Below are 55424 nucleotides of genomic sequence, written 5' to 3'. Positions count from 1 at the left end.
GACCCGGTCCCAGTAGAGGGAACCGCCGGCGGCGGCCAGGCCCACGAACGCGGCGACGCCCACCGCGGTCACGCCGTGCTGCAGTGCGGTGGCCGATCTGCGCCCCATCAGTTACCGCCTTCGGGGTATTTGAGGTCGTAGGCGGTCATATTGCCCGCGTCGTCCCGGTGCACGATCACCCGCAGTCGGAACGGCTGCGACGGTTTGTTCACCCCGTCGGGATCGGTGACGGTGACCCGGGTGGCGACGAGTACCGAGGCGTTGCCGGCGACCGGGTCCAAACCCTCCAGCGCCGCAGCGTTGATGACAGCCTCGGAGCTCAGGTTGGACTTGCGCAGAAACGCCTTGAGGTTGTCGGCGTTGCCGCCCATCGCGTCGCGGAACGGCCCGCTGGTGCCGTTGATGAAGCGGTCCACGTCATCGTCGACGGTGGCCTGGGTGTAGCTGTACATGTTGACGACGGTCTGCTTGGCGGTGTCGACGAACCGCTGGTCGCGGTCGCCGGCGGCTGCGACGTGCCGATGCTGCACCAGCAGCACCGCGACCAGCGCACCGAGCACCGCGATCGCCACCGATCCGGTGATCCCGGCGATCATCGCCACCCCGCGGGTGTTGGCCGCCCGCCGCGGCGGCAGGCCGGTCGGGCGCACCGCGTTCGCGATCGACCTGCTCGGCATCGGCACCTGAACCTGCACCGGCACGGCGGTCGTGGTCGCCCCGGGGACATCCCCGGCCGGGCCGGCCGCCCGCGACGCGCGCCGGCGGGCCCGCGGTTCGGTCGGTTCGCCCGTCATGCCGGCCTCGGCAGCAGCATCAGGTCACTCCAGGTCTCGGCCGGCAGCCGTTTGGTGTCACCGGGCAGGTACACCCCGGCGCCGCCGTCCGGGTCGGTGAACCGGCCGGTGCGGTCGTCATACGGCGTGGTCGAGGCCCCGCTGGCCTGCGGTTGCGGTCCGGCGGGGGCCGGCGCCTCGGCCGGCAGCGGTGCCGGCGGGGGCGGGAGCAGCTCCGGCGCCGGATCCCGGTTGTACGCCGGCAGCCCGCCGTTGCCGCCGGGGTTCGTCGGCAGACTCTGGTCCGGCGGCGAGTAGTACGGCCACGGCGCCGGTTGCGGGCCGGGGTCGCTCGGCGGGTACGGCAGCGGGAACGGCGGGTTGGGGGCCGGCCCCGGACCTCGCGGCACCCCCGGCGGCAGCTGTGCCACCGGCGGGCCCGGGTCGTAGTCGGCCTCCGGCGGGATGAACGGGAACTTGTTCATCGGCCGGTGCATCCGCGGGTCCTGGATCGGGGTGCCGTAGGGGATCGGCGGACCGCGCCACGGGTTGCTGCCGATCGGCACGAAGCCCTGCGGGTCGCGGCAGAGCTGAATGGTCGGGGCGCGCTTGCCCGGGTACTCCATGCACGGGTAGTTGCGGGCGCCGCGGACCGCGGTTGGGTCGTTCTGGGCCGCCTTGCAGTACAGCCCCTTCGGCAATTCTCGGACCGTCTCGTCGGCGGGCGATCGGATCTCGGTGAACGGCACGAATCCGACGCTGCAGGGCGGCGGGTCGTGCAGGTCGACCTTGAAGTCGAGCTTCACGCCCTCGTCGATGGGCACGCCGCCGGCCACGGTCAGCAGCGCCGCGATCAGCGCCGGGAAGACGACCAGCGCCTGCTCGATCGACTTGCGGTAGATCACGCCGACCCGGCCGAAGTTGGCCATGCTGGCCGCCAGCACCGGGAACGACGGGCGGATGCCGGTGAACGCGGTGTTGGCCTCGTCGGTGACGCTCGGCAGCGTCTTCAGCACGTCGCGGAACTGCGGGTCGGCGTTGCGGACCTCGGTGGTGACCGCCGCCAGCGACTTGGTCAGCGTCTTGATGTCGTCGCCGCCGCGGATCTGCGCGTCCAGGAACGGCTGCACCCGCTCGAGCAGGGCGATCGTGTCGTCGGAGCTGGCGTTCGCCTCGTCGATCAGCAGCCGCGACGACTCGATCATGCGGGCCAGTTCCGGCCCGGTGCCGTTGAACGCGGTGAACGTCTCGCGCAGCACGTCGCGCAGCCGACTGTTGGCGATGCTGTCGACCATCGACTGTGCCTGGGTGAGCAGCCCGGCGATGTCCTGCCCGATCGCGGTGCGGTCCTGGCCGATCCGGTCGCCGTTGTGCAGGGTCCGGGCCGGGGCGGCGTCGGCCGGCGGGACCAGGTCGACGTACTGCTCACCGATCGCGGACATGCTCGTGACGGTGGCGGTGACGTTCGCCGGGACGTGCGCGCTGCCGTTGAGGCGCATCACCACGTCGACGCCGTCGTCGTCGTTGAGGTGCACCGAGTCCACCCGGCCCACCGTGACGCCCCGGTAGGTGACGTTGGCCGCCTTGTAGATGCCGCCGCCGCCGACGAAGTCGGCGGTCACCTTGTAGGTGCCGATGCCCAGCCGGCTGGGCAGGTGCAGGTAGAGCGTGGAGATCGCCCCGACGGCCAGCACCGTGACGACGGCGAAGATCCCCAGTTGGATACGGATCAGACGGGTCAGCATCGCGGATCAGTCCTCGTAGTGGGGGGCCGTGCCGGGCGGGATCTTGAACGGGTCCGCAGCCTGGCCGGACAGGTTCGCCAGTTCGGGCAGCAGGAAGTCCGGCGGGTTGATGACCTGGCCCAGCCTCGGCATGTTGGGGTCGAACCCGCCGGTGGTGAAGACGGACTCACCGAGGCGGCGCAGCGTCATGTCGAAGGTGACGTAGACGTTCAGGAAGTCGCCGCGCACCGCGTTGCGCAGGTACATCGACGGGAACGGGAACGTCGGGATGAACTGGAACGCGGTCACCAGGTCGTTGGCGTTGTCGGCGAACGCCTTGACCACCGGGTACAGGTCCTTGAGGTCCGCGGCGATGGCGTCCTTGCCCTCGGTCATGATGCGGGCGCCGACCTCGGCGAGGCTCTTCAGCGCCGCGAAAGCGTCGACGATGTTCGCGCGGTTGTCGTTGAGCACCTGCAGGGCGGCCGGCATGGTGTCCAGCGCCAGGGCCAGGCTGGGTGCGCTGCGGGCCAGCGTCGACCCCACCCGGTTCAGCCCCTCGGCCGCCGCGATGATGTCGGTCGCCTGCTGGTCCAGCGACGCGGTGAGTTCGGCCAGCCGCGGCATCAGCCCGGCCAGGCTGCCGGCCCGGCTCGCGAACGCCTGATACGCCTCGTCGGTGATGTCCTGCAGCGCACCGAGATTGCCCTTGTTGACCACCACGCCCAGCGACGACAGCACCGCCTCGGTGGTCGGGTAGGCGCCGGTGCGGCTCAGCGGGATCTCCGCGCCCGGCGCCAGGCGGCCGACCGGTGCCTCGTCGGTCGGCGGGGCCAGGTCGATGTGCTGCGAGCCGAGCAGCGACGTCTGCGCGACCTTCGCGATCGCGTTGGCGGGCAGGTGGACGTTGCCGTCCAGGGACAGCTTCACCGCCGCGTAGAAACTGCCGTCCGGCTGCTGCACCGCCTGCAGCCCCGACACACTGCCGACCGTGACGTCGTCGACCATCACCGGCGAGTTCTGCGGCAGCGTCGACACGTCCGGCAACTGCACGGTGATGCTGTAGGAGCCCCGGCCGTGCCCGGCGGTGCCCGGCATGTTCAGCGAGTTCAGGCCGCCGAACTGGCACCCGGACAGCAGCAGCGTCCCGGCGCCCAGCGCGGCGCCGCGCCGGCCCAGCCGCCGCACCCCGGCGCTCACCTTCTCGATCTTGGTCCTGCGCCGGGTCATCCGCCGGCTCCCTGCGGCGGCTGCGCGTACGGCGGCAGCGGCGCACCGGCGCCGGGCTGCTGCGGACCGGTCGGCCCGGGCGCCGGGCCGAGCTGTCCCGGCGCGCGCGGCCCCGTGAACAGCTTCTGCATGTCCTCGTTGCTCGGCGCCGTGACGCCCGGCGCGGGCATCCACTTCAGGTACGGCAGCGGGGTCTGGGCCTTGGCCTCGGTCTCCGGGGTGTCGTACTGGATCTGCCCCTTGTACGCGGTGATCGAGTTGATCGGGTGGAACAGGAACGGCACGAAGTTCATCGACCAGCGCCGCATCACCGGCCCCATCCGCTCTTTGCACAGCTCGGCTCGCTTGAAGTTGTCCGGGACCGCGCCGACGTCGAAGACACCGCCGCAGATGAATTGCACCGGGTTGGCGAAGTCCGGCAGCGAGAGCAGCCCGCTCAGCGTGCCCTGCGCCGGGTTGTAGATGTTGTAGAAGTTCACCAGGCCGTGCGGGGTGATGTGCAGGACCTGCTCGAAGTTGTCGCTCTGCGCCGAGAGCGTCTCGGAGAATTCCGCCAGCTTGTTGACCTGCGAGATGATCGCGTCGTTGTTGTCGTGCAGGAATCCGCGCACGTCCTTCAGCGCCTGGTTCAGGGTGCCCAGCGTGACGTCGAGATCCTTGGAGCTGTCGGCCATGACCGCGGAGACGGCCGCGACGTGGTCGGTGAATTGCACGAGCTGCTCGTTGCTGCCCGCCAGTGCGCTGACCAGGACCTGCAGGTTCTTGACGGTACCGAAGATGTCGGTACGCGAGTCCCCGAGCCGCCCGGCCGTGGCGGACAGTTCGCGCAGCGCGTTGCGGAAGGTGTCGCCGTTGCCGTCGAAGGTGTCGGCGGCCTGGTTGACGAAACCGCTGAGCGCGCCGTTGAGCTTGCCGTTCTCCGGCGCCAGCTGGGCGCTGAGCGCGGTGAGCTGCTCCTTGATCTCATCCCACTCCACCGGCACCGCGGTCCGGCTCATGTCGAGCACCGCGTTGTCGGCCAGGCGTTCGCCGCCGGTGTAGGCCGGCGCGAGCTGAATCACGCGTGCCGAGACGATGTTCGGTGCCATCAGCACCGCGTGCACGTCCGCCGGCAGCGGCACGTCGCGGTGCACGCTCATCGTGACCTTGACACTGTCGGCGCGCGGCTCGATGGACTCGATCCGGCCCACCGGGACACCGACGACCCGCACGTCGTCACCCGGGTACAGCCCGACCGCGGAGGCGAAGTAGCCGGTGATCCGGTAGGTGCGCTGCGACGGCAGCAGCAGGTAGCCGCCGACGGCCAGCAGCACTGCCAGCCCCGCGGCGATGAGGATACGCATCGTCCGGCGTGTCATGGCGACTTCGGCCTGACGATCAGGCGCTGGTCGATCATCCCGCGCAGGTAGTCGGCCAGGCTGTCCGGCAGTTTGCCGGGCTGGAAGTAGGCGTCGAAGAGGTACTCGGACATGGTTGGCGGCGGCAGGCCGAACAGGTTGATCTGGAAGCCGGGCCCCGACGCGACCACCTCACCCAGCGTGGTGGCGTAGCCGGGCAGCCGTTCCATGGCGCCGGCGATCCGCTCCTTGCGGGAGATCATGTTGTCCATCACCAGGTTCAGCTTCTGCAGCATCGGGCCGATCTCCTGCTTGTTGTCGGCCACGAAACCGGAGAGTTGCTCGGACACCCCCTGGATGCCGCCGATCAGCGCGCCGAGGGCCTGCCGGCGCTCGTCGAGGGCGGCGAAGAGCTGGTTGCCGTCGAGCACGAGCTTGTTCACCTGGTCGGCGCGCTGGTTGAGCACCCCGGTGACGGTCTTGGCGTGCGCCAGCAGCTGCCCGAGTGCCTCGTCGCGGCGGTTGATGCTGCGCGACATGGCCGCCACACCGTCCAGCGCGCCGCGCAGCTGCGGGGTCGCGTCACGCATCGAGTCGGTGAGCACCTGCAGCGCCTGTTCGAGCTGCGGCTTGTCGAGGGCTTCCACCCCGCCGCCGAGATCCTGCAGCGCGTTGTTCATCGTGTACGGCGACCGGGTCCGGCCCAGTGGGATCTCCGTCGACGACCCGGAGCCGCCCGGGGTGATCGCCAGCGCCCGCTCGCCCAGCACGGTGTCGGTGCGGATCGCGGCCAGCGACTGGTCGCCGACCCGGACGTTGCGGTCGACGGTGAACGTCAGCTTCGCACTGGCACCCGAGAGCGCCACCGAGGCCACCTTGCCGACCCGGATACCCGAGACGGTCACGTCGTTACCGGGGATGATCCCGCCGGCGTCCGCGAAATACCCGTGGTAGACCTTGCCTTGCGGCATGAACGGCAGGGAGCTGTACCCGAACGACACCAGCACCAGGCACGCCACCAGGGCGATACCCAGCGTTCCGGTGCGGACCGGGTTCTCCCGATCACTCCTTGACAGGGGAACACCTCCCCTTGCTCTTGACGTTCTGCCCGCCCATCGGGACGATCAGGTCGCTGCCGGCCGGACCGTTGAACTTCAGACTGACCGTGCAGAAGAAGATGTTGAAGAACGAGCCGTAGGCGCCGAGTGCGTTGAGCCGCAGGTAGTTCTCCTCCAGCGGGTCGATGACCGCGTTCAGCTCGTCCTGGCGCTTGTTCAGCACGGTCGCCAACGGACGGGCGTTCTCGATCACGCCCTGCAGCGGCCGCCGCGTCTTCTTCAGCGTGTCGGTCAGGTCGGTCTCCACCGAGCCCAGCGGGCCGATCGCGCCGGCGATCGCGTCCCTACCCTCGGCCAGGCCGCTGATCAGCTGCTGGAGTTTGTCGACGGTCGCGTCGAACTGCGCGCTCTTGTCGTCGACGGTGGCCAGCACGGTGTTCAGGTTGTTGACGACGTCGCCGATCAGCTGGTCGTGAGAGGCCAGCGTGTGGGTGAACGAGTCGGTGCTGGCCAGCATCTGCGACAGCGCGCCGCCCTGCCCCTGCAGCATCTCGATGATCGCGCCGCTGATCTGGTTGACCTTGGTGCCGTCCAGGCCCTTGAGCACCGGGCGCATGCCGCCGAGCAGCGCGTCGAGGTCCAGCGCCGGCTCGGTGTGCTTGTCGGAGATGTGGCCGCCCGGCGGCAGCTTCACCAGGTCGCCGGGGCCGGATGCGACCTCCAGGTAGCGGTCGCCGACGAGGTTCTCGTAGCGGATCAGCGCGCGGGTGGAGGTGTAGAGCTGGTAGCGCTTGTTGACGTCGAAGGTGACGTCGACGGTGTTGTCCGGCGCCAGTTCGACGCTCTTCACCGTACCCACCGGAATGCCGGAGATCCGCACGTCCTCGCCGCCCTTGAGCCGGGAGGCGTTGGTGAATTTGGCGTGGTAGGTGTTGTTCGCGGCGAACCGGAACTCACCGAAGATCACCACCAGGCCGGCCGAGACCAGCAGCATGGCGACCGTGAAGATGCTGACCTTGATCAGCGTGCCGCGTTCGTTCATTGGTACTCGTCCCGCTCGGCGAAGGCACCGTTGAAGAGGAACTGCGCCACCGACGGCGAGTCCCACTGCAGTTCGGTGTTCGGCTGGAAGGGAATGTAGGCGTTGTCGGTGACCAGGAACGGCGAACGGTACCAGGACCCGCCCCACTGCTTACTCGGGATGTCGGGCAGGCCGCGGCAGTTCGGGCCACCGGTCGCGTTGGCCACCGGCAGACTCTCCGGGAAAGTGTAGGCCGGCGCCCCCGGGATGAAGTTGGAGTGCACGAACAGCGCCGGGTTGGTGCCACCGATCGACGGACCGAACCGCTTGAAGGCCAGCGCCAGCCCTTTGAACAGGCAGCCGAACTCCGGCGAGTAGTCCCCCAGCAGGCTCAGCAGCGCCCGGAAGCGGGTGACCGCGGCGATGAAGTCGTCGGCGGCCGGCGCCAGGGCGTCGTAGCCGTTGCGCGCCAGACCGGTGGTCGCCAGCAGCGCCTTGTTCAGGTTCTCCCGCTGATCGACCAGGGTCTTGCTGATCGTGGGGACGTTGTCGAAGATCGTCGCCAGGTCCGGCGCCGCGTCGCCGTAGATGTTGCCGACGACCGCGGTCTTGGCGAACGTGGACTGCAGCTCCGGCAGCTTCGGGTTCATCTTCGCCAGCAGCGTGTTCAACCCGGCCACCGCCCCGCCCAGGTTGTCACCGTTGCCCCGCAGCCCCTCGGCCAGCGCGGTGATCGTGCCGTTGAGCTGGATCGGGTCCAGCTTGTCCAGCAGATCGGTGAGCTTCTGGAACAGCGTGTTGACTTCCAGCTGCACCGCTGAGGCCGCCACGTGGTCGCCGGCGCGCAGCCGCTTGGCCTCCGGCTCCGGCGGCGGCACGAACTCGACCGACTTCGCTCCGAAGATGGTGTTGCTGGCAATGTGCACGGCGACGTTGGCCGGGATGTGGCGCAGTTCGTCGGTGTCCAGCGCCAGCGTGAGGCGGGCCTGCTCACCGTGATAGTCGATCTTCTTGACCTTGCCGACCTGGACACCACGGAATTTGACCTTGGCGTCCTGCTCCATCACCAGGCCGGCACGGGGCGAGGTGACCGTGACCTTCGCCGTCGACGAGAACGCCTGGGTGTAGGCGAGGTAGGTGAAAGCGGTGAAACCCAGCAGGATCGCCGACAGCACTGCCGCGGCAATCCGCACCTGGGTACGCCTCGATCCGGTGTTCACGTTCAATCCCCCCCGCTACCCCGAGAGGTTGAAGTTACCGGACCCGCCGTAGACGGCGAGTGAAATGAACAGGGTGATGATGACGACGACGACCAGTGACGTCCGAACCGCTTGGCCCACCGCGATACCCACGCCGACCGAGCCGCCCGCGGCGTTGTAGCCGTGGAAGGTGTGCACCAGCATCACCGCGATCGACATGATGATCGCCTGCAGGAACGACCACAGCAGGTCGGTGGGGATCAGGAACGTGTCGAAGTAGTGGTCGTAGAGGCCCGGTGACTGCGAGTTGATGAACACCGTGGTGGACCGGGCCGCGAAGAACGCCGCCAGCACCGACAGTGAGTACAGCGGGATGATCGCGATCAGCCCGGCCACCAGCCGGGTGGACACCAGGTAGGACACCGAGTGCACCGCCATGCACTCGACGGCGTCGATCTCTTCGGAGACCCGCATGGCGCCCAGCGTCGCCGTCGTGCCCGCTCCGATGGTGGCGGCCAGCGCGATCCCGGCCACGACCGGCGCGATGATGCGCACGTTGAGGAACGCCGACAGGAAGCCGGTCAGCGCCTCGATGCCGATGTTGCCCAGCGACGAGTAGCCCTGCACCGCGATGACGCCGCCGGAGGCCAGCGTCAGGAAGGTGGCGACGCCCACGGTGCCGCCGATGATCGCCAGCGCACCGGTGCCCATGGTGATCTCGGCGATCAGCCGGATCGTCTCCTTGCGGTACTTGGTGAGCGCGTTGGGGATGTAGCGGATCGAGTCGGCGTAGAACAGCGCCTGCTCACCGAAGTCGTCGAACGCCCGCGGCGCCCAGGTGAACATCCGGCGGAACTTCAGCGTCGCGTCGTAGCTCATTTCACCAGCACCCGGACGCTGATCGCGGTCATCACCACGTTGATGACGAACAGACAGATGAAGGCGTAGACGACGGTCTCGTTCACCGCGTTGCCGACGCCCTGCGGTCCACCCTTGGCGGTCAGTCCCCGGTAGCAGCCGATCAGTCCGGCGGCGGTGCCGAACAGCAGCGCCTTGATCTCGGCCATCACCAGCTCACCGAGCCCGGTCAGCACGGTCAGGCCGTTGACGAACGCGCCCGGGTTGACGCCCTGCAGGAACACCGAGAAGACGTAGCCCCCCACCAGGCCGATAGCGCAGACCAGTCCGTTGAGCAGCAGCGCGACGAACGTCGACGCCAGCGCGCGGGGTACCACCAGCCGGTGGATGGGGTTGATGCCGAGCACCCGCATCGCGTCGATCTCCTCGCGGATGGTGCGCGCGCCCAGGTCGGCGCAGATGGCGGTGGCGCCGGCGCCGGCGACCACCAGCACGGTGACCACCGGGCCCAGCTGGGTGATGGTGCCGAACGCGGTGCCCGCACCGGACAGGTCGGCGGCGCCGATCTCGCGCAGCAGGATGTTCAGCGTGAACGCCACCAGCACGGTGAACGGGATCGCCACCAGCAGGGTCGGGATCAGCGAGACCCGGGCGATCATCCAGGTCTGGTCGAGGAACTCGCGGTACTGGAACGGCCGGCGGAACATCTCCCGGAAGGTCTCGATCGACATGTCGACGAAGCCGCCGACCGCCCGAGCCGGAATCGTCAGCTGCTCAAGCAACCTCGACCCCCCTTCTCGACTGGACGCTCGCGACGCCGACTGTCGCGCAGATACTACTGTGACTATCGGTGCAGGCGATGTGATATGCGGAACTACCTGGCCCGGGTGTGAGCCGACCCATGCTAACTAGAACGTGTTCCCACTGTCAAAGCATCGGTTTAATGGATGAATATCCCTCATTTACCGAGGTCATGACCGTTGCAGGCCCCGTTGCCCGGTGGTCCGCCCGCAGTGAACGTTGAAACGTGTTCTAGTCGGCGTCCATCAGTTCGGAGGCCGAGAAGGTCCGCTTCGGGTCCCGGTCGGCGAAGTAGCCGGCGAGGGTGTCGCTGAGCCCCGCCGGGTCCCATGCCTGCCCGTCGGCAGCAAACCGGTGCTCGACCGTCGGCGCCGCCATCAGCGTCACCTCCGGGCCGTACACCACGAAGACCTGGCCGCTGACCTTCGCCGACGCCGGCGAGGACAGGAACCGCACCAGGGTCACCACGTGCTCCGGCGAGAGCGGGTCGACCTCCCCCGCGCCGACCTTCGCCTCACCGAACACGTCGGCGGTCATCGCGGTGCGCGCCCGCGGGCAGATCGCGTTGGCGGTGACGCCGTACCGGCTCAGCGCGCGGCTGGCGGTCAGCGTCAGCGCGGTGATGCCGGCCTTGGCCGCGCCGTAGTTGGCCTGACCGACCGGACCCATCAGGCCGGCCTCCGAGGAGGTGTTGACGATGCGGCCGTAGACGGTCCCGCCCTCGGCCTCCTTCGCCTTGCCCCGCCAGTAGGCGGCGGCGTTGCGGGTCAGCAGGAAGTGACCGCGCAGGTGCACGGCGATGACCGCGTCGAAGTCCTCGTCGGCCATGTTGAACAGCATCTTGTCGCGGGTGATGCCGGCGTTGTTGACCACGACGCTCAGACCGCCGAGTCCGTCGGCGGTGCTGACGAGTTCGTCAGCGGTGGACCGCGCACTGATGTCGCCGGCCACCGCCACCGCCTTGCCGCCGGCCGCGGTGATCTCGTCGATCACATCGGAGGACGCCAGTGCGGGTGCGATGTCGTTGACGACCACCGTCGCCCCGGAGCGGGCCAGTCCGATCGCCTCGGACCGGCCCAGCCCCGCGGCCGCACCGGTGACCACCGCCACCTTTCCGGACAGATCGGTCGCGTTGTCGTTCGCAGTCACTTTATGAATACCTCTAGTCGTCGGTGGTCAGCGGGCGGCCGGACAGGCTAGTCCTCGACGCGGCGCAGCGCGGCGCGCGGGCACTCGGCGATCGCCTGCATGGCGCGCGCCTCGTGGTCGGCCGGGATCGGCGCGACCTTGACGTTGCACTGCTCATCGTCGTTCAGCTCGAACATAGCGGGGTCGATACCAACGCAGATCGCGTTGCCCTCGCAGCGGTCCAGGTCTACTTCAACTCGCATCACGCTCTCCTTGGTCAAGATCCGTTACTGCCACCATAGGGCCTAACAGCGCACGCCCACGATGCGATAGGGCCACTGGACCCTAACGACTAGAACGTGTTACAACGGGCTGTCGACGAAAATCGTATCGTGACCCCGATCACCAGCATAAGGACGGCCCGTGCAGATCAGCTACACCCCTGAGCAAGAGGAGTTGCGCCGCGAACTGCGGTCGTATTTCACCACGCTGATGACGCCGGAGCGCCGGGAGGCGTTGAGCTCCAACCAGGGTGAGTACGGCACCGGCAACGTCTACCGGGAGACGGTCACCCAGATGGGCGCCGACGGCTGGCTGGCGCTGGGCTGGCCGACCCAGTACGGCGGCCAGGCCCGCTCGGCGATGGATCAGCTGATCTTCACCGACGAGGCCGCCATCGCCGGCGCCCCGGTGCCGTTCCTGACCGTCAACAGCGTCGCGCCGACGATCATGGCGTTCGGCACCGAGGAGCAGAAGAAGTTCTTCCTGCCCCGCATCGCCGCCGGCGAACTGCATTTCGCGATCGGCTACTCCGAGCCGGGCGCCGGCACCGACCTCGCGTCGCTGCGCACCACCGCGGTGCGGGACGGCGACGACTACGTCATCAACGGCCAGAAGATGTGGACGTCGCTGATCGCCTACGCCGACTACGTCTGGCTGGCGGCGCGCACCAACCCCGAGGCCAAGAAGCACCGCGGCATCTCGATGCTGATCGTCCCGACCACGGCCGAGGGCTTCTCCTGGACGCCGGTGCACACCATGGCCGGCCCGGACACCAGCGCCACCTACTACCAGGACGTGCGGGTGCCGGCGACCAGCTTGGTCGGCGAGGAGAACGCCGGCTGGAAGCTGGTGACCAACCAGCTCAACCACGAGCGGGTGGCACTGGTGTCGGCGCAGCCGATCTTCCTGGCGCTCGACCAGGTGCGCGAGTGGGCCCAGAACACCAAGGATGTGCACGGCGCCCGGCTGATCGACTCGCAGTGGGTGCAGCTGAATCTGGCGCGGGTGCACGCCAAGGCCGAGGTGCTCAAGCTCTACAACTGGGAACTCGCCTCCGCGACGCACGCGGCGCCCTCCCCCGCGGATGCTTCGGCGGCGAAGGTGTTCGGCACCGAACTGGCCACCGAGGCCTACCGGCTGCTGATGGAGGTGCTGGGCACCGCGGCCACCGTGCGGCAGGACTCGCCGGGTGCGGTGCTGCGCGGCCGGGTGGAGCGGATGCACCGCGCGGCACTGATCCTGACCTTCGGCGGCGGCACCAACGAGGTGCAGCGCGACATCATCGGCATGACCGCGCTCGGCCTGCCCCGCAACCGCTGATCCCCTCAGACTTCAAGCACCCCAAGGACTCTCTCATGGACTTCACCACCACCGAAGCCGCGCAGGATCTCTCCGGCCTGGTCGACACCATCGTCGACGCGATCTGCACCCCGGAGCGCCAGCGCGAGCTGGACAAGCTCGACCAACGCTTCGACCGCGACCTGTGGCGCAAGCTGATCGACGCCGACGTCCTCGCCGCCGCGGCGCCCGAGGCGCTGGGCGGCCATGGCCTCGGCACGCTGGAGCAGGCGGCGATCCTCACCGCGCTGGGCCGGCAGCTGGCGGCCGTGCCCTACCTGGAGTCCGCGGTGCTGGCCGCCGGCGCGCTGGCGAAGTTCGGTTCGGCCGAACTGCAGCAGGCCTGGGGCGCACCGGCGGTCGCCGGCGACAAGATCATCGCGGTCGCGCTGGCCGGCGTGATGGGTGAGGGTCCGGTGCAGTTCTCCGGCGGGGCACTCACCGGCACCCGCACCCAGGTGGCCTTCGCCCCGGTCGCCGACGCCTTCCTGGTGCCGGCCGAAACCGATTCCGGCACGGCGGTTTTCCTGGTCGCAGCGGACGCCCCCGGGGTGACGGTGACCCCGGAGCAGACCACCGGCCTGGGCAGCACCGCCCTGGTGGAGTTCACCGGCGTCGCCGTCGACGACGCGGCGCGGCTCGGCGGCGACGGTGCCGGCGTGCTGCACTACCTGACCACGCTGGCGGCGCTGGGCCGCAGCTCCTACCAGCTCGGCGTGCTCGACCGCGGCCTGCGGCTCACCGCCGAATACGCCCGGGAGCGTGAACAGTTCGACAAGCCGATCGGCAGCTTCCAGGCGGTGTCGCAGCGGCTGGCCGACGGCTACATCGACGTGAAGGCGTTGCAGCTCACCGTGACTCAGGCCGCCTGGCGGTTCGGCGAAGGCCTGCCCGCCGCCACCGACGTGGCCAGCGCGGCGTTCTGGGCGGCCGACGCCGGACATCGGGTGGCGCACAGCATCGTGCACATCCACGGCGGGGTGGGCATCGACATCGACCACCCGATCCACCGGTACTTCCTGTCCGCCAAGCAGACCGAGTTCGACCTCGGCGGCGCCACCGGGCAGTTGCTGGCGATCGGCCGCGAACTCGCCGACACCCCGGTCTAGCCGGCGGAGGCCTGTTCGGTCGACCGCGCTGCGTAGCTCGGCGCATCCGGCTTGCTGCGGTAGCGCTGGTCGGGGTCGAGCACGCAGTGCGTCTTGCTGAACACGGTGACCATGCACTTGTTGCAGTGGTTGCACTTGCTGGCCACGCTGTGGTCGTCCTGCATCCGCTTGAGCAGGTCGTTCTCCCGCAGCAGCGCCCGGCCCATCGCCAGGTAGTCGAAGCCCTCACGCAGCCCGGTGACCAGGTGGTCGTAGTTGGTCAGCCCGCCGAGCAGGATCAGCTTGGTGTTGCGCATGATCGGGACGAACTGCTTGGCCGACTCCAGCATGTACATGTCCTGGTAGGGGTATTCGCCCATCATCTTTTTGCCGAACAGTTTGATCCCGAGTTTCATCGGCTGCGGCATCACCGCGGCGAACTCGGACAGCGGGATGTCACCGCGGAACAGGAACATCTGCTTGGCCACCGACGAACCCTGGGTCAGTTCGATGGCATCGAGGTTCGCGTCCTGGTCGAGTAACTGTGCGGTGCGCAGCGATTCGGTGAGCCAGATGCTGCCCTTGATGCCGTCGTCCATGCTGATCTTGGCGATGACGGCGATCTTCTTCCCGACGACCTCGCGGACGCGCTGGGCGATCTCCCGGACGAACCGGCTGCGCTTGTCGATGCTGCCGCCGTAGTCGTCGGTGCGTTTGTTCATCCACGGGCTCAGGAACGAGCTCGGCAGGTACAGGTGCCCGAAATGCAGTTCGACGGCGTCGAATCCGGAGCGGACCGCGACGTCGGCCGCGTCGCCGAACTGGTCGATGACCCGGTTGATCTCGCCGCGGCTGATCTCCCGGCAGTACTGCAGGTTGGAGATGTTGAAGAATCGGCTCGGGGTCATCGACGTCCGGCCGGTGAGCTGCTTGGTGGCGACGGCACCGGCGTGCCCGAGCTGTGCGGAGACCGCGGCGCCGCCGGCGTGCATGGTCTCGGTGAACTTGGTCAGGCCCGGTATCGCCTTGTCGCTCATCAGGATCTGCCCCGGCGCGCTGGCCCCCTCCGGCGCCACGCAGCAGTAGGCCAGCGTGGTCATGCCGACCCCGCCGTCGACGTAGCGGCGATGGAAGTCGATCAGGTCGTCGGTGACCAGCCCCTTGGGCGAGCGACCCTCGGAGGTGGCCGCTTTGATGACCCGGTTGCGCAGTGTGACCGGCCCCAGTGTGGTCGGGGCGAACGGGTCGAGGGTGTCAGCGGTAACCATGTCGGCGAGTCTGCGCGTCGGGTGAACGTCGCGGCAATCACCGGTTCCGGTCAGTGAGATGCCCGCTCATTTGTTGTGCGGGACACCGCTGATCAGCCCACCGTCGACGACGAACTCCGCGCCGGTGGCGTACGACGAGTCGTCGGAGGCCAGGAACACGACGAACTTCGACAGCTCCTCGGGCTCGCCGGGCCGGCCCAGCGGGATCGGCAGCAGATCCTCGGGGATGCCCTCGATCATCGGGGTGCGCACCATGCCGGGGTGAATCGAGTTGACCCGCACGTTGAACGGCGCCAGTTCCTGGGCGGCGGACTTGGTCAGGCCGCGCACCCCGAACTTCGACGCCACGTAACCGTGCGACATGGCGCTGCCGCGCAGCCCCTCGATCGAGGAGATGTTGATGATCGAACCCCGGCGCTGCTTGACCATCGGAGTGGCGGCGGCCTGGATGCCGAGAAACGTTCCGGTCAGGTTGATCTCGATGATCTGATGCCACGCCGTCAGCTCGTATTTGTGCAGCGGTCCGCCGTTGACGATCCCGGCGTTGTTGACCAGGACGTCGAGCGCGCCGAACTGCGTCACGGCGGTCGAGACCGCGTCGCGCCACTGCTCCGGTTGGGTGACGTCGAGGTGGACGAACCGCGCCGCGTCGCCGAGTTCGGCGGCCAGCGCCGCCCCGGCGTCGTCGAGGATGTCCCCGAGCACCACCGCGGCGCCCTCGGCGACGAGTTCCCGGGCGTGCGCCGCACCCATTCCGCGCGCGCCGCCGCTGATGATCGCCACCCGACCGGTCAGTCGTCCCATGCTCAACTCCTCCGCGTCTCGGTCCGACCACCAAGCTGCCACACCGGGTCGGCGCAGGTGACCCCGTCGGCCGCCAATTCCCGCTTGAGCACCTTGAACGTCGCGGTGCGCGGCAGGCTGACGGCGACGCGCACATACGCCGGCCACTGCTTGCGGCCCAGATCCGGTTGCGCCGCCAGGAACGCCTGGAACTCCGCCGGGTCGAACGCCTCCCCCGGGGCCAGGACCAGCGCTGCCATCACCTGATCGCCGACCGCGGGGTCCGGTACCCCGTACACCGCCGCCTCGGTGACCGCGGGGTGCCGCAGCAGCACCCGCTCGATCGGTGCGGTGCCGAGGTTCTCGCCGTCCACCCGCAGCCAGTCGCCGACCCGGCCGGCGAAGTACACGTAGCCTTCGGCGTCTCGGTAAGCCAGATCACCGGTGCGGTACACGCCGTCGACCATGCGTTCGGCCTCCGCGCCGGGATTGTTGTAGTAGCCCTCGAAACCGCCTGCGCCGTCGGCGTTCACCAGTTCACCGGCGTGCCCGGGCGGGCAGCTCTCCCCGGTGTCGACGTCGACGATGTCGACCCCGGCGGGCAGCGGCCCCAGCGCCCCGGCGGGAGTGTCGGGGGTGCGGGTGATCGACACCCCGCCCTCGGTCGACCCGTAGCCGTCGGCGACCACGCAGCCGAACCGGCGCGCGAACCGTTCGATGTCACCGGCGCCGCCCTCGTTGCCGTAGACGGCCCGCAGCGGGTTGTCGGCGTCGTCGTGGCTCTCCGCGGTGGCCAGCACATAGGAGAGCGGTTTCCCCACGTAGTTGGCGTAGGTGGCGCCGTACCGGCGGACGTCCGACAGGAACTGCGACGCGGAGAACTTGCGCCGCAACGCGATCGACCCGCGGCAGGCGGCGGCGACCGCCCAGCCGACCAGGATCGCGTTGGAGTGGAACAGCGGCATCGACACGTAGCAGACGTCGTCGGAGGTCATCGCGAACTGGTCGACGATCAGCCCGCCGGCGAACGCCACCTTGCCGTGGCTGCACCGGACTGCCTTCGGGTCGCCGCTGGTGCCGGAGGTGAAGATCAGCATGAACAGGTCGCCCGGCGCCGCCGTGGCGAAGCCGACCGGGGCCTCCGAGTGCCCGGCGATCTCGGCGGCCCAGTCCGGCGAGTCGACGTTGATGTGCGGGATGTCGCCCAGTGTGGCAGCGGATTTCGCGTCGGCGAGCACCAGCTGGCAGTCCGCATGCTCGATGTCACGGGCCAGCGCCGCACCGCGGCGCACCGAGTTCAGCCCCACCGGCACGATGCCCGACATCCCGGCCGCCGCCAGCAGCGCGGAGAAGAACGGGGTGTTCTCCAGCAGCACGCCGACGTGCGGCGGCCGGGCCGGGTCCAGGCGTTCCCGCAGCACCGCCGCGATCGCGGCGGCGTGCCGGATGTGGTCCCGCCAACTGGTGAAGGTGCCCTCGAAATGGATGCCGCGATCCTCGATCTCGGCCAGCGGCGCGAGCAGTCTTGTCACGGTGGGCAGTTCGTCGGTCATAACCGGGCTCAACGGGATTCCTCCTCGGGATCGATTGCGGCGCTGCGGAGCCGGATCGCGGTGACGGCCTCCAGCGCACCGGTGAGAATCAGCACCGGGCCGGCGATCATGCTCAGCCCGGCCGGCGAGTCGGGCCGGACGCCGAGGATCAGGTCACCGGAGAGCAGCACCGCCAGGCCGGCCAGCCCCTGCAGCCCGCGCACCGGCATCGCCTTGTTCATCAGGGTGGCGTTCTGCCAGGTCAGGCCGCGGATGATCATCGCCAAGCCGGCCCAGAGCGCGACCAGAGCCGGTGTTCCGAGGTGCTTGTTCAGGCAGAGCGTGCCGAAGATGACGTAGCCGTCCGCGGCGAGCAGTGCCAGCACCCGACTGCTGCCCAGGTGGGTGGCGAAGGGCACCGGTAGCTGGCCGATCCCGGACAGGATCAGGTATCCGCCGAGGATCGCCGGGGCGAGGCCGGTGTCGCGCAGCGCGAGCAGCGCGAAACCGGCTGCCAGTGCGGCGATCCCGGTGCTGAGCAGCGCGGGCCACGCGTATCTGGCTAGGTGGTGGGCGCCGTGCGGGGCCGGCGGGGCTTCGGGTGACAACAACTCGGTCATCTGTACGTTCTCCGTACGTTAATACGCATATCGTTCAGTATGAGGCGGCTCACAGTCAAAGTCAATGCGAGTCTGGCACATCGAAAGCCCGGCACCGGTATGCCCGATCAGCTATAGCCGGCAACGAGATTGGCATTCGACTCCTGCTCCCGCGGGCCAGATGATGACTGGGATGGCGACCGAGGGGAGAAGACCGTGAACTTTGCGGCGTTGCCGCCGGAGGTGACCTCCGGCTGGATGTACTCCGGGCCGGGTTCGGCGCCGATGCTGACCGCGGCGTCCGCCTGGGACCAGCTTGCCGGTGAGATGGACTCGGCCGCAGCGAACTACCAGGCGGTGATCACCCAGCTCGCGACCGACCCGTGGCGCGGACCGGCCGCCACCGCCATGACGGCCGCGGCAGCCCCGTACGCCCAGTGGATGGCAGGGATCGGCGAGCAGGCGCGGGCCGCGGCAACGCAGGCGCGCGCGGCGGCCATGGCCTTCCAGACCGCGCACGCCGCGACGGTGCCGCCCCCGGTGATCGCCGCCAACCGGGCGAACCTGCAGGCGCTGGTCGCCACCAACATCGTCGGGCAGAACACCCCGGCGATCACCGCCAACCAGGCCGCCTACGGCGAGATGTGGGCGCAGAACGCGGGCGCGATGAACGCCTACTCGGCCGGATCCGCCGCGGCGTCGACCCTCACGCCGTTCGCCGAGCCGCCGCAGAACACCGACCAGGCCGGCCAGTCCCGGCAGTCCGCCGCGGTCGCGCAGTCCGCGGCGAACGCGGCCGGCACCCAGACCGACCCGCTGGTCGGCATGCTGGAGAACCTCAACAACTTCCTGACGACGAACCCCGTCTATCAGGCGATGGGCTTCCCGCTGACGAACATCGGCGGCGCGATCTCCAGTTTCGGCGCCCCGATGTTCATGGGCATCTCGCCGATCTTCTACCTCACCTCGGTGATCTACTCCTGGTTCCCGGCGATCGCCGGCGGCACCCCGCTGGCGTTCACGATCTCCGACGTGGCGCCCACCGGGGCCGGCGCCGTCACCGGCGCCACCCTGGCCGCCTCGGCCGCCCCGGCGAGCGCCGCACCCGGCGTCTCGGCCGGCCTGGGCCGGGCGGCGAGCGTCGGCGGGCTGTCGGTGCCGCAGACCTGGAGCTCCTCGGGTGTGCAGCTGGCATCGCACGCGGCGCCGCTGCCGGCCGGGGCGGGCGGCTTCGGCGGCATCCCGCCGATCGCCAGCGTCGTCAACGCCCCGCGCAGCGGCACCGACCCGCGGAACGCGTTGCGCAGCAAGCTCGTCGCCGATCTGGGCGGTGACTCCAAGGCCGGCGCCGAGCGCGCCAAGGGCGCGCCGGACCTGGTCAACCCGCTCACCGACAAGGAGCGCGCGGAGCTGGAGGGCCTGCGCGCCGAACTCACCGAACTCGTCATGGAGCAGGACGCCGTGACGCACCTGATGAACCAGGCCTTCCGGGCGTGACCGGCGTCAGCTTCGCGGCACTGCCGCCGGAGGTGACCTCCGGGTGGCTGTACACCGGACCGGGCGCGGAGTCGATGCTCTCGGCTGCCACCGCCTGGGACCGGCTCGCCGGCGAACTCTCCTCGGCCGCAGCCGATTACCGGTCGGTGATCACGGCCCTGACCGCCGACCCGTGGCACGGTCCGGCGGCGACGGCGATGAGCGCCGCGGCCGCCCCCTACACCGAATGGATGACGGTCACGGCCGAGCAGGCCCGCCAGGCGGCCACCGGCGCGCGGGCAGCGGCCGCGGCCTACCAGGCGGCGCACGCCGCGGTCGTCCCGCCGCCGGTGATCACCGCCAACCGCTCGACCCTGCAGCACCTGCTGGCCACCAACGTGATCGGGCAGAACTCCGCGGCGATCGCCGCCAACCAGGCCCAGTACGGCGAGATGTGGGCGCAGAACGCCAGCACGATGGACGGCTACACCCACGCCGCCGCTTCCGCCGCATCGCTGGCGCCGTTCACCCAGCCGGCGCAGAGCACCGACCAGGCCGGGCAGTCGAACCAGGCTGCCGCCGTCGCGCAGGCGACGACGCAGTCCGGGGCCACCCAGAGCGACTGGCTGGTCGACTTCCTGAAGCAGATCAACGGTTTCCTGAACATCAATCCGGCGGCCGGGCCACTCGGCAATCCCGCCTGGACCAGCGCGTACATGCCGATTCTCGAGGTCGGAAAGCTGGTGGCCGCCGGCGGTGCGCCGGGCTACATGGCGATCGCCACCCCGATGCAGATGCTCGGCCCGGTCTGGCACTCGTTCTTCCCGCACATCTTCGGCGGCGCCGCGGCGGCTGCGACCATGGGCGAGGTGTCCGGGCCCGGCCTGGGCCAAACGCTGGTCAAAGCGGCCACCCCCACCGCGGGCCTCTCGGCCGGCCTCGGCCGCGCCGCGACGGTCGGCGGGCTGTCGGTGCCGCAGACCTGGGCCACCCCGATCCAGCTGGCGTCGGCGTCGGCACCGCTGCCGGGCACCGCGCTGGCCGCGGCCCCGGCGGCCGGCATGGGCGGCATGGGCGGGGTGCCGATGGTGCCGGCCCTGCTCGACAAACCGGGCAACCACACCGGCCCCAAGGGTCCCGGCGCGAAGATCGTCGGCCGGCTCGGCGCCGGCGCCGGCGCGACCCGCCGGCGCGGATCCGGCATCGCGAGCCCGCTCAGCGACCGCGAACGCACCGAACTCGACAAACTCCGCGCGATCGTCGCCGATCTGACGAACCAGCGCGACAACGCCGCCAATTCGATCAAGGAGGCCATCCGGTCATGACGATGGATTTCGCGACCCTGCCGCCCGAGGTGACCTCGACCTGGATGTACACCGGCCCGGGCTCCGGCCCGATGCTGTCGGCGGCGGCCGCCTGGGACGGGCTGGCCGCCGAACTGAGCACCGCCGCGGCCGGCTACCGCACGGTGCTCACCGACCTCACCGACCATCAGTGGCACGGTCCGGCGTCGGCGTCGATGAACGCCTCGGCCACCCCGTACGCCGCGTGGATGACCACCACCGCCGAGCAGGCGCAGCAGGCCGCCAACCAGGCCCGCGCCGCGGCGGCCGCCTACGAGGCGGCGCACGCGATGACGGTTCCCCCGCCGGTGATCGCCGCCAACCGCAGTCTGCTGGCGTCACTGGTCGCCACCAACATCCTCGGCCAGAACACCCCGGCGATCGCGGCCACCCAGGCGCACTACTTCGAGATGTGGGCGCAGGACGCCACCGCCATGTACAGCTACGCGGGCAGCGCGGCCGCCGCCAGCACGCTGACCCCGTTCAGCCAGCCGGCGCAGACCACCAACGCCGCCGGTCAGGGCAACCAGGCCGCGGCCGTCGGCCAGGCCGCCGCGCAGAACGGCGCCACCCACGTCACCGACGCCCTGCAGGCACTCTCCGGCAGCGCCGCGCAGGCGCCGCTGGATCCGTTCTCGCAGGGGATCGTCGACTTCTTCACGACACCGCTGATGACCCAGGTGACGAACCTGCTCACGAACCTGGGTCCGATCGAGGCGATGTCCAGCGGCATGTCGGTCTGGGGCGACGCCGGCGCGTTCGGCATCATCCCGCTGGTCAGTTCCTGGATCACCCAGTTCCAGTCGGCGCTGGGCACCGGGGCGGCGGCCGCCGCGGCCTCGGTGATCTCGGACGTCTCCGGCGAGGGCATGGGGGCGACGCTGGCCAGTGCCCCCAGCGCCGGCGGATTCGGCGGCGGCGGTGTGTCGGCGGGCCTGGGCCGTGCCACCAGCATCGGCGGGCTCTCGGTGCCCGGCACCTGGGACACCCCGAAGATCAAGCTGGCCTCGATGGCCACCCCGCTGCTGGAGACCCCGGCGGGGACCGGCGGCATGGTCGGCGGCGTCCCGCCGATCGGCAGCATGGTCAACGCCCCGAAGGGCGGTGCCCCCGCACTCAAGGAGGGGCCGCGTAGCAACCTGGTGCCGGGCCTCACCGGCGCACCCGGCAGCGCCGAGCGGAGCGCGGCCGGCCGGTGGGCCGAGTTCGACGCGAACAACCCCGCCGACGGTCCGCTCAGCGAGCGCGACGAACTCGAGGGACTGCGCAAGGCCGTCGGCGACCTCGGCAAGCAGCGCGACATCCTGCGCGAGCAGGCGGCGATCCTGCTGAACAAGGCGATGCAGCGATAGTCGACAGACGCAGAGATCGCGGCTACCGTATATATAGCCTTACTAATGAGCGGCGTTGATGTCCGGATGCGGAGGCCGATTCTGATGTCCCCATCGGTTCGACAGTTCCTCACCACGGCTGGCACCGGTTCAGCGATGACGATCGCACTGCTCACCGCACCGTCGGCCGCCGCCCAGCCCGGCGGGGTGATGCCCTCTAACTGCCTGCCCGGCACCTACGGCCAGTTGGTCTACTGCGACGAGGACGTCAACCCCGACGGCAGCTGGGTCCGCTGCAGCCGGCCCACACCCGAGCCGATGACCGTGTTCGGCGGCATGGCCGGGTCCACCACGTCGGGTCCGGCGAGCTGCCAGCTGGTGAAGCCGAATGCGCTGCCGGCCGGATCGCCGCCGTACCACATCGGTTACGGCGGCGAGGCGACCGGACGGGTATAGAACCGCCACCGGCCGGGTATAGAGCCCGAACCGTCAGCCGATTTTGGCGAGGGTGAAGGTGGTGGTGCGGGAGGTTCCGCCGCAGGGAGTGCCCTGAGGCTGCAGTTCGCCCTGGAGGGTGCGGGGGTCGACGCGGAATTCGACGGTGGCGCCCATCAGCTTGTGGTTGTCGCAGAGGATGCCGGCGTCGTCGTAGCGCTGGAAGACCCACTTGCCGCCGGACAGGTGGGCGTTGGTGTCGGTGAGGCCGGATGCGGTGACGATGTGCGCGCAGCCGTCGCCACACGGGGTGACCGTCCAGGTGGTGGAGAACGGGGTGCCGTTGGAGCCGCCGTTGTAGGCGTAGGCGTAGGTGCCGGTGAAGTCCGGCGAGGCGGCGACCTCGGCACCGGCCAGGGCGGCCGCGGCGACGGCGGCGCCGCCGGCGAGGGCGAAGGTTGCTGCGGCGATGGCCTGGCTCTTCATCATGCTGTTCCTCACCGGAATGTCGAGATGTTCACTATGCGTACGTCCGTTCGTATTACGTACATCATTGAGTATGTGACGCGTCACACGTCCTGTCAAGACGTGGTCGGCGTCACGTCGCACCTCAGCCGACCTTGGCCAGGCTGAACCGACTGGGCATCGGCGTTCCCCCGCACGGCGTCCCTTCGGGCTGGAACTGGCCCACCAGGGTGTCCGGATTGACGGTGTAGCGCAGCGTGGCGGGGCGCTTCGTCCGCGTCATCACATACTGGTTGCCCGGGCATTCGACCCCGGGATCGGCGTACCGGAAGAACACCCAGTACGGGCCTTCCCGATGCGCGTCGGTGTCGGTGGCGCCGGTCGGCGTCGTGATGTGCCGGCAGTCCTCGCCGCACGGGGTGACGGTCCACGTCGTGGCGAAACCCTGGGTGTAGCCCTGGGCAGGTGCGGTGAACGCGTACGTTCCGCTGAAGTCATCGGCGCGAGCGATCGGCGCCGACACGACCATGGCCACGCCCAGGGCGGCGGCACCGGCAAGGAATCCGACCGGCTTCATCAGTGGCCTCCGCCGTGCGCCGCACCGCCGCCACCGCCGGTCGACGGCAGCGCGCTCAGCCCATCGGTGATCGGCGGCGGGTCGCCGTCGATGGTCTTCGTCAGCGAGAACGGCGCCGGCGGCGCAGTTCCGCCGCACGGGGTGCCCACCGGCTGGTACTGCCCGATCAGCGAATCCGAGTTGATCCTGAAGCGCATCGTGGCCGGAACCTTGCGGCTGACGATGGTGTAGGAGTTCGGGGGGCACTCGACGCCGGGATCGACGAACCTCTCGAACACCCAGAACGGTCCCTCGAGGTGTGCCTCGGTGTCGGTGGCGCCGTTGGCGCTGACGATGCGCCGGCAGTCGTCGCCGCACGGGGTGACCGTCCACAGCGAGGTGAACGCACCGGCGGTCGCCCCGACACCCGGGCGGTAGGCGTAGCTGCCGATGAAGTCATCGGCGGCGGCGACGGGCGCGCAGGCGACGGCGGCGCCGCCGATGGCCAGTGCGCCGGTGAGGAACATCCGGGTTTTCATGCTGGTATCCCCGTGGTCAGTGGTTTCGGGACTGTCCGGGAAGGCATGGCGGTGTCCGGCATGCCCTCCCGGACGCTGGACGTACGGTTCCGGTCAGGCCCAGCTGGAGCCGACGGCCGAGTCGGTGGTGGCCATGGTGTTGCCGGCCGACTGCACCTTCTGACCGTGGCTGTTCGCCTGCTCGTAGATGACCGCGAAGTTGCGGCCCAACTGGCTCACGAACTCCTGACACGCGACCGAACCGGCGCCGCCCCAGAAGTCGCCGGCGGCGAGCACGTCGTGCACGATCGCCTGGTGTTCCGCCTCCAGGGAGGCAGCCTGCGCGCGGATCAGCGCACCGTGGGCGTCGACGTCACCGAACTGGTAATTGATGGACATGGCTTGATTCCCTTTACTTTTCGGACGGCTAGCTGGACAGGATCTGCTGCGAGGCAGCTTCCTGCTGCTCGTAGTGGTTGGCGTCGCGGATCAGTCCGTCACGCACGCCGTGCAGCATGTTCACGATGTTGCGGAACGCCGTCTGCATCTGACCCATCGTGTCGTAGGACGTCTTCTCCGCCAGGCCTCCCCAGCCGGCGCCGGAGATGTTCGTCGACGACGCCCACATCCGGCGGGCCTCGTCCTCAACGGTCTGCGCGTGGGTGTCGAACCGTCCCGCCATCGAACGCATCGCGTCCGGGTCGGTCATGAAACGTGCGGTCACTGCTGTGTCTCCTTCTCTTGTGGTGTTTCGATTAACCGGCCGCGGCGGCGTTGGCCGCCTCGGTCGCCGCATAGGATTCGGCGCTCGCGCTGAGCATCGCGACGAACTGCTCGTGGATGGCCGCGGCCTGCGCGCTGATCGACTGATACATCTGCGCGTGCGCCGCGAACTGCGCGGCGGTGAGCGCGGAGATCGGGTCCGCGGCGGCGGGCACCACGCCGGTGGTGGGGCTGGCTGCGGCGGCGTTCACGGCGTTGACCGAGGTGCCGATGCCCTGCAGGTTGCCGGCCGCGGCCGAGAGCACCTCCGGCTGGGTGGTCACAAATGACATGGGGTTGTCCTTTCTCGATGGTTACGTGTGGACCTGCGGTGGTCAGCAGGCTCGACTGGGGAGCGGAAGCTCGACCGGCGCCCGACTGTCGTCGACGTCGGCGGTGAGTTCCCGCAGGGTGGCGATGAGTGTCTCGGCGCCGGGGCTGGACGTGCGCCCGGCCGCCGTGGTGATGCCGATCGCGCTCTTGACCGAGTTCAGTGGCACCGGCAGTGCCCGCAGGTCCGGGTCGTCGTGGCCGACCGGTCCGGGCAGCAGCCCGACGAGGTCGGCTTCCAGCAGCAGCCGGCGCGCGGCCAGCGGGGAGGTCACCTCGATCCGGTTCGCCGGCAGCGGCAGGCTGTGCCGCGCGAACAGGTGCTCGGCCTCGCGGTGCAGGCCGGTCTCCGAGCCGGGGAGCACCCAGGGCTGCCCGGCCAGGTCGGCGAATGCGACGGCCGGCCGCACCGCCAGCGGGTGCGCGCTGCGGACGAAGACGCCGACCGTCTCGGCGTAGAGCGGGACGTGTGCCTCGGATTCCTGAACGGCGGTCCCGCGCCGGCCGACGATCAGGTCCAACCGGCCCGCACCCAACTCCACCGAGAGCGCCTCCGGGGTGTTCTCCCGGACGACGACGGTCAGTTGCGGCCGGTCGACCTTGAGCCGGGCGATCGCCCGCAGCAGCAGTTCGTTCGCCGCGCCGGGGTCGGTGCCGACGACGACGGTGCCGCGGTGCGCGTCGGCGAGTTCGGTGACGTGCTGGCCGGCCTGGGTGAGTTGCGCCAGGACGGCGCGGGCGTGCCGGGTGAAGGTCTCGCCGAAGATCGTCGGGGTGACCCCGCGCGGGCCGCGGTCGTAGAGCGGCACACCCAGAATCGACTCCAGGTCGCGCAGGGTCCGGGTGGCCACCGGCTGGGTGATGTGCAGGGCGGCGGCCGCTGCGATCACGCTGCCGTGCGTGGTCAGCACGTCCACCAGCACGAGGTGACGCAGCTTCAACCTGCCGTCCAGCAGTCGCGACCGGTCCATCAGACCTCCCGGCCGCCGACTGTGTACGTAGTACGTACGCTTGTTCGCATAGCGAGCAGTATGAAATGCTTCACACCGGATGTCAACACGCGACCGCGATCACACTTCAACGGAAGGACCCAATGGCGTGACCACCGGGGAATACGTGCAGTCACTGGCACGAGGGCTGGGAGTGATCCGCGCCTTCAGCGACGAGCACCCGCGCCAGACCGTCAGCGCCGTCGCGCAGCGCTGTGACCTGTCCCGATCCGCGGGACGGCGGTTCCTGCTCACGCTGACCGAACTGGGCTACGTCGACACCGACGGCACCTGGTACTGGCTGACCCCGCAGGTTCTCGAACTCGGCCGCAGCTATCTGTCCAGCCTCTCGCTGCCCGACCTGGCGCACCCGCACCTGACCCGACTCTCCGCGGCGCTCGACGAATCCTCGTCACTGTCGGTCCTGGACGGTCGCGAGATCGTCTACATCGCCCGGGTGCAGGTCCGCCGGATCGCCGCGATGACGATCGTCGTCGGCACCCGGTTCGCGGCCGAGCAGACCGCGATGGGGCACGTGCTGCTCGCCGACCGTCCGGCACAGCCCGGCGACTCCCCCGAGTTCGTCGCGGAACTGCAGCGGGTCCGGGCACAAGGCTTCTGCGTCATCGATCACAACCTCGACTACGGCCTGCGCTCGGTCGCCGCTCCGGTCCGCGACCGCGCCGGCAACACCCTCGCGGCGGTCAGCGTGTCGGTGCGGTTGCACACGGCCCGATTCGGCGACGAACTGGTGCCGCTGGTGCTCGAGACCGCCGAGAAGATCAGCGTCGACGTCGGGCACGCCGGGACGCAACTGTGACACCGGAAGCCGATTGACAGTTCCTGTGACGCACCCCATACTGTTCGTTATACGTCCGTCTGTTCGTATTGCGTACATGAAGGGATCGCGTCGATGAAGCTCACCTTGCTCGCCGCGGCCGCCGCCCTGGCCGGCACCGCCACCGTCGGACTGTCCACGACCGGTGACACACCCGAGGCCGGGTTCAGCGGCCGCTACGCCTACCTGGCGGCCGGCGGATCCGATGCCGGGTTCGCCACCACCTGGACCGTCACCGGTTGCGGCGCCGACTGCGTGCACATCACCACCGCGTCGGGTCTCACCGACACCGACGCCCACCGCGAGGGCGACACCTGGGTGTTCACCCGCTACGACTCCGCCGGAATCCGGTGCGACAACGCGAAGGTGCTGCCCGCGACCATCCGGTTCACCATCGACCCGGCGTCGCTGCACGGCCGGCTGGAACCGGAGGGCACACCGTGCGGCGGCGTGTCGCGGGCGAGCGGGTTCACGCTGACCAAACTTGCCTGACTAGCATGGCCCCTGATCCCGGAAGTCGGAATCGCACCTTCGGCGGCGAGGCTCAGACACGATGGCAGTGCAGCAGGACGAAACGGATTCGGCTTCGCCCTCCGGCGACTACGTCCAGTCGCTGGCCCGCGGGCTCAGCGTCATCCGCGCGTTCAGCGACGAATTCCCGCGCCAGACCATCAGCGACGTCGCCCGGCGGTGCGACCTGTCCCGGCCGGCCGCGCGCCGCTTCCTGCTGACCCTGGTCCAGCTGGGCTATGTCGCCACCGACGGCTCGGCATTCTGGTTGACACCCCAGGTCCTCGAACTCGGATCCAGCTACCTGTCCAGCCTGTCGCTGCCCGACCTGGCCCAGCCGCACCTGACCGAGCTGTCGGCGGCGATCAACGAGTCGTCGTCGGTCGCGGTGCTCGACGGCTATGACATCGTCTACGTCGCACGCGTTCAGGTGCGCCGGATCATGGCGACGACGATCGTTGTCGGCACCCGGCTGGCCGCGCCCGCCACCGCGATGGGCCGGGTGCTGCTCGCCGGTCTCCCGAAGGCCCGGCGGGACGAATGCCTGCGGACGATCCCGCTGGTGACCTACTCCAGCGGCACCCCGGCCTCCCGGGACGAACTGGCTCATGAGTTGGAGCTGGTGGCGACGCAGGGGTTCTGCATCATCGACCACCAGACCGATTTCGGGCTGCGGTCGGTCGCCGCCCCGATCCGGGACCGCAACCAGAACACCGTTGCCGCGGTGAGCGTCTCCGCCTCCTCGATGACCTACTCCGCCGACGCGGTCCGCACCGAGCTGCTGCCGCAGGTGCTGGCGGCGGCGGAGAAGATCAGCATCGACATCGCGCACACCGAGATCGGCCTCGTCAACCTGCACGCCACCAACTAGGGGCGAAATCAGGCTAAGGCGGCGGAGGTCCGCGCGGCCGCATCGGCGACCAGCGGAACCAACCGCTCGATCGGCACCGAGTTCGCCGCCCCGGCCACGCAGATCGCCGCGACCGGCCCGTCGGCGCCGCGCACCGCCGCCGCCACACTGGGCAGCTCCACCCCGACGAACTCCCGGGTCTGCGCGCCGCGGTCGATCGAGATGCCGTGCGCCCGTCGGATGTGCGCCAGCTCCCGGTGCAGGCCGGCCAGGTCCCAGCCGCCGACGGTCGAACGCTGCAGCTGCGCGCCGAAGATCGCGTCGACCTCCTCCGGCGGCAGCCAGGCCAGCATCGCCCGGCCGCCGGTGGTCAGGTAGGCCCGGTGCCGGGTGCCCACCCGGGACGGCAGCGTCGACGCGAACGGACCGCCGATCTTGTCCAGGTACACCTCGTCACCGCCTTCCAGCGCGGCGAGGTGCACCACCAGCCCGGTGCGCAGGTGCAGCTGATGCAGCTGTTCGGCGGCCGCCTTGCGGATCGCGCCGTGTAAACCGTCCTGGCCGCCCAGCGCCAGCGCCCGCCGGCCCAGGCTGTACTGCGCGCCGGTGTACTGCAGCCAGTCCAGTCCGACCAACTGCCCCAGGATGCGGTGCGCGGTGGAGCGCGGCAGGCGCGTGCGGGCAGCGATCTGGTCCAGGGTCAGCCGCGCTGTCGGCCGCTGGTCGAACGAATCGAGGATGAGGGTGACGCGCTCCACCATCGACGGAGGGGTCGATTCCGGACCCTCAGCGGAGACGGGCCTGGTCATCCCTCGAATTTAGCAGTGCAGCGCATCGCCGGGAGTCAGCTTGAAACCGGGGATATCGGAGATCGGCATGGTGGCGTCGTAGGTGCGCTGATAGCCGGTGTCGCAGATCCGCCAGCCGTCGCCGTCGCGGCGGTAGGTGTCGTAGTAGAAGGCGGCACCGATCAGCATCAGGTCGTAGTCGGGCATGATCACCCGGTCCTGCAGGTACCAGACGCCCGACGCGGTGTCCGGCCCGGTGAGCGTGATCTCCGGGTGGGTGACCCGGTGCTCGCTGATCACGTTGGCCGGCAACGAGGACCGCATGAAGTCCACCAGCGCGTCGCGGTCGGCGAACTTATGCTCGGTGCCCATCGACTTGCCGTAGTCGGCGGTGACATCCTCGGTGAGGGTGGCGGCGAAGTCATCCCAGTGCTTGGTGTCCAGGGCGCGCAGGTAGCGGTACTTGACCTGCTTGATCTCCTCGATGGCGTGCAAATCTGTCATCGCACCATTGCAGCATCCGGCGCGACGGGCGGGCGCCGCCATCTCAGCCAGTGAGACGTGCGAACCCACCCGGCGTGCTTTCGGCGACGATGTCGTGGTGACTGATCTTTCGACTTACGGCCCCTGGGCGGTGATCGCCGGCGGTTCCGAAGGTGTCGGCGCCGAGTTCGCCCGGCAACTGGCCGACGCCGGCATCAACCTGCTGCTGGTCGCCCGCAAACCCGAACCGCTGGAGCGGACCGCCGCCGAATGTCGCGAGCGCGGCATCGAAGTCCGCACGCTGGCAGTCGATCTCACCGACCCGGCCGCCACCGACGCGATCGCCGCGGCGACCGCCGGCCTGCAGGTCGGGCTGCTGATCTACAACGCCGGCGCCAACACCTGCAGCGCGGAGTTCCTGGACGGCGAGCTGGCCGACTTCGCCCGTGTCATCGAGCTGAACATCAACGCGCCGATGCGCCTGGTGCAGCACTACGGCCGCGAGATGCGCGACCGGCGCCGCGGCGGCATTCTGCTGGTCGGGTCGATGGCCGGCTACCTGGGATCGACCCGGCACACCATCTACGGCGGTGTGAAGGCGTTCGGGCGGATCTTCGCCGAGGGGCTCTGGCTGGAACTGCGCGAGTACAACGTCGACGTGCTGGAACTGGTGCTCGGTGTGACCCGCACCCCGGCGATGGAGCGGGTCGGGCTGAACTTCGACGTGCCCGGCATGAAGGTGGCCGAGCCGGCCGACGTCGCCCGCGAAGGGCTGGAGCAACTGCCGCACGGCCCGGTGTTCATCGCCGGCGGCAACGGCGCCGACGTGGAGCGGCGCAACAACCCGGACCGGGCCAAGGTGGTGCTGGGCACGCACCGGTTCATGCAGCAGCTGATCGGGCAGGGCTGATCCAATGCGTCTCGGACTGTCCACCCCCGTCGTCGTGCAGACCCCCGGGATGGCTTCGTCGTGGGAGCACGGCGCGGGCGTCGACGACGTGGTGCAGATCGCGAAGGCCGCCGACGAACTCGGCTTCGACTACCTGACCTGCTCCGAGCACGTCGCGGTCCCGGCCGATCAGGGCGCGGACCGCGGGTTCGTGTACTGGGATCCGGTTGCGACGCTGTCGTTTCTGGCCGCGCACACCAGCCGGATCCGGCTGGCCACCTCGATCGTGGTGCTCGGCTACCACCACCCGCTGGAGATCGTGAAGGCCTACGGGACGCTGGACCGGATCAGCGGCGGCCGGGTGGTGCTCGGGGTCGGCGTCGGCTCGATCGAGGATGAGTTCGCGATGCTCGGCGCGTCCTGGCCGGACCGCGGCACCCGCGCCGACGACGCGATCCTCGCGCTGCGCGCCGCCTGGGCGGCGTCGCGACCCAGCTACGCCGGCGAGTTCTACCGCTTCGACGACGTCATCTGCGAGCCCACGGCGCTGCAGCCACGGCTGCCGATCTGGGTGGGCGGACGCACCCGCCGCTCGCTGCGGCGCGCGGTCGAACTGTGTGACGGCTGGATGCCGTTCGGGCTGGGCGGCCGCCAGCTTGCGGAAATGCTTGCTGCCGTGGATATTCCGGAAGGTTTCGACATCGTGCTCGGGCCCGGTCCGCTGGACCCGCTGGGCGATCCGGACCGGGTGCTGCGCCGGCTGGAATCGCTGCGCACCGTCGGCGCCACCGTCATCAACTGCACGGTCACCGCGACGTCGGCCGGCCACTACTGCGATCAACTGGGCGCGCTGCGCGCGCTGGCCGACCGACTCGACGGGGAGGGTGCATGAGCATCGACAAGCTGGCCGAACTCGAGCGGCGACTCGCCCGCATCGAGGACGAGCGCGCCATCGAGCGGATGATCGCCAGCTACGGCCCACTGGTGGACGCCGGCGAGGCCGACGCGACCGCCGACCTGTGGGCGGTGGACGGCAGCTACGAGGTGGAGGGCTGGTCGATGACCAGCCGGGCGGAGGTCGCCGCGATGGTCCGCTCGGAGGCACACCAGGGCCTGATCGGTGGCGGCGCAATGCATTTCCTCGGCCCGGCGGTGGTCACCGTGACCGGCGACGAGGCCATCGCGGTCTGCGAGTCGTCGCTGGTGGTGCGGCACGAGAAGCGCTACCTGCTGGCCCGCGCCGGGGTGCACCACTTCGCGCTGCGCCGCCTCGACGGCCGCTGGCAGATCACCAAGCGGATCAGCCGGACGCTGGACGGCGATCCGGAGGCACGCCGGCTGCTGGCGGCCGGGGCGAAAGGGGAGCAGGCATGAGACTCGACGGCAAGGTCGCGATCGTCACCGGCGGCGCCGGCGGCATCGGCCGCGGCATCACCCGGGCGTTCGTGAAGGAGGGTGCCAAGGTTCTGGTCGTCGACATCAACGACGACGCCGGTGCCGCGTGCGAGGCCGAACTCGGTTCGGCGGTGCGCTATCTCGGCGCCGACATCTCCCAGCCGGAGAGCGCCCCGCAGATCTGCGCGGCCGCGGTCGAGGCGTTCGGGTCGGTGAGCGTGCTGGTGAACAACGCGCACGCCTCGAAGCAGGCGCCGCTGCTGGCGACCACCCAGGACATGCTGGACCTGTCGTTCAACACCGGCTTCTACCCCACCTTCTGGCTGATGCAGGCCTGCCACGCACAGTTGAAGGCCACCGGCGGGTCGGTCATCAACTTCGCGTCCGGCGCCGGCATCCAGGGTCAGCCCAACCAGGCGTCGTACGCCGCGGCCAAGGAGGCGATCCGGGCGATCAGCCGGGTCGCCGCCAACGAGTGGGCCGCCGACGGGATCAACGTCAACATCATCTCGCCGCTGGCGCTCACCGAGGGTGTGCAGGCCTACCTGACCGCCAACCCCGGCATCGAGGACAAGCTGCTGGCCGGCACCCCGATGCACCGGTTCGGCGACCCGGAGAACGACATCGGCCGGGTCGCGGTCTTCCTGGCCAGCGCCGACGCCGCGTACATGACCGGGCAGACGCTGATGGTCGACGGCGGCACCATCAAGCTGCGCTGATGGTTTCACCTAACCTGACGAGCATGTCGACACCCGCGATCAACCCGGACGAACCGACCGTCACCCAGTTGCTGGTGCCGCTGGCCGGGGTGGACGACCGGGGCGTGTACTTCGAGGACACCTTCGTCAGCTGGCGTGACCACATCGCCGCCGGCACCCGACTCGGTGCGGCGCTGCGGGCCCGGCTGGACCCGGCCAAGCCGCCGCACGTCGGGGTGCTGGCCGGCAACACGCCGTTCTTCTCCGAACTGCTGGTCGCCGCCGCACTGGCCGGGGTGGTGCCGGTGGGCCTGAACCCGACCCGGCGCGGGGCGGCGCTGGCTCGCGACATCGCGCACGCCGACTGCCAGCTGGTGCTGACCGACAGCAGTTCCGGGGTGGACGTCGCGGGCGCGATCGACGTCGACTCGGACGAGTGGGCCGCGGAGGTGGCCGGGTTCACCGGTGCGCCGGTGACGTTCCCCGACACCGACCCCGACGACCTGTTCATGCTGATCTTCACCTCGGGTACCAGCGGTGATCCGAAGGCGGTGCGCTGCACGCACTGGAAGGCGGCGTTCCCCGGGGTGCTGCTCTCGCAGCGGTTCGGGCTCGGGCCGGACGATGTCTGCTACCTGTCGATGCCGATGTTCCACTCCAACGCGGTGATGGCCGGCTGGGCGGTGGCCGCGGCGGCCGGTGCGTCGATCGCGTTGCGCCGCAAGTTCTCCGCCTCGCAGTTCATTCCCGACGTGCGCCGCTACCGCGCCACCTACGCCAACTACGTCGGCAAGCCGCTGTCCTACGTGCTGGCCGCCCCGGAGCGGCCCGATGACGCCGACAATCCGCTGCGGCTGCTGTACGGCAACGAGGGCGCCCGCCGGGACCTGGAGCGGTTCGCCGAGCGGTTCGGCTGCCTGGTGGTCGACGCGTTCGGGTCCAGTGAGGGCGGCGTGGCGATCGCCCGCACCCCCGACACCCCGATCGGTGCGCTGGGTCCGCTGATCGACGGCAACGCCGTCGTCGACGTCGACACCGGCGAGCCGTGCCCGCCCGGCGTGGTCGGTGAGCTGGTGAACACCAGCGGGCGCGGCCAGTTCCGGGGCTACTACAAGGATCCCGACGCCGAGGCCGAGCGGATGCGCGGCGGGATCTACCACACCGGGGACCTGGCCTACGCCGACGAGAACGGCTACGCCTACTTCGCTGGCCGGCTCGGCGACTGGATGCGGGTGGACGGCGAGAATCTCGGCACCGCCCCGATCGAACGAATCCTGCTGCGTCATGACGACATCGCCCAGGTGGCGGTGTACCCGATCCCCGACCCGGCGGTGGGCGATCAGGTGATGGCCGCGCTGGTGCTGACGTCGGGAGCGTCGTTCGACGCCGAGGCGTTCCGTGATTTCCTTGCCGCACAATCGGATCTGGGCCCCAAGCAGTGGCCGGCACAGGTGCGGGTGATGGCCGAACTGCCGCGCACCGAGACGTTCAAGGTGCTCAAGCGGGTGCTGACGGCCGAGGGCGTCGACTGCGCCGACCCGGTGTTCGCGATCGAACGCCCGCCGCGGGGCACGTGATGGGCGTCGGGATACCGGTCCGGTGGCGCAGTCGGCACCGGGCCTGCACGACGATCGCGGCGGCACCACGGTTCCACGCCGGGCTGCGCCGCCTGGCTGAGCAGTCTGGCTGCGGCATCGAACAGATCAGCACCGAGGCCGAGCGGGATCTGGCTGGGATCGTGGCTGGAAACAGCCGGGCCCAAACCGAATTCACCGTCTTCGTGAGCCGGCAGATCTACACCCAGGGCTACGACCGGCAGATCGACGTCGATCCCGAACAGATCGAACGCGTCCGCGCGGCCATGCAGCAGCATCCGACCGTCACACTCGCCTCGCACCGGTCCTATCTGGACGGCATGGTGCTGCCCGCGCTCTTCAGCGAACTCGGCTTGCCCGGACGGCAGGTGCTCGTCGGCGGCAATATGGATTTCTGGCCGGTGGGACCGATCATGCGCCGCGCCGGCGGCATCTTCGTACGCCGCGACGGCACGGATGCGCCGGTGTACCGCTTCGCACTGCGGGAGTACATCGGGCACCTGATCGAGCAGCGGTCCCATCTGGAGTGGTTCATCGAGGGTGGGCGGTCACGCACCGGGAAGCTGTTGCCCCCCAAGCTCGGTGCGCTTTCCTACGTCGTCGACGCCTACCGGGAGGGGCGGGCCGAGGACGTCATGCTCATCCCGATCTCGATCACCTACGACCAGCTGCGCGAAGCGAAGGATTTCGCCGGTGAAGCCGGTGGTCGGGCCAAACAGGCGGAGAACACCGGCTGGCTGCTGCGGTACTGGCGGGAGCTGCGCGACCGCTACGGGAAGATCTACGTCAGGTTCGGGGAGCCGCTGTCGCTGCGTGCGGCGTTGGGGCCCCCGGCCCCGGCACACGGCGCCGAGTCCGGCGCAACCGCAGTGCAGGAACTGGCGTTCGAGGTGTCGCGCCGGATCAGCCAGGTGACGCCGGCAACCGGTACCGCACTGGTGGCGGTGGTGCTGCTGGGCGCCGTCGACCGGGCTCTCACACTGCGGCAGATCCGTGCCGCCCTCGCGGTGGTGCTGGAGTTCGCCCACCGCCACGACCTGCCGATGACCGACAGCGCTCGCGGCCTGCAGTCCGCTGCCGGGGTGCAGGCCGCGCTGGATGCGCTGATCCACCACGGGGTGGTCACCCGGTTCGACGACGGGACCGAACCGGTCTTCGGCATCGAGCCCGGGCAGCATCTGGTGGCGGCGTTCTACCGCAACGCAATCATCCACGCGTTCCTCAACAATGCCGTCCTGGAGGTCGCGTTGATCGAGGCCGCCAAGCCCGGCGTCACCGACCCGGGTGCCCGGTTCCTCGACGTCGCGCTGGCACTGCGTGATCTGCTTCAGTTCGACTTCTTCTTCGCCGAACGTGACGATTTCGGTGCGGCTCTGACCGCCGAGCTGGCGCTGTACGCGCCGGACTGGCGGGAGCAGTTGGCCGATGGTCCGGCCGGCGCCCGGCGGATTCTCGACGCGTTCCCGTTCCCGGTGGCCCATGTGGCACTGCGGCCATTCCTGGAGGCGTATCTGGTGGTCGCGCACGCACTGGAGCAGCAGCCGGGGCCGCTGCAGCGTCGACCGTTCCTCAAGTCGTGCCTGGGATTGGGCCGGCAGCTGCTGTTGCAGCGAATCATCGCGCGACCGGAATCGGTGTCGCAGCAGCTGTTCGAATCCGGGTGGCGGTTGGCGCAGCATCGCGGACTGCTGGACACCGATCAGGAGTCGATGGCCCGGCGGGTCGCGTTCACCGCCGAATTGCAGGAGATCCTCGCCGACATCACCGTGATCGGCGATATCGCCGCGGACCGGTTCGCCGTACTGCTGGCCGGCGATTCACGACGCGGCTGAGCGACCCCGCACCACTGCCAGGAACCGCTCCACGGCGCGCACCGTGTGATACACCCGCAGCGAAGGCAGCGTGTCGAAGGCATGCTGGGCGCCGGGGAGTTCTGCGTACACCACCGGATTGGCCGACACCGCAGTCAGATCCCGGACGAACTCCCGGGCCTGCTCGACGTGGAACAGCGAATCGTTCACGCCGTGCAGGACGAAGAACGGCGGCGCGTCGGGCGTGACGCGACCGATCGGCGACGCCTGATCCCACCGCGTCCGATCACGATCAGCCGGGGATTTGAAGAGCCGCTTCTGCAGCCAGCGCTCCATGTCGTCGCGCCCGCCGCCGTAGCGGTTGAGGAAGTCGTACACGCCGTAGAACGTCACCGCGGCGGCCACCGAGGTGTCGGCGCTCTCGAAGCCGGGCTGCCATTCGGCCCGGCCCGGTGTCAGCGCGGCCAGGGCGGCGAGTTGTCCCCCGGCGGATCCACCGGTCACCGCGACGAAACCGGGGTCGCCGCCGTACTCGGCAATGTGCGCTTTCACCCAGGCCAGTGCGCGTTTGACATCAATGATGTGGTCGGGCCAGTCGGCCCTCGGGCTGAGCCGATAGTTGACGGTGACGCAAACCCAGCCGCGATCGGCCAGATGCGCCATCAGCGGCTCACCCTGGCCCTCTTTGCGTCCGCTCACCCAAGCCCCACCGTGAATCTGGACCAGCACCGGCGCCCTCGCATCGTGGTCGAGGTCGGGGCGATGCCATACGTCGAGCGTGTGGTAGCGACGGTCCGGGCCGTAGCGGACGTCTCGGGCCACCCGATAGCGTTGCCGCACCACAGGATTCGGCACCGCGAGCCGACCCGGCCGTCGTTGCAGTACCGGGTCGGCCGGATCGGCGATGCCATGCCGGTAGCCGCCGCCCAGTCCGTCGATCAGTGCCAGCTCCAGGACCTGGCCGGCCGCCGCCGCGGTCCGGTGCACCCGCAGCAGCGCAACGGCGGACACCGCCGTGAGAGCGGTGGCGAGTCTGCCACGGCCGGTACGCAATCCACCGCCGCGGGCGGCAACCGCCGCAACCAGACTCGGCCCGAGCACGGTGTGCCACGGCATTTCGGAGACCGGCATGCCGAGCACGAAGGCGAGGATCGAGAGCGGTCCGGTCCGCCGCACCGGTCGCACCGCGTTGGCCGCCGCGGCCGCCCCCAGTACGCCCACGAGCAGCAGTCCCGTGTCGCGTCGTATGCGCATCCGCGGACCGTATCCGGTTCGGCGCCAACCGATCGCGCGGACATCTCACTGGCCGGGACGATTCGTGTCGCGATAGGGCGATCGATTGAATACTGCACCGATGAGCGACAGTTCCGCGGCCACCCGGCACCCGATGGCGCCGTTCGATGCGTTGATGTACCGGAGCGAAAGCGACCCGCACGCCCGGTCGGACATGATGGCGGTCTTCGTGCTGGCGGCAGCACCGGATTTCGGGCGGTTCGTCGAGACCATCGACCGGGCCTCCCGGCTGATCCCGGCACTGCGCCAACGGGTGGTCGACCCGCCGGTGCCGGCGCTGCTTCCGGTCTGGGCCGCCGATCCGGATTTCGACCTGCGCTACCACGTCCGCCGGATGCACCTGCCACAGCCGGGGACCATGCAGACCCTGCTCGATTTCCTTGCGCCGCTGGTGATGTCGCCACTGGACCGAGCCCGCCCCCTGTGGGAGTTCACACTGGTGGAGGGACTCGAGGACGGTCGGGCGGCGTTCGTCGCGAAGATGAACCACGCGATCACCGACGGCCTCGGCGCCCGGCACTACACCGAGATCATCTTCGACACCGAGCCCGAACCAGCGGCGACGCCGCTGCCACCGATCCCGGCACCGGTGGAGCTGACGCCGCGTGACCTGCTCGGCGAAGCACTGCGGCACGCACCGCAATCCGTTGTCGGCAGCACGTATCGACTGCTGCGCCTCGGCCTGAGACCCCGCTCGCTGTCGAGTGTGAGCGCGTTCGCCCAGTCCCTTCGGCGGGTGCTCGCCCCGTCACCGGTTGCGCCCTCACCATTGCTGCGCCGACGCAGCCTGCAGCGGCGACTGCTCACCACCGAGATCGACCTGGCCGACCTGGGTCGGGCCGCCAAGGTCGCGGGCGGCTCGATCAACGACGGGTTCCTCGCCGCGATCTGCGGCGGGTTGCGCCGCTACCACGAGAAGAACGGCGTCCCCATCGAGGCACTCAACATCGCCATCCCGATCAGTCTGCGCACCGCCGACGACCCGGCCGGCGGCAACCGGTGGGCGGGCGCACGCCTGGCGGTGCCGGTCGCCGAACCGGATCCGGCAACCCGGATCAAGTGCATCCGGGCACTGGTCCTGCAGGCCCGCCACGAACCGGCGGCCGACGCGCTGAGCCTGCTCGCCCCGGTGGCGGCGCGCATCCCGTCGGCGCTGCTGGCGCTGGCTGCGGGCAGCGGGTTGGCGGTGCACGACCTGCAGGTCAGCAACGTCCCGGGCAGCCCTGATCCCCTCTACCTGGCCGGGGTGAAGGTGGAGCAGATGTATCCGTTCGGCCCGCTGCCCGGCCCAGCCGCGATGATCGTGCTGAACTCCTATCGGCAGACGGCGTACGTCGGCATCAACCTGGACCCGGCGGCGATCACCGACCCGGAACTGTTCGCCACCTGTCTGGGCCAGGGGGTGGCCGAGGTGCTGGAGCTGGCGCAACCCGGGCCACGCAACATCGCAACCGCACCCCGCCGCCGTGCTACCAAGACCACGCCACGGGCGGCGCGGCGATGAGCGACTCCACGCTGCACCTGGTGACCGAGGCCACGCCGCGGCCGAAGCCCGTGCGGTTGCGACTGCCCGGCACCATCGCCGAGATCGAAGCCAGCCCGGCCGGACCTCAGGTGGGTGCGTTCTTCGACTTCGACGGCACGCTGATCGCCGGATACTCGGCGGCGGCGCTCGCCGCCGACCAGTGGGAGCGCCGCGACGTGGACCTCGGCGACGTCGCCCGAGCGATCAAGGGCGCACTGCGGGTCGGCGCCGGCCTGGCCGACGTCACCGAGTTCATGCGGCTCAGCGCGCGGTCCTGGCGCGGACGCGCCGACGTGGACCTGCATGAGTTGGGCGAGCGTGTCTTCACCCAGAAGATCGTCGACCTGATCTATCCGGAAGCGGTCGAGATCGTCCGCGCCCATCAGCACCGTGGCCACACCGTGGTGCTGTCCTCCTCCGCGCTGCCCTACCAGGTGCGGCCGATCGCCGACTACCTCGGGATCGAGGAGGTGCTCTGCACTGAGCTCGAAGTGGTCGACGGCATGCTGACCGGACAGATCGCCGGGGAACCGTTGTGGGGTGCCGGCAAGTCCGACGCGGTGCAGGCGTACGCCGGTCGCTGCCACATCGATCTGGCGCAGAGTTACTTCTACGCCGACGGCGACGAGGACACCGGACTGATGCACCTGGTCGGCAAACCGCGGCCGACGAACCCCGGCAAGCACCTGGCGGCGGTGGCCCGCCGGCGGAACTGGCCGGTGCAGCGGTTCACCAGCCGAGGTCCCGTCAGCCCGGCCACCCGCGCCCGCAGCCTGGCCGGATTCTTCAGTGTCGTCCCGATCGCGGCGATCGGCGGCGGCATCGGCCTGCTGCGCGGAAGTAAGCGGGCCGCACTGGATTTCGTCAGCGAGCAGTGGTTCAGCACCCTGCTTCACCTGGCGGGTGTCACGATCAACGTGGTCGGCGAACAGAACCTGTGGGCGCAACGCCCGGCGGTGTTCGTCTTCAATCACCGCACCAACTTCGACGGGTTCATCGCCGCGGCACTGGTCCGCACCGGCTTCACCGCCGTCGCGAAGCGGGAACTCGAACACGATCCGTTCGTGGGAACCCTGGGCCGGCTCGCCGATGTGGCGTTCGTCGACCGCGGCAACACCTCGCGGGCGATCGAGTCGCTGGAACCGCTGCTGGCGCACCTGAAGACCCGGGGCATTTCGATCCTGGCCGCGCCGGAGGGCACCCGGGTGGCCGGTACCGCGGTCGGTGAGTTCAAGAAGGGACCCTTCCGAATGGCGATGGCGGCCGGGGTGCCGATCGTTCCGATCATCATCCGCAACGCCGACGTACTCGGCGCCCGCGGCGCGACCGTGCTCCGGCCCGGGGTCGTGGATGTGGTGGTGGGCGAACCGATCTCGGTAACGGACTGGACGGTGGAGGACCTGGGCGAACGGATCGCGGGGGTGCGGCAGTTGTTCGTCGACACACTCGCCGACTGGCCGGCGCAGTAGCCAGTCGTTCAGTTCGCAGACCTGCGGCACCCGCTGCAGCGCCGCGGTCACCGCCGCCGGATCGTAGGGCGGCGGCTCGGACAGTCCGTGCGGTTTCGCGTCCTTGGCCAGGATCGCGTCGAAGGCCTCGATCGCGCCGGTGATGGCGTCGCGGATCTCCGGGTCGGCGTCCGGGTTCTCGGTCAGCGCCAGCCGCAGCGGCGCGATGGCGGGCAGCGCGTCCGCCGCACCCAGGGGTTGGTGCAGGGCGTCGTAGATCAGTGCGTAACTGGTGCACAGCACGACGTCTTGGGTGTGGGAGTCGGGGGTTTCGACCGTCGGCTCAGCCAGGTGCTCCCCGACACTGACCAGCGAAGCGCCCACGGCGACACCGACCACACCGGCGGCCGCCGCGGCCACGATCGTTGTCCACGATGCGCGCATGACGCTGACTGTAGGCCGACTGCCGTCTGGTTAGAAGGGGCAATCGTCGGGAAGTGGCGGGGGCGCAGGTGGCGGTTGCCAGTCCGGCGGGAGTTGTTCGGGTTCATGTGGGTCGTTCACCCAGGCGCAGAACGGACTGGTGCTGGATCCGCCTTTCAACAGGTGGAGCCGGTCACGCATCCGGTTGCGGACCTTGAGGTCGGCGATCTCGCGCCGCCGCTGCGCGTGCAGTTCGTTAGCGGCTTCCCGGACACGGTTGTTCCGGCGGGCGCGTGCCACCTGGGCCGCCCGCTGGGTCGCCCAGTTCTGGCAGGGCTGCCGCAGGGGCCGCTGCCCGGTGGTACCCAGCGCATCGGCCAGTTCCGGGATCACCTCGGCACTGCCGGGTTTGGTCTCGAACACCGCACCGGATGGGCTTTTCCAGATCACCGTGCCGTCCTCGAGCTGCTGATCGTGCCAGCCGCCGAACGTCTTCATTCTGTGATGAAATCTGCAGAGGCACTTGAGGTTCGACAGCACCGTCGGCCCGCCAGCTGCCGGATCGGTGTGATTGAACGGGTTCGTATGATCCAGGTCGCAGATCGTGGCCCGGCGATGGCAGCCCGGGAATCGACAGGTGAGGTCGCGGCAGCGCACCGCGCGGGCCAACGCCGCGGAGGGCTGGTAGCGAAACGCCGCGGCCGGGTCAGCGGCGGGATTCAGCAGCCGCCAGGACGCTCCGGCGGCCAGCTGACGAACCTGCTCGGCGTCGATCACCCCGTACCCGTCCAGGTAGCCGGGCCGGTCCTGGGCGCCGGCGACGGTGGCGTCGGTCGCGATCACGTTGAGGATCACGCGCGTCCCGCCGGATTCCGCCGGTGCCGATCGTGTCGGACAATCCGCCCGGCCGCACCCACAGCGCAGCGACCGCCCCTCAGTCAACGCGGCGAGCGCGTCGGCCCGGCGCTGTACGAGATTGCGGGGATCCTCGGCGCAGACGGCTTGGGCGAGTTCGGTCAGCCGCCGGTCGAAAGCCGTGGCCGACGCGGCGGGGACCCTGCCATCGATCTTTGCGATGCCATCGCGATCGGGTCCGACCCAGATGTATCGGTTGTCATCAGCGTCCTTCCGACGCTGCCGGACGGCATCGGCATCAACGTCCAGCACCGCAGCGTCGACGGCGTTGATGATGCGCTGCCGCGACCACGTCGACCAGTTCTCGATGCGGGAGGCCAACTTCTCGTCGAGTTCGCCGATCAGGTCGTCGTCGACGAGATCGGTGCGGTCGATGACGATCTGGACACTGCGCCAGTCGATCCGGCCCTCGGCGAACAGCGCCGCAAGGCGCGGCAATCGGATGTCGAGTACTTCCGCGTAGTGCACCTGGCGTCCGGCGGCGGCCGGGGGCAGGTTCAGCAGGGCCGACACCTCGGCGCAAGCCCGTTCATAGCCGGCTACCATCTCCGGATGCTGGCCGATCGCCGACGGGCTCATTCCGTCATAGCGCCGGAGCAGCACGGCGATCGCCGCCAGCCGACGGGCGATCAGCACCGACTCCATGCGGTGGGTGGCCGCGATCAGATCCGCCAGCCGGCCCGGCGGGAGATCGGCGACCGCTTCCGGCGCCCCCTCCGCAACCCGCTCATCGAATATTGTCTCGAACATACGTTCGATCGTAGAGCAGGGGTCCGACACGTGCATCCGATCCGCATCCACATCCGCCGTCGCGGCGTCGACGTTTCGGCACACCCACGGTGAATACTCACACCCATGCGCACAGCCCGCCGAGGATTTGTCGCGACCCTGGCCGCCTTCCTCACCATCGCCCTGGCCTCCCCCGCCGCCGCCGATCCACTGCCGGCCAGCTTCGCCAGACTCGCCGGCACCGTCCCGGCCAGCATCGGCATCGCCTACGCCCCGGTCGGCCAGAACCAGGTCGGCACGCTCGGCACGCTGCAGAACGGCGTCGCCTGGTCGACGATCAAGGTGCCGCTGGCGATCGCGGCCATCCGCGCCAACCGCCCCAACGCCCAGGGGCTGGCCGCCAAGGCCATCACTGCGTCCGACAACGCCGCCGCCGAGCAGCTCTGGTCCGAACTGGGCTCCCCGGCGCAGGCCGCCCAGCAGGTGCAGGCGGTACTGCGGGAGGGCGGTGACACTGGCACCGCCGTCGAGTCCCGCCGGCTGCGCCCGGAGTTCACCGCCTTCGGACAGACCCAGTGGCCGCTGGCCAGGCAGGCCCAGTTCGCCGCGCACCTGCCGTGCATCACCGGGGACGCGCACGTCTACAACCTGATGTACAACACCATCGCCGACCAGCGCTGGGGGCTGGCGACCGTCGGCGCTCCGACCAAGGGCGGCTGGGGTCCCGGCCCGAGCGGCGGTTACCTGGTCCGCCAATTCGGCGTCGTCGGCACCCCGAGCGGTCAGCAGCTCGCGGTGGCGCTCGCCGCTCAGCCCAACGACGGCAGTTTCGAGTCCGGGGTGCAGGTGCTCAACCAGATGACGCAGTGGCTGTCGGCGAACGCCGCCGGGCTACCGGGTGGCCACTGCTAGGGGTAGGTTGCGGGTAAGCACTTGTTACCCGCGAGTAAGGAAACTGCCATGCCCGCTCCGTCCACCGCCGACTTCGACCGCCTGCGCGCCCTGGTCGCCATCGACGACGTCGAGGCCCGCCAGTCCCGCACCATCGACGAGGTGTTCACCGGCAAGCCCCTGACCACCATCCCGGTCGGCACCGCCGAGGACGTGACGGCGGCCTTCGTCAAGGCCCGCATCGCGCAGGCCCAGTGGGCGCGGCGCAGCGTCAAGGAGCGCGCCGCGGTCATCGAGCGGTACCGCGACCTGGTCGTGGCCAACCGGGGTTTCCTGATGGACGTCGCGCAGGCCGAGACCGGCAAGGCGCGTTCGGCGGCCCAGGAGGAGATCGTCGACATCATGCTCAATGCGCGGTACTACGCGCGGCACGCGGCGAAACTGTTGGCGCCCAAGCGGGTTCAGGGTCTGCTGCCGGGCATCGTGAAGACCGTCGTCAACCATCACCCCAAGGGTGTGGTCGGCGTGATCTCGCCGTGGAACTACCCCATGACGCTGTCGATCTCCGATGCCATCCCGGCGCTGATCGCCGGCAACGCGGTGGTGGTCAAGCCGGACAGCCAGACCCCGTACTGCACGCTGGCCAACGCCGAACTGCTGTACCAGGCCGGGCTGCCGCGGGAGCTGTTCGCGGTGGTGCCCGGGCCCGGGTCGGTGGTGGGCACCGCGATCACCGCCCAGTGCGACTACCTGATGTTCACCGGCTCCAGCGCCACCGGCCGCACCCTGGCCGAGCAGTGCGGTTCCCGGCTGATCGGGTTCTCCGCGGAACTCGGCGGCAAGAACCCGATGATCGTCACCAAGGGCGCGAACCTGCCCGAGGTCGCCAAGGCCGCCACCCGCGCCTGCTTCTCCAACGCCGGTCAGCTGTGCATCTCGATCGAGCGCATCTACGTCGAACGCGACATCGCCGACGAGTTCGCCGAGAAGTTCGCCGCCCAGGTGCGCGACATGACGCTCTCGGCCGCCTACGACTTCTCAGCCGACATGGGCAGCCTGATCTCCGAGGACCAGATCAAGACGATCTCCCGGCACGTCGACGACGCAAAAGTGAAGGGCGCCAAGGTGATCGCCGGTGGCAACGCCCGCCCCGACATCGGCCCGCTGTTCTTCGAGCCGACGGTGCTGTCCGGCGTCACCGACGAGATGGAGTGCAGCCGCAACGAGACGTTCGGCCCGGTCGTCTCGATCTACCCGGTGGACTCGGTCGAGGAGGCCATCGAGCGCGCCAACGACACCGAATACGGGCTGAACGCCAGCGTCTGGGCAGCCAGCAAGGCGCAGGGCGAGGAGATCGCCGCGAAGATCAAGTCCGGCACCGTCAACGTCGACGAGGGCTACGCCCTGGCGTTCGGGTCCACCGCCGCGCCGATGGGCGGCATGAAGGCCTCCGGGGTGGGCCGCCGGCACGGCGCCGACGGCATCCTGAAGTACACCGAATCGCAGACGGTCTCCACCGCCCGGGTGCTGAATCTCGATCCGCCGCTGGGCATTTCGATGACGCTGTGGCAGAAGGCGCTGACCCCGATGATCCGGCTGGTGCAGGCGCTGCCGGGGCGGTAAACCGTGGCGGACCACGCCCGGGACCCGAAGCTGTTCTAGTTTCGTCGATATGAGTCGCCTCAGACGCCGTGCGGCAGCAGTGGTTGCGGTGAACATCGCTGTTATCGCAGCCCTGTCCTGGGCTGCTTACGCGACTCTGCATACCGCGGTATTGAGCACGGGTCCGACGATTTTCAATCCCGGCGCGATCGTCGTGCGCGTGGACGGGAAATCCTCGACGGACACGACAGAGATCGCGGTCCTGCAGGACATCGACTTCGACGACGACAACGCGTACGTCTCGTTCAGCGTCACCAGCCAAGAACCCCGGCGACGGGCGGTCATCGACATCTTCATCGTCACCGAACGCGATGAGCAGATCCGGTGCATCGACGGGTTACGGGCGGACGGCGACGGCATCTCGATCGCGATGAGCCCGATGGAAGCCTCGGACTGGCGTCAGCTGACCAAAGGTGAACGCGCCGAGGTTGAACCGTTCGATACCGCCGTCTACGAGGATGATGACAGCGATGCCAAGACGGAGTTCTGGTCGTCTTACCATGTCCAGCATTTCAACCGAATTGTGGCTTCCTGGAACGCCCAGGAGGGGCGGCAGCGACGCGGTCTGCCCCACGGTGGGATCGACCGGATTTACGGGAGTGTCGCGAAAGAAATCGAACAGAGCACATCGCCGCGATTGTTCGGCCAGGTGACGAGGGAGTTGAATTCCCGGGGCACCGGTGACGTCTACTGCGTCTTACCGAGGTCGGTGGTGATGCGCACCGCCGAGACCGGCGAGACGCTGGTGGCCCCGCAGATTGCCATCAGCGACGGCCGAAAGCTGGCCTCTACCACCTACATCCGAAGAAACCTCAACTACGACCTCGTCGAGAAACCCGACAATACCGTGGTCGACACCAGGATGTGGCGGTGGAGCCCACCCGGGGCGTTCACCGACTATTTCAAGTTCACCGAGACGCACAAGGCGCACCGGAAAGAGCAGTATTCGTTCCTCTCGGGAATCCTGGTTGGATTCGTGATCGCGGCGCTCAAATCCTTGGCACTGAACGTCTTCCGCCTCACCACCGGGCGCACGGACTTCTTCGCCGAATGATGTCTCAGCCCTGATCCAACGCTGTTTCCCGCTCGCTACCGGTCGTCGCCGTACTCGATCCGGTGCCGCAGCTGCTGCAGCCCGGCCTCCATGTGCCGGCCGAGGATGCCGTTGGCGAACACCCCGGTGAGCCAGCCGGTGGCCATGCCGGCGAACTCGGCGGTCACGGTCATGGTGACCAGAGCCCCATCGTCAGCCGAGGAGACCACCAGTCGCGCGTGGTGGCGGGTGCCGCGCACCGCGTACCAGCGCAGTTCCGACTCCGACGGCGGTTCGACCAGCACCCGCCCGCCGACGTGGATGGTGCCGACCCGCAGGTACAGGTCCCACTCCTGCGAGCCGTCCGGGTTGCGTTCGATCAGGTCGAAGCGTCCGAACGCCCCCATCGTCGGCAGCACGATGTCAGGGTCCAGTGCCACCTTCGCAACGTCACCGACCGGCCGGTGCACCGGCACCGACCGGGTGACCGCGCCCATCAGCCGAGTCCCGGGACGACGGTCTTGGCGGCCAGCGTCGACAGGCCGACCTGCATCACCGAGGTGACGTAACCGTAGGCGTCGTCGAAGTCCGGCTCGTCGCCGAACCGCTCGACCAGGTCGATCGCGGGCAGCACCTGGATGCGGATCTTGGCGGGCAGCGCGATGTGCGGCAGGTCGCCGGGGACCAGACCCCACGGGAAGCTCAGGCTGATCGGCAGCGACTTCACCCGCAGCAGGGTGTCCAGGTGCAGTGCCTTGGCGAGTCGGCGGCCGTCGTTGAGCACGAAGAACGTCTCCTGCCCGCCGGCCGCGACCACCGGGACGATCTTCACCCCGGCGGCGTGCGCCAGTTTCAGGAAGCCTTTACGGCCGTCGAAGACGATCTTGTTGCGGTCCCGCCACGGCCGCAGCGCCTCCACGTCACCGCCGGGATAGACCAGCACGTTGGCGCCGCGGCCCAGCACGTCGCGGGCGGCGACCTGGTCGGCCTGCACCACCCCGAACTTGCGAGCCATGTTGCCGACGACCGGCATGTTGGCGACGACCTTGTGCGCCAGCGCCACCAGCGGGCGGCCCTCCACGGTGAAGTAGGTGTGGTAGGCCAGCACGAAGATGAAGGTGTCCGGGATGTTCGCCCCGCCGCTGTGGTTGCCGACGAACAGCACCGGCTCGTCGGGCACGTTCTCGAAGCCGTGCACCTCGGCGCGGAAGTACAGTTGGGCGCCGAGCCACAACCGCGGGAGCCACTCCCGGATGAACTCCGGATCCCGGCCGTCGAGCCCCTCCGACGTGCGCGCGAACGCCCGGTTCAGCTCATCCATCGGTCGGGCCATGAGCAGATTGTCCGGCAGCCGGGCGGTTCGCGTGCTGGATTTCGGCCGCATCCTCTGGGGACCCGGCTCAGAAGAATTCTTTTCAACCAGTGTGAGATGCCTCACATGCGACAGTAAACTGTTCGCAGGCTGTTTGAGCACGCGACGAGCGGTAATCGGGGTACGCCATGACTTCTCAGCTCAGAAACCGGATGTCGGGCATTGCGATCGGGGGACTGTTCGCTGTCGGCTCCCTGTCGGTCGCCGTCGCATTCGCCGACAGCTACCCGCTGCCCAGCGGGGAAATGATCGAACCCGCGCCCGGGTCGACACTCGATGTCACAGGGTTCTATGGGATCACCACTGGCGCACCGGCGGCCGACGGCAGTGTGCAGGGGACGCAGACATTCGACGTCCTCAACAGCAGTGGAGATGTCATCGGATCCTTCAATGCGTTCGTAGGCACGAACATGTCGAACGTGACCAGCAGCACCAACGAAGAGATGCTGGTCAGCAGCATCATCACCGGCACCCCGGGGAGTGTCCCGCCCGTCGGATCGATACTCGACTACCTGGGTGCCGGGAACCCGCAATTCTCCAGTGATTACACGGATCTGGTGTCGACCGACGGCGGAGCGAACACGATCAACGACCCGGTGACGACGCCCTTTGGAACGTTTAATTTTTCCAATGCACTCGACGCGGCCGCTCACGTGGACCCGCATGTGGAGAAGCCGATCCCCCTCGCCGACGGTTACAGCATCGTCGCCGACCCCAATGCTTCGGAGTCGTTCATCGGCATCAACGGGCTTCCACCCATCTTCGTAGCCGGGCAGGGGACTCAGCTATTCGATCTCGACGACTCCACCGGCCAGACGGTCGGCACGTTCACCGCCGATGTCACCACCACCGGCGACGGACTCACCGGCCACAGCATCGCCCTACTGGTCACCTCCGATGTCACCGGCACCCCGGGCCAAGTCGCCGGTGACGTGCCCACCCCCGGGTCAGTCTTCAACCAGGTCTACGTCTTCAATCCGAACATCGTGAACACCTACGCCGACATCGCGTCACCGACACCCGGCGGCACGAACGCGATCTCGAATGTTTTCAACGTCTACGGCGTGACCCTCAACGGCAGCACCGCATTCGACGGTGTCAAAGGTCTGACCGACGGTTTCATCGGCAACAGCCCGCAGATTGAGTCGATACCCCTCGCCGACGGGCTGAAGGCGGTTCCGGTGGGCACCGAGACGTACAGCGGGATAGACGGGCAGCCAGGATTTTTCGAAGAGATCCAGGGCTATCAGCAGTTCAATGTCGAGAACAGCAGCGGAACCGTGGTCGCCACCTTCAACGCCGACGTGACGAACTACGCGGGCGGTAGCGTCAAGGACGAGGCACTGCTCGTCACGCAGGTTGGCACGGGCGGCACCGCCCCCGGGGATGCACCACCGGTGGGGTCCTGGCTGGAGTACACCGATGACGGCAACGGCTTCGCCACCAATTACGCAGATCTGGTCGGAGCGTCGCAGAACACGGTCAGCGAAACCTGGATCACGCCGTTCGGCGACTTCAACATCCCCACCACCGTCGATGCCGCCCAGGGATTGGCCGGCCTCGACTTCTTCGTCCCACCGGATCTGAGCCTCTGAGTCGGAGGCCAGCGACTCTTGCAACCAGCGAGCTCGACTCACCAGATTGGGAAGCGGACGGAGACCGCGGATATGACGACGGTACAGACCGACAGTCGCGGTCAGGTGACGCTGCCGGGGCACCCCAACCGACGATTCATCGTGCGCGAGAACGCCGACGGCAGCATCCTGCTCCAACCCGCACGGGTGGTGACCGAGGCGCAACACGAATACGACAGCAACCGTGAACTGCAGGAACTGCTGGCCCGGGCCACGGCTTCACCGAAAGTACGGCGAACCCGCCCGCGCAGAGCGCGCTGAGTCTGACGAATCCGGCTACCGGGCCTGCACCTCATCGGCCGACCGGGCCTCGGTCTGCTCCTTGGCCCAGCGGTAGTCCGGCTTGCCGGCCGGTGAGCGCTTCACCTCGTCGACGAACCACAGGCTGCGTGGCACCTTGTAGCCGGCGATCTCGTTGCGGGCGGCGGCGTTGATGTCGGCCAGTGCGGGCCGGGCACCGTCGCGCGGCTGGATCACCGCGGCCACACTCTGGCCGTAGCGTTCGTCGGGCACCCCGACCACCAGTGCGTCGAACACGTCCGGGTGGGTCTTCAGCGCCGCCTCGACCTCTTCGGGGTAGATCTTCTCGCCGCCGGAGTTGATCGACACCGAGCCGCGGCCCAGCATCGTCACGGTGCCGTCGGCCTCGACCTGGGCGTAGTCGCCGGGGATCGCGTAGCGCACGCCGTTGATGGTCTTGAAGGTCTCGGCTGTCTTCTTCTCGTCCTTGTAGTAGCCGACCGGGATATGCCCGCTCTTGGCGAGGATGCCCCGCACCCCCGAACCGGGCACCACCGGGTTGCCGTCCTCGTCGAGTACCACGGTCTTCTTGTCGATCGTGACCCGCGGGCCGCCGGTGTGCTCCTCGCCCTTGGCGACGATGCTGGTGCCGCCGAAGCCGGTCTCGCTCGACCCGATCGAGTCGGTGATGATCCGGTTGGGCAGCAGCTCCAGCAGCTTCTCCTTGATCGACGGGCTGAACAGCGCCGCGGTGGAAGCCAGCAGGAACAGCGACGACAGGTCGTACTGGTCAGCGGAATCCTGGTGTGCCAGCAGCGCATCCAGCAGCGGGCGGGCCATCGCGTCGCCGGTGAAGAACAGCAGGTTCACCTTGTGGTCGTGGATGGTGCGCCACACCTTGTCGGCGTCGAACTCCGGCTCCAGCACCACGGTGTGCCCGGTGAACAACGCCATCCAGGTGGCGGACTGGGTGGCGCCGTGGATCATCGGCGGAATCGGGTAGCGGATCATCGGCGGGTTCGCCGCGGCCTGCTTGGCCAGGTCGTACTCGTCGGCGACCGGCTCACCGGTGGCAAAGTCGGTGCCGCCGAACAACACTCGGTAGATGTCCTCGTGACGCCACATCACGCCCTTGGGGAAGCCGGTGGTGCCACCGGTGTAGAGCAAGTAGATGGCATCGGCACTGCGCTCGCCGAAGTCCCGCTCCGGGGAACCCTGCGCCAGCGCCGCCTCGAACTCCACCCCGCCGTAGCGCTGGTAGTCGCCATCGCTGCCATCCTCGACCACCAGGATCGTCTTGACGTTCGGGGTGTCGGGAAGGACCTTGGCTACTTTCTCGCTGTACTGGCGTTCGTGGACCAGCGCGACCATGTCGGAGTTGTCGAACAGGTAGCGCAGTTCGCCTTCGACGTAGCGGAAGTTGACGTTGACCAGGATCGCGCCGGCCTTGACGATGCCGAGCATCGCGACGACGATCTCCAGCCGGTTACGGCAGTACAGGCCGACCTTGTCGTCCTTCTTGACGCCCTGGGCGATCAGGTAGTGCGCAAGCCGGTTGGCCTTCTCCTCCAACTGCGCGTAGGTGAGCTGTTCGTCGCCACAGATCAGGGCCGTCCGGTCCGGGACGGCGTCGATGGCGTGTTCGGCAAGATCCGCGATATTGAGAGCCACACCACACAAACTAGAACGTGTTACATTTCGTTTTCAAGTCGGACGGCACCCCCGGAAAGGCAGGCCCTGGTGAGCGAGGCGCCCAGCGAGCCGCACGCCCTCATTGAGCAGCGCGGACACACCCTGATCCTGACGCTGAACCGCCCGCAGGCGCGCAACGCACTCTCCGGCGAAATGCTGCGAATCATGGTCGAGGCGTGGGACCGCGCCGACGCCGACGACGAGATCCGTTCGGTGATCCTGACCGGCGCCGGCGGCTACTTCTGCGCCGGGATGGACCTCAAGGCCGCCGACAAGAAGGCGCCCGGCGACTCGTTCAAGGACGGCAGCTACGACCCGTCGCGCATCGACGGTCTGCTCAAGGGCCGCCGGCTGACCAAGCCGCTGATCGCTGCCGTGGAGGGCCCGGCGATCGCCGGCGGTACCGAGATCCTGCAGGGCACCGACATCCGCATCGCCGGCGAGTCCGCCAAGTTCGGCATCTCCGAGGCCAAGTGGAGCCTGTACCCGATGGGCGGTTCCGCGGTGCGCCTGGTCCGCCAGATCCCCTACACCGTCGCCTGCGACCTGCTGTTCACCGGTCGGCACATCACCGCGCGGGAGGCGCTGGACTTCGGATTGATCGGCCACGTCGTCGAAGACGGCCAGGCGCTGACCAAGGCGCTGGAGATCGCCGAGTTGATCAACAACAACGGCCCACTGGCGGTGCAGGCGATGCTGCGCACCATCCACGAGACCGAGGGCATGCACGAGAACGACGCGTTCAAGATCGACACCGCGATCGGCATCAAGGTGTTCCTGAGCGACGACGCCAAGGAAGGCCCGAAGGCGTTCGCCGAGAAGCGCGCCCCGCAGTTCAAGGGGCACTGACCCCTCAGAGCAAGGCGTTGAACTCGGCGATCAGCGTCGGCAGGTTCCGTACCAGCACGAACGCCTCCACGCCGAGCGCCACCGCGCTGAGCCCGTTGTCGAACGCCATCGGCATGCCGAGCGCGTTGGTCAGGTCCCCGTCGGTTAGGAAGTTCGAGAACAGGGTGGCGTCGGTGGCCGGCAGCATCGTCGTCAGCGCGTTGAGGACGTCGTTGGTCGACGCCGCCATCCCGTTGAACGTGGACGCCAGGGCGCTGATGGCCCCGGCGATGTCGGCCAAGGAGTGCGAGCCGGAATCCGTTGCGGCGCCGTGCAATCCGCCGATCAATGCATCCAGGGTGTCCGGCTGAATGCTCGACGGGTCCTTGATGTCGGCCAGGAAGTCGTTCCAGCCCTGCTTGGCGCCGTCCGCCAGCGCCTGCATGATCGTGTTCCACTGGGCGCCGTCGATGCTGGGGAACAGCCCCGCCGGGGTACCCACATCGGCCGGAGTTGTCGACCAGCCGACATAGGGGTCGGCGCCGTAGCCCAGGTTCACCAGCACCTTCAGGTCCGGGGCCAGCAGGTCGCCGATCGGCCGGCCGGCGATCAGCCCGATCAGCTGCGCCAGCGGTAGCTGGTTGGGGTCCTCGATGCCCAGGTAGGTGGTGCCGCCGTCGTACCCGGGGCTGGTGTCGAGCACCTGCGCGTCGGCGATCTGCTCTTGCGTCAGCCCGACGCCGGGCGCCAGCAGTCCCTGAATGTAGAGCGGGTGCACCAGCCCCATGCCGAGCACCGCGTTGAGGTCGGACAGGAAGTTGATCGGGTACCGCGGGAAGTCGGCGAACCCGTCGTATTCCAGGGTGTAGATCGTGGTGGGGATGCCGGTGTCGGCAGGGGCGGCGCCGCTGAACGTCAGGCCCAGGCTGGGCAGGCTGGGGTTGGGGTCCTGCGGCAGGTTGAACCGCTCCAGGATGCCGCCGTTGGGGTTACTCGGATCACCCAGGGACAGGAACGTCAGTTTGCCGCCGCTGACATCGACGCCGTCGAGTTTGCCGTCGTGGATGTCGCCTTCCACCATCGCGTTGATCGTCGCGCTCTGCGAGACGCCGCCGACGAACACGTTGTGCCCGCCCTGGATCTGCTTCTTGATCTCGGTCTCCAGGATGGTGACGCCCTGGGCCACCGACTGGTCGAACGGCAACTGCTTGTTGATGCCCTCGATGGTCTGCAGCCCCTCGGGGGTGAACAGTCGCTCCACCGCGTAGTCGCCGAATCCCATGGGGACGAGGTAGTTCTCGGCGGCCACCTGGGTCAGGCCCACCGGCGGGATCGGCACGCCGCTGCCGCCCATCACCAGAGCCACCCCCTGGCCCGGCAGCGGCGCCACGTCGACCGGGATCGAGGAGTCGGTCAGCCGGATCCGATAGTGGGCCGCGGCACTGTGCTCCACCGCCGCCGGCGCCGGCAGGATCAGCAATGCGACCGTCAGTGCTGTCGAGCGTTTCATCCGCGACCTCCCCCAAGTCGTATCACTGTGTCCAGGCTGACAACTTGCTGAGGGAAACGGAAACACCAAACGGCGGTCGGATCTACAACGCTGTCGTTGTCAATCAGGGCCGATTCTCGATCATCGCCACCATCTCGGACTCCCGATCCCGCACCACACATGCGGCATCGACGAATCCCGTGACCAGCGGTGACCGTTCATCGGTCGGCCAACCGACCGCGATCGACGAACCGGGCCAGTCGTCGATCGGCAGATAGCGCACCCCGGGCAGCGACATCAGCCGCGCCACCGCCGAACTGGTGACGGCAACCGCCACCCCGGCCGCCACCACCTGTGCCTCCTCGGTGATCGAGGTGACCGGCACGATCCGGGCCTGCGACGACTCGGCGCGGATCGTCTCCAGCGACCAGAACGCATGCCAGACGTCGTCGGCGCCGGGGGACTGGGTGATCGGGTCGTCGGTGAGATCGTGCGCGGACACCGACGCCCGCTCGGCGAAACGGTGCGCCGTCGACACCATCGCCACCACCGGGTCGACGAGAAGCACCTCGGTCTCGATGCGCGCGGTGTCCTGCGGCAACCGCAGGAACGCCACATCGCTCTCCCCCGACGCCAGCCCCGCCGACGGGTCACCGATCGGATGTTCGTGCATCTCGACGACGACGTCGGGGTGGGTTCTGCGGAACTCAGCGACGATGTAGGGCGTCAACTCCAGTGCAGCGCCGGGTGCGTAGCCCAGCCGCAGCGTGCCGGCCAGCCCGCGTACGGTGCGCCGCGCCGTCTCGGCCGCGCCGTCCAGTGCGGCCAGCGCCGCACGCGCTCCCGCCAGAAAGACCTCACCGGCCGGTGTCAGCGCGACCACGCGGGTGCTGCGCTCCAGCAGTTTGACGCCGAGCTCGTCCTCGAGGTCCCGGATCTGGCGGCTGAGGGCCTGCTGGGCCAGGTACACCCGCGCCGCGGCCCGGCTGAAGTGCAGTTCCTCGGCCAGGACGACGAAATGGCGCAGCTTGCGGGTGTTGATGTCGATGATGGCGAATCGTAGTCCGCCGCAAGGGTCGATAAGGGTCCAATTAGGGTCATCAGCATGCAGATCGCGGTCACCGGGGGTACCGGCTACGTCGGAGCGCACACCGTCAAAGCACTGTTGGAGGGCGGCCATTCGGTGCGCCTGCTGACGATCCCCGGCGGTGCCGACGACCTGGTGATCGCCCGGCTGCGCGAACTCGGCGACGTCGACGTGCGGGTGGGCGACATCCGCGACTCGGCGGTGGTCGGGCAACTGCTGGACGGCTGCGACTCGGTGCTGCACGCTGCCGGAGTGGTCGGCACCAACGACCGCATGGAGAAGTTGATGTGGGACATCAACGCCCACGCCACCGAGGACATCCTCACCCGCGCGGCGGCCGCCGGTTTGGACCCGATCGTGTCGGTCAGCAGCTACAGCGCGCTGTTCCCGCCGCCGAACGGGGTGATCGGCCCGGACTCCCCGCCGGTCGACGGTCGTAGCGCCTATGCGCGCACCAAGGCCTACGGCGAGCGGGTGGCCCGACGGCTGCAGGACGAGGGTGCCCCGGTGGTCATCACCTACCCGTCGTCGGTGATCGGCCCGGCGTTCCACACCGCACCCGGCGTCACCGAGCGGGGCTGGAACGCGATCGTGCGGTACCGGGTGGCGCCGGTGGTGCGCGGCGGGATGGCGATGGTCGACGTCCGCGACCTGGGCCGGGTGCACGAGGCCGTGATGCGCCCGGGTCGCGGGCCGCACCGCTACCTGTGCGGCGGGATCATGGTCTCCTTCGCCGAGATGGTCGACGCGGTGGAAGCCGGCCTGGGCGCCAAGGTTCGCCGAATCCGGCTGGCGCCCAGCGTGTTCAAGGGCATCGGCCGGGTGTCGGACGTGGTGAGCCGGTTCGTTCCGCTGAACGAGTCGCTGAGCTACGAGGCGGCGTGGCTGTTGACGTCGGCCACCCCCACCGATGATTCGAAGACCCTGGCGGATCTGGGCATGCAGTGGAGTTCTCCGCTGGACGCGATCGTGGAGTCGCTGCGGAAGTAGCCGCGTCCCTCTTTTTGGCCCGAGCGTGCACACTTCACCGGCGTTCACGCAGGTAACGGGCTGTTGCGGAATTGGTTTGGTCGGTGGGGTTG

56 protein-coding genes (1 of these 56 running past the window's edge) are annotated in these 55424 nt (G+C 69.0%); 24 read left to right on the top strand and 32 right to left on the bottom strand.

Going from position 1 to position 55424, the window contains the following annotated elements; translation table 11 throughout:
* From KIH27_RS12835 to KIH27_RS12780, 12 genes are all read right to left on the bottom strand, one after another.
* On the bottom strand, window positions 1-108 hold the 5' end (the start) of the coding sequence (locus tag KIH27_RS12835) for a mammalian cell entry protein (RefSeq protein ID WP_214093339.1). 393 nt of this gene lie to the left of the window's left edge; 108 of the gene's 501 nt are visible here — the first part of the coding sequence; its start codon is at window positions 106-108; its stop codon lies off the left edge, out of view.
* Window positions 108-794, bottom strand: a complete 687-nt coding sequence (locus tag KIH27_RS12830; protein WP_214093338.1) for an Rv1363c family protein — start codon at window positions 792-794, stop codon at window positions 108-110. The genes KIH27_RS12835 and KIH27_RS12830 overlap by 1 nt, the downstream gene beginning before the upstream one ends.
* Window positions 791-2518, bottom strand: a complete 1728-nt coding sequence (locus tag KIH27_RS12825) for an MCE family protein (protein ID WP_214093337.1) — start codon at window positions 2516-2518, stop codon at window positions 791-793. The genes KIH27_RS12830 and KIH27_RS12825 overlap by 4 nt, the downstream gene beginning before the upstream one ends.
* A gap of 6 nt (window positions 2519-2524) precedes the next feature.
* A complete protein-coding gene (locus KIH27_RS12820; protein WP_214093336.1) occupies window positions 2525-3727 on the bottom strand; it encodes an MCE family protein in 1203 nt (400 codons plus the stop codon).
* Window positions 3724-5085: an MCE family protein gene (locus KIH27_RS12815; protein ID WP_214093335.1), complete on the bottom strand. Its 1362-nt coding sequence runs from the start codon at window positions 5083-5085 to the stop codon at window positions 3724-3726. The genes KIH27_RS12820 and KIH27_RS12815 overlap by 4 nt, the downstream gene beginning before the upstream one ends.
* Complete coding sequence (locus KIH27_RS12810; protein WP_214093367.1) at window positions 5082-6140, bottom strand: MCE family protein; 1059 nt, start codon at window positions 6138-6140, stop codon at window positions 5082-5084. The genes KIH27_RS12815 and KIH27_RS12810 overlap by 4 nt, the downstream gene beginning before the upstream one ends.
* Window positions 6127-7164, bottom strand: coding sequence for an MCE family protein (locus KIH27_RS12805; protein ID WP_214093334.1), 1038 nt, complete (start codon window positions 7162-7164; stop codon window positions 6127-6129). The genes KIH27_RS12810 and KIH27_RS12805 overlap by 14 nt, the downstream gene beginning before the upstream one ends.
* Window positions 7161-8369: an MCE family protein gene (locus tag KIH27_RS12800; protein ID WP_372451363.1), complete on the bottom strand. Its 1209-nt coding sequence runs from the start codon at window positions 8367-8369 to the stop codon at window positions 7161-7163. The genes KIH27_RS12805 and KIH27_RS12800 overlap by 4 nt, the downstream gene beginning before the upstream one ends.
* Window positions 8370-8378: 9 nt before the next feature.
* Complete coding sequence (locus KIH27_RS12795; RefSeq protein WP_214093333.1) at window positions 8379-9221, bottom strand: MlaE family ABC transporter permease; 843 nt, start codon at window positions 9219-9221, stop codon at window positions 8379-8381.
* A complete protein-coding gene (locus KIH27_RS12790) occupies window positions 9218-9931 on the bottom strand; it encodes an MlaE family ABC transporter permease (RefSeq protein ID WP_372451366.1) in 714 nt (237 codons plus the stop codon). Before KIH27_RS12790 ends, KIH27_RS12795 begins: the two co-directional genes overlap by 4 nt.
* A gap of 301 nt (window positions 9932-10232) precedes the next feature.
* Entirely contained in the window at window positions 10233-11150 is a 918-nt protein-coding gene (locus KIH27_RS12785) for a 3-oxoacyl-ACP reductase (RefSeq protein WP_214093331.1), read from the bottom strand.
* A 47-nt stretch (window positions 11151-11197) separates the two neighbouring features.
* Complete coding sequence (locus KIH27_RS12780; protein WP_214093330.1) at window positions 11198-11392, bottom strand: ferredoxin; 195 nt, start codon at window positions 11390-11392, stop codon at window positions 11198-11200.
* 160 nt (window positions 11393-11552) lie between these two features.
* Here KIH27_RS12780 and KIH27_RS12775 point away from each other — a divergent pair, with 160 nt between their 5' ends.
* Together KIH27_RS12775 and KIH27_RS12770 are read left to right on the top strand one after the other, a co-directional pair.
* Window positions 11553-12731 carry an acyl-CoA dehydrogenase family protein gene (locus KIH27_RS12775; RefSeq protein WP_214093329.1) on the top strand — a complete coding sequence of 393 codons (1179 nt, stop codon included), beginning with the start codon at window positions 11553-11555 and terminating at the stop codon, window positions 12729-12731.
* A gap of 35 nt (window positions 12732-12766) precedes the next feature.
* The gene (locus KIH27_RS12770; protein ID WP_214093328.1) at window positions 12767-13858 is read left to right on the top strand and encodes an acyl-CoA dehydrogenase family protein; all 1092 of its coding nucleotides are present in this window, start codon (window positions 12767-12769) and stop codon (window positions 13856-13858) included.
* On the opposite strand, the gene KIH27_RS12765 is transcribed toward KIH27_RS12770, so the two are convergent.
* From KIH27_RS12765 to KIH27_RS12750, 4 genes are all read right to left on the bottom strand, one after another.
* The gene (locus KIH27_RS12765) at window positions 13855-15105 is read right to left on the bottom strand and encodes an NADH:flavin oxidoreductase (protein WP_214093327.1); all 1251 of its coding nucleotides are present in this window, start codon (window positions 15103-15105) and stop codon (window positions 13855-13857) included. The genes KIH27_RS12770 and KIH27_RS12765 overlap by 4 nt on opposite strands.
* 66 nt (window positions 15106-15171) lie before the next feature.
* Complete coding sequence (locus tag KIH27_RS12760) at window positions 15172-15909, bottom strand: glucose 1-dehydrogenase (protein ID WP_214093326.1); 738 nt, start codon at window positions 15907-15909, stop codon at window positions 15172-15174.
* A gap of 2 nt (window positions 15910-15911) precedes the next feature.
* Window positions 15912-17441, bottom strand: coding sequence for a long-chain-fatty-acid--CoA ligase FadD17 (gene fadD17, locus KIH27_RS12755; RefSeq protein WP_214093365.1), 1530 nt, complete (start codon window positions 17439-17441; stop codon window positions 15912-15914).
* An 8-nt stretch (window positions 17442-17449) separates the two neighbouring features.
* On the bottom strand, window positions 17450-18040 hold the full coding sequence (locus KIH27_RS12750) for a hypothetical protein (protein ID WP_214093325.1): 591 nt from the start codon (window positions 18038-18040) through the stop codon (window positions 17450-17452).
* A 195-nt stretch (window positions 18041-18235) separates the two neighbouring features.
* Here KIH27_RS12750 and KIH27_RS12745 point away from each other — a divergent pair, with 195 nt between their 5' ends.
* From KIH27_RS12745 to KIH27_RS12730, 4 genes are all read left to right on the top strand, one after another.
* A complete protein-coding gene (locus tag KIH27_RS12745; RefSeq protein ID WP_214093324.1) occupies window positions 18236-19516 on the top strand; it encodes a PPE family protein in 1281 nt (426 codons plus the stop codon).
* Complete coding sequence (locus KIH27_RS12740; protein WP_214093323.1) at window positions 19513-20820, top strand: PPE family protein; 1308 nt, start codon at window positions 19513-19515, stop codon at window positions 20818-20820. The genes KIH27_RS12745 and KIH27_RS12740 overlap by 4 nt, the downstream gene beginning before the upstream one ends.
* Window positions 20817-22190, top strand: a complete 1374-nt coding sequence (locus KIH27_RS12735; protein WP_443677226.1) for a PPE family protein — start codon at window positions 20817-20819, stop codon at window positions 22188-22190. The genes KIH27_RS12740 and KIH27_RS12735 overlap by 4 nt, the downstream gene beginning before the upstream one ends.
* 135 nt (window positions 22191-22325) lie before the next feature.
* Complete coding sequence (locus KIH27_RS12730) at window positions 22326-22625, top strand: CDGP domain-containing protein (RefSeq protein ID WP_214093321.1); 300 nt, start codon at window positions 22326-22328, stop codon at window positions 22623-22625.
* Window positions 22626-22658: 33 nt separating this feature from the next.
* Here KIH27_RS12730 and KIH27_RS12725 read toward each other — a convergent pair whose 3' ends face one another.
* The 7 genes from KIH27_RS12725 to KIH27_RS12695 all read right to left on the bottom strand — a co-directional run bounded on the left by KIH27_RS12725 (window position 22659) and on the right by KIH27_RS12695 (window position 26206).
* Window positions 22659-23093, bottom strand: coding sequence for a hypothetical protein (locus KIH27_RS12725; protein WP_214093320.1), 435 nt, complete (start codon window positions 23091-23093; stop codon window positions 22659-22661).
* 121 nt (window positions 23094-23214) lie between these two features.
* Entirely contained in the window at window positions 23215-23646 is a 432-nt protein-coding gene (locus KIH27_RS12720) for a hypothetical protein (RefSeq protein WP_214093319.1), read from the bottom strand.
* Window positions 23646-24164, bottom strand: coding sequence for a hypothetical protein (locus KIH27_RS12715; RefSeq protein WP_214093318.1), 519 nt, complete (start codon window positions 24162-24164; stop codon window positions 23646-23648). Before KIH27_RS12715 ends, KIH27_RS12720 begins: the two co-directional genes overlap by 1 nt.
* A 93-nt stretch (window positions 24165-24257) precedes the next feature.
* Window positions 24258-24542 (bottom strand): WXG100 family type VII secretion target, encoded by a 285-nt coding sequence (locus tag KIH27_RS12710; RefSeq protein ID WP_214093317.1) that lies wholly within the window; start codon window positions 24540-24542, stop codon window positions 24258-24260.
* A 28-nt stretch (window positions 24543-24570) separates the two neighbouring features.
* On the bottom strand, window positions 24571-24867 hold the full coding sequence (locus KIH27_RS12705; RefSeq protein ID WP_214093316.1) for a WXG100 family type VII secretion target: 297 nt from the start codon (window positions 24865-24867) through the stop codon (window positions 24571-24573).
* Between the two features lie 31 nt (window positions 24868-24898).
* Entirely contained in the window at window positions 24899-25198 is a 300-nt protein-coding gene (locus KIH27_RS12700; RefSeq protein WP_214093315.1) for a PE family protein, read from the bottom strand.
* A 42-nt stretch (window positions 25199-25240) separates the two neighbouring features.
* Window positions 25241-26206: a LysR substrate-binding domain-containing protein gene (locus KIH27_RS12695; protein ID WP_214093314.1), complete on the bottom strand. Its 966-nt coding sequence runs from the start codon at window positions 26204-26206 to the stop codon at window positions 25241-25243.
* Between the two features lie 79 nt (window positions 26207-26285).
* On the opposite strand from KIH27_RS12695, the gene KIH27_RS12690 reads away from it, so the two are divergent.
* From KIH27_RS12690 to KIH27_RS12680, 3 genes are all read left to right on the top strand, one after another.
* The gene (locus KIH27_RS12690) at window positions 26286-27044 is read left to right on the top strand and encodes an IclR family transcriptional regulator domain-containing protein (RefSeq protein WP_214093313.1); all 759 of its coding nucleotides are present in this window, start codon (window positions 26286-26288) and stop codon (window positions 27042-27044) included.
* Window positions 27045-27137: 93 nt separating this feature from the next.
* The gene (locus tag KIH27_RS12685) at window positions 27138-27554 is read left to right on the top strand and encodes a hypothetical protein (RefSeq protein WP_214093312.1); all 417 of its coding nucleotides are present in this window, start codon (window positions 27138-27140) and stop codon (window positions 27552-27554) included.
* A 61-nt stretch (window positions 27555-27615) separates the two neighbouring features.
* A complete protein-coding gene (locus KIH27_RS12680; protein WP_214093311.1) occupies window positions 27616-28443 on the top strand; it encodes an IclR family transcriptional regulator domain-containing protein in 828 nt (275 codons plus the stop codon).
* 8 nt (window positions 28444-28451) lie between these two features.
* On the opposite strand, the gene KIH27_RS12675 is transcribed toward KIH27_RS12680, so the two are convergent.
* On the bottom strand, window positions 28452-29231 hold the full coding sequence (locus tag KIH27_RS12675; protein ID WP_214093310.1) for an IclR family transcriptional regulator: 780 nt from the start codon (window positions 29229-29231) through the stop codon (window positions 28452-28454).
* Window positions 29232-29240: 9 nt separating this feature from the next.
* Window positions 29241-29714 (bottom strand): nuclear transport factor 2 family protein, encoded by a 474-nt coding sequence (locus tag KIH27_RS12670; protein ID WP_214093309.1) that lies wholly within the window; start codon window positions 29712-29714, stop codon window positions 29241-29243.
* A gap of 97 nt (window positions 29715-29811) precedes the next feature.
* On the opposite strand from KIH27_RS12670, the gene KIH27_RS12665 reads away from it, so the two are divergent.
* Genes KIH27_RS12665 through KIH27_RS12640 form a run of 6 tightly spaced genes read left to right on the top strand, consistent with a single transcriptional unit; the run spans window position 29812 to window position 36102 of the window.
* On the top strand, window positions 29812-30603 hold the full coding sequence (locus KIH27_RS12665; protein WP_214093308.1) for an SDR family NAD(P)-dependent oxidoreductase: 792 nt from the start codon (window positions 29812-29814) through the stop codon (window positions 30601-30603).
* A 4-nt stretch (window positions 30604-30607) separates the two neighbouring features.
* The gene (locus KIH27_RS12660) at window positions 30608-31474 is read left to right on the top strand and encodes a TIGR03619 family F420-dependent LLM class oxidoreductase (protein WP_214093307.1); all 867 of its coding nucleotides are present in this window, start codon (window positions 30608-30610) and stop codon (window positions 31472-31474) included.
* The gene (locus tag KIH27_RS12655; protein ID WP_214093306.1) at window positions 31471-31956 is read left to right on the top strand and encodes a nuclear transport factor 2 family protein; all 486 of its coding nucleotides are present in this window, start codon (window positions 31471-31473) and stop codon (window positions 31954-31956) included. The genes KIH27_RS12660 and KIH27_RS12655 overlap by 4 nt, the downstream gene beginning before the upstream one ends.
* On the top strand, window positions 31953-32696 hold the full coding sequence (locus tag KIH27_RS12650) for an SDR family NAD(P)-dependent oxidoreductase (protein ID WP_214093305.1): 744 nt from the start codon (window positions 31953-31955) through the stop codon (window positions 32694-32696). Before KIH27_RS12655 ends, KIH27_RS12650 begins: the two co-directional genes overlap by 4 nt.
* Window positions 32697-32719: 23 nt before the next feature.
* The gene (gene fadD17, locus KIH27_RS12645) at window positions 32720-34252 is read left to right on the top strand and encodes a long-chain-fatty-acid--CoA ligase FadD17 (RefSeq protein ID WP_214093304.1); all 1533 of its coding nucleotides are present in this window, start codon (window positions 32720-32722) and stop codon (window positions 34250-34252) included.
* Window positions 34252-36102 carry a 1-acyl-sn-glycerol-3-phosphate acyltransferase gene (locus tag KIH27_RS12640; RefSeq protein ID WP_214093303.1) on the top strand — a complete coding sequence of 617 codons (1851 nt, stop codon included), beginning with the start codon at window positions 34252-34254 and terminating at the stop codon, window positions 36100-36102. The genes fadD17 (KIH27_RS12645) and KIH27_RS12640 overlap by 1 nt, the downstream gene beginning before the upstream one ends.
* Here KIH27_RS12640 and KIH27_RS12635 read toward each other — a convergent pair.
* Entirely contained in the window at window positions 36088-37335 is a 1248-nt protein-coding gene (locus KIH27_RS12635) for an alpha/beta hydrolase (RefSeq protein ID WP_214093302.1), read from the bottom strand. The genes KIH27_RS12640 and KIH27_RS12635 overlap by 15 nt on opposite strands.
* A 100-nt stretch (window positions 37336-37435) precedes the next feature.
* Between KIH27_RS12635 and KIH27_RS12630 the strand changes: the two genes are divergently transcribed.
* Window positions 37436-38878 carry a wax ester/triacylglycerol synthase family O-acyltransferase gene (locus KIH27_RS12630; protein ID WP_214093301.1) on the top strand — a complete coding sequence of 481 codons (1443 nt, stop codon included), beginning with the start codon at window positions 37436-37438 and terminating at the stop codon, window positions 38876-38878.
* Entirely contained in the window at window positions 38875-40368 is a 1494-nt protein-coding gene (locus tag KIH27_RS12625) for an HAD-IB family hydrolase (protein WP_214093300.1), read from the top strand. The genes KIH27_RS12630 and KIH27_RS12625 overlap by 4 nt, the downstream gene beginning before the upstream one ends.
* A gap of 453 nt (window positions 40369-40821) precedes the next feature.
* On the opposite strand, the gene KIH27_RS12620 is transcribed toward KIH27_RS12625, so the two are convergent.
* On the bottom strand, window positions 40822-42330 hold the full coding sequence (locus KIH27_RS12620; protein ID WP_250150057.1) for an HNH endonuclease signature motif containing protein: 1509 nt from the start codon (window positions 42328-42330) through the stop codon (window positions 40822-40824).
* A 210-nt stretch (window positions 42331-42540) separates the two neighbouring features.
* Between KIH27_RS12620 and KIH27_RS12615 the strand changes: the two genes are divergently transcribed.
* The 3 genes from KIH27_RS12615 (at window position 42541) to KIH27_RS12605 (ending at window position 46021) form a co-directional block, all read left to right on the top strand.
* Complete coding sequence (locus tag KIH27_RS12615; protein WP_250150051.1) at window positions 42541-43326, top strand: serine hydrolase; 786 nt, start codon at window positions 42541-42543, stop codon at window positions 43324-43326.
* Window positions 43327-43347: 21 nt separating this feature from the next.
* On the top strand, window positions 43348-44928 hold the full coding sequence (locus KIH27_RS12610) for a succinic semialdehyde dehydrogenase (protein ID WP_284144727.1): 1581 nt from the start codon (window positions 43348-43350) through the stop codon (window positions 44926-44928).
* Window positions 44929-45016: 88 nt separating this feature from the next.
* Entirely contained in the window at window positions 45017-46021 is a 1005-nt protein-coding gene (locus KIH27_RS12605; RefSeq protein ID WP_214093297.1) for a hypothetical protein, read from the top strand.
* Between the two features lie 35 nt (window positions 46022-46056).
* Here KIH27_RS12605 and KIH27_RS12600 read toward each other — a convergent pair whose 3' ends face one another.
* Window positions 46057-46497, bottom strand: a complete 441-nt coding sequence (locus KIH27_RS12600) for an SRPBCC family protein (protein WP_214093296.1) — start codon at window positions 46495-46497, stop codon at window positions 46057-46059.
* Window positions 46497-47333, bottom strand: a complete 837-nt coding sequence (locus tag KIH27_RS12595) for a 1-acyl-sn-glycerol-3-phosphate acyltransferase (RefSeq protein WP_214093295.1) — start codon at window positions 47331-47333, stop codon at window positions 46497-46499. Before KIH27_RS12595 ends, KIH27_RS12600 begins: the two co-directional genes overlap by 1 nt.
* 191 nt (window positions 47334-47524) lie before the next feature.
* On the opposite strand from KIH27_RS12595, the gene KIH27_RS12590 reads away from it, so the two are divergent.
* Together KIH27_RS12590 and KIH27_RS12585 are read left to right on the top strand one after the other, a co-directional pair.
* Complete coding sequence (locus KIH27_RS12590) at window positions 47525-48967, top strand: hypothetical protein (protein WP_214093294.1); 1443 nt, start codon at window positions 47525-47527, stop codon at window positions 48965-48967.
* Between the two features lie 72 nt (window positions 48968-49039).
* A complete protein-coding gene (locus KIH27_RS12585) occupies window positions 49040-49267 on the top strand; it encodes a hypothetical protein (protein ID WP_214093368.1) in 228 nt (75 codons plus the stop codon).
* A gap of 15 nt (window positions 49268-49282) precedes the next feature.
* Here KIH27_RS12585 and KIH27_RS12580 read toward each other — a convergent pair whose 3' ends face one another.
* On the bottom strand, window positions 49283-50917 hold the full coding sequence (locus KIH27_RS12580) for an acyl-CoA synthetase (RefSeq protein ID WP_214093293.1): 1635 nt from the start codon (window positions 50915-50917) through the stop codon (window positions 49283-49285).
* 69 nt (window positions 50918-50986) lie between these two features.
* On the opposite strand from KIH27_RS12580, the gene KIH27_RS12575 reads away from it, so the two are divergent.
* Window positions 50987-51787 carry a crotonase/enoyl-CoA hydratase family protein gene (locus KIH27_RS12575; RefSeq protein ID WP_214093292.1) on the top strand — a complete coding sequence of 267 codons (801 nt, stop codon included), beginning with the start codon at window positions 50987-50989 and terminating at the stop codon, window positions 51785-51787.
* Between the two features lie 4 nt (window positions 51788-51791).
* On the opposite strand, the gene KIH27_RS12570 is transcribed toward KIH27_RS12575, so the two are convergent.
* Window positions 51792-53276, bottom strand: coding sequence for a PE-PPE domain-containing protein (locus KIH27_RS12570; RefSeq protein ID WP_214093291.1), 1485 nt, complete (start codon window positions 53274-53276; stop codon window positions 51792-51794).
* Between the two features lie 103 nt (window positions 53277-53379).
* Window positions 53380-54405 carry a LysR family transcriptional regulator gene (locus KIH27_RS23005; RefSeq protein WP_307856866.1) on the bottom strand — a complete coding sequence of 342 codons (1026 nt, stop codon included), beginning with the start codon at window positions 54403-54405 and terminating at the stop codon, window positions 53380-53382.
* Between KIH27_RS23005 and KIH27_RS12560 the strand changes: the two genes are divergently transcribed.
* Complete coding sequence (locus KIH27_RS12560; protein ID WP_214093289.1) at window positions 54361-55332, top strand: NAD-dependent epimerase/dehydratase family protein; 972 nt, start codon at window positions 54361-54363, stop codon at window positions 55330-55332. The genes KIH27_RS23005 and KIH27_RS12560 overlap by 45 nt on opposite strands.
* Window positions 55333-55424: the final 92 nt, after the last annotated feature.

The sequence above is a fragment of the Mycolicibacter acidiphilus genome, assembly GCF_018455725.1.
GTDB lineage: Bacteria > Actinomycetota > Actinomycetes > Mycobacteriales > Mycobacteriaceae > Mycobacterium > Mycobacterium acidiphilum.
Note: the sequence above shows the minus strand (reverse complement) of the source record. Positions and strands in the feature narration are given on the sequence as shown.

What these genes read in the sequence shown, in the direction of transcription:
- KIH27_RS12600 (WP_214093296.1), bottom strand. Translation starts at nt 46,497, where the DNA reads ATGGGCGCGGTCACCCGGTCGGTGCCGGTGCACCGGCCGGTCGGTGAC.
- KIH27_RS12655 (WP_214093306.1), top strand. Translation starts at nt 31,471, where the DNA reads ATGAGCATCGACAAGCTGGCCGAACTCGAGCGGCGACTCGCCCGCATC.
- KIH27_RS12700 (WP_214093315.1), bottom strand. Translation starts at nt 25,198, where the DNA reads ATGTCATTTGTGACCACCCAGCCGGAGGTGCTCTCGGCCGCGGCCGGC.
- KIH27_RS12750 (WP_214093325.1), bottom strand. Translation starts at nt 18,040, where the DNA reads ATGACCGAGTTGTTGTCACCCGAAGCCCCGCCGGCCCCGCACGGCGCC.
- KIH27_RS12680 (WP_214093311.1), top strand. Translation starts at nt 27,616, where the DNA reads ATGGCAGTGCAGCAGGACGAAACGGATTCGGCTTCGCCCTCCGGCGAC.
- KIH27_RS12585 (WP_214093368.1), top strand. Translation starts at nt 49,040, where the DNA reads ATGACGACGGTACAGACCGACAGTCGCGGTCAGGTGACGCTGCCGGGG.
- KIH27_RS12695 (WP_214093314.1), bottom strand. Translation starts at nt 26,206, where the DNA reads ATGGACCGGTCGCGACTGCTGGACGGCAGGTTGAAGCTGCGTCACCTC.
- KIH27_RS12760 (WP_214093326.1), bottom strand. Translation starts at nt 15,909, where the DNA reads ATGGGACGACTGACCGGTCGGGTGGCGATCATCAGCGGCGGCGCGCGC.
- KIH27_RS12615 (WP_250150051.1), top strand. Translation starts at nt 42,541, where the DNA reads ATGCGCACAGCCCGCCGAGGATTTGTCGCGACCCTGGCCGCCTTCCTC.
- KIH27_RS12770 (WP_214093328.1), top strand. Translation starts at nt 12,767, where the DNA reads ATGGACTTCACCACCACCGAAGCCGCGCAGGATCTCTCCGGCCTGGTC.
- KIH27_RS12820 (WP_214093336.1), bottom strand. Translation starts at nt 3,727, where the DNA reads ATGACCCGGCGCAGGACCAAGATCGAGAAGGTGAGCGCCGGGGTGCGG.
- KIH27_RS12630 (WP_214093301.1), top strand. Translation starts at nt 37,436, where the DNA reads ATGAGCGACAGTTCCGCGGCCACCCGGCACCCGATGGCGCCGTTCGAT.
- KIH27_RS12715 (WP_214093318.1), bottom strand. Translation starts at nt 24,164, where the DNA reads ATGAAAACCCGGATGTTCCTCACCGGCGCACTGGCCATCGGCGGCGCC.
- KIH27_RS12710 (WP_214093317.1), bottom strand. Translation starts at nt 24,542, where the DNA reads ATGTCCATCAATTACCAGTTCGGTGACGTCGACGCCCACGGTGCGCTG.
- KIH27_RS12635 (WP_214093302.1), bottom strand. Translation starts at nt 37,335, where the DNA reads ATGCGCATACGACGCGACACGGGACTGCTGCTCGTGGGCGTACTGGGG.
- KIH27_RS12735 (WP_443677226.1), top strand. Translation starts at nt 20,817, where the DNA reads ATGACGATGGATTTCGCGACCCTGCCGCCCGAGGTGACCTCGACCTGG.
- KIH27_RS12765 (WP_214093327.1), bottom strand. Translation starts at nt 15,105, where the DNA reads ATGGTTACCGCTGACACCCTCGACCCGTTCGCCCCGACCACACTGGGG.
- KIH27_RS12595 (WP_214093295.1), bottom strand. Translation starts at nt 47,333, where the DNA reads ATGGCCCGACCGATGGATGAGCTGAACCGGGCGTTCGCGCGCACGTCG.
- KIH27_RS12590 (WP_214093294.1), top strand. Translation starts at nt 47,525, where the DNA reads ATGTCGGGCATTGCGATCGGGGGACTGTTCGCTGTCGGCTCCCTGTCG.
- KIH27_RS12670 (WP_214093309.1), bottom strand. Translation starts at nt 29,714, where the DNA reads ATGACAGATTTGCACGCCATCGAGGAGATCAAGCAGGTCAAGTACCGC.
- KIH27_RS12830 (WP_214093338.1), bottom strand. Translation starts at nt 794, where the DNA reads ATGACGGGCGAACCGACCGAACCGCGGGCCCGCCGGCGCGCGTCGCGG.
- KIH27_RS12650 (WP_214093305.1), top strand. Translation starts at nt 31,953, where the DNA reads ATGAGACTCGACGGCAAGGTCGCGATCGTCACCGGCGGCGCCGGCGGC.
- fadD17 (WP_214093304.1), top strand. Translation starts at nt 32,720, where the DNA reads ATGTCGACACCCGCGATCAACCCGGACGAACCGACCGTCACCCAGTTG.
- KIH27_RS12660 (WP_214093307.1), top strand. Translation starts at nt 30,608, where the DNA reads ATGCGTCTCGGACTGTCCACCCCCGTCGTCGTGCAGACCCCCGGGATG.
- KIH27_RS12730 (WP_214093321.1), top strand. Translation starts at nt 22,326, where the DNA reads ATGACGATCGCACTGCTCACCGCACCGTCGGCCGCCGCCCAGCCCGGC.
- fadD17 (WP_214093365.1), bottom strand. Translation starts at nt 17,441, where the DNA reads ATGACCGACGAACTGCCCACCGTGACAAGACTGCTCGCGCCGCTGGCC.
- KIH27_RS12570 (WP_214093291.1), bottom strand. Translation starts at nt 53,276, where the DNA reads ATGAAACGCTCGACAGCACTGACGGTCGCATTGCTGATCCTGCCGGCG.
- KIH27_RS12825 (WP_214093337.1), bottom strand. Translation starts at nt 2,518, where the DNA reads ATGCTGACCCGTCTGATCCGTATCCAACTGGGGATCTTCGCCGTCGTC.
- KIH27_RS12685 (WP_214093312.1), top strand. Translation starts at nt 27,138, where the DNA reads ATGAAGCTCACCTTGCTCGCCGCGGCCGCCGCCCTGGCCGGCACCGCC.
- KIH27_RS12805 (WP_214093334.1), bottom strand. Translation starts at nt 7,164, where the DNA reads ATGAACGAACGCGGCACGCTGATCAAGGTCAGCATCTTCACGGTCGCC.
- KIH27_RS12560 (WP_214093289.1), top strand. Translation starts at nt 54,361, where the DNA reads ATGCAGATCGCGGTCACCGGGGGTACCGGCTACGTCGGAGCGCACACC.
- KIH27_RS12815 (WP_214093335.1), bottom strand. Translation starts at nt 5,085, where the DNA reads ATGACACGCCGGACGATGCGTATCCTCATCGCCGCGGGGCTGGCAGTG.
- KIH27_RS12795 (WP_214093333.1), bottom strand. Translation starts at nt 9,221, where the DNA reads ATGAGCTACGACGCGACGCTGAAGTTCCGCCGGATGTTCACCTGGGCG.
- KIH27_RS12675 (WP_214093310.1), bottom strand. Translation starts at nt 29,231, where the DNA reads ATGACCAGGCCCGTCTCCGCTGAGGGTCCGGAATCGACCCCTCCGTCG.
- KIH27_RS12720 (WP_214093319.1), bottom strand. Translation starts at nt 23,646, where the DNA reads ATGAAGCCGGTCGGATTCCTTGCCGGTGCCGCCGCCCTGGGCGTGGCC.
- KIH27_RS12725 (WP_214093320.1), bottom strand. Translation starts at nt 23,093, where the DNA reads ATGATGAAGAGCCAGGCCATCGCCGCAGCAACCTTCGCCCTCGCCGGC.
- KIH27_RS12790 (WP_372451366.1), bottom strand. Translation starts at nt 9,931, where the DNA reads ATGTCGATCGAGACCTTCCGGGAGATGTTCCGCCGGCCGTTCCAGTAC.
- KIH27_RS12625 (WP_214093300.1), top strand. Translation starts at nt 38,875, where the DNA reads ATGAGCGACTCCACGCTGCACCTGGTGACCGAGGCCACGCCGCGGCCG.
- KIH27_RS12780 (WP_214093330.1), bottom strand. Translation starts at nt 11,392, where the DNA reads ATGCGAGTTGAAGTAGACCTGGACCGCTGCGAGGGCAACGCGATCTGC.
- KIH27_RS12640 (WP_214093303.1), top strand. Translation starts at nt 34,252, where the DNA reads ATGGGCGTCGGGATACCGGTCCGGTGGCGCAGTCGGCACCGGGCCTGC.
- KIH27_RS12690 (WP_214093313.1), top strand. Translation starts at nt 26,286, where the DNA reads ATGTCAACACGCGACCGCGATCACACTTCAACGGAAGGACCCAATGGC.
- KIH27_RS12620 (WP_250150057.1), bottom strand. Translation starts at nt 42,330, where the DNA reads ATGGAGTCGGTGCTGATCGCCCGTCGGCTGGCGGCGATCGCCGTGCTG.